The following is a 57,671-nucleotide window of genomic DNA, read 5'->3' on the forward strand; positions in this document are numbered from 1 at the left end:
CTCCAGCGGCTTGCCGGTGACGACCTGCGGGACGGAGTGGCCCTCGTACATCGAGTAGGTGTCCATCATCCACGCCATCGTCTGCGGGTTCGTGTTCATGTCCGGCGCGGGCACGTCGGTCTCGGGGCCGATCATCCGCCGGATGCCCTCCGTGTACCGACGGGTGAGGCTCTCCAAGTCGTTCTGGGTGAGGTCCTTCGGCTCGCAGATCACGCCGCCCTTGGCGCCGCCGTACGGGAGGTCGACGAGCGCGGTCTTCCAGGTCATCCACCCCGCGAGCGCCTCGACCTCGCGCTGGCTGACGGTCGGATGGAACCGGACGCCGCCCTTGAACGGCCCGCGCGCGCTGTCGAACTGGCAGCGGTACCCCTCGAACACCTCGACCTCCCCCGAGTCGAGTTCGACCGGGAGGGTGACTTTGAGCGTCCGCTCGGGGTGTTTGAGCCGCTCGAAGACGCCGTGATCCACGTCGGCGTACTCCTCCGCGCGGTCCATCTGTGCCAGCATGTTCTCGAACGGATCGTCCGCCATATTCGGCCCGACTCGGGCCCGGGTGATATCGGTTTCGGCAATACTTGACCCCGGTAGAGAGTACCTCTCAAATGCGTCGAGTGCGCCCTCAGTGCGAGGACTATCACGGGCGTCTCCGGGGCCTGATGGCGACCCGTTTCGCCCGGACTTATACGTCGGCGCCGACAACGACGGCGTATGATACGCGGACACGCGGCGGGGGAGCCTCGATGATGGCACAGTCGCTGCATCCCCGGATTCGGATCGTGTGGATCCTCCGCGCGGTGATCGTCGCGGCGGTCTTCTCTCTCCCCTTCGCCGGCGGGTTCTACATCGGCCGCCTCCCGATGTGGGCGCCCTTCGCCGCCGGCGGCGTCGTCCTCGCGCTCGGCGTGGTCCACGCCGTGCTCAAGTACCGACGGTGGAGCTACGAGATCCGCGAGGACGCGCTGTACCTCGACCGCGGCGTGGTTACGCAGGTCCGGACGACGGTGCCGCTGGTGCGGATCCAACACGTAGACTCCCGGCGCGGCCCGGTCGAGCGCGGCGTCGGGCTCGCTTCCTGCGTCGTGTACACGGCCGGCTCCCGCGGCGCGGACGTCCGGATTCCGGGACTGACGCCGGACGGCGCGAGCGACCTCCGCGAGGAGCTGAAGCGACTGGCGATCCGCGCGGACGGGGAGGACGCGGTGTGAAGCTCGCGCCCCAGTCGGTCCCGTACCGCGCGCTCCAGAAGGTGTCGGGATTCGTCGTGGTCGCCTTCTTCGTCGCGAACAGCAACGACTGGGGGCTCCCGGCGGCGGCGGCGGCCGGCGGCGCGATCCTCATCGCGGCGCTCGCGTACGAGACCGCCTACTACCGGCGCTTCGACTACGAGCTCACGGCGGACACCCTCGACATTTCCTCCGGGGTCATCTCGCGGCGCGAGCGGGAGATCCCCTACCGCCGGATCCAGAACGTCGACGTGAGCCAGAGCGTGATCCAGCGGGCGATCGGGATCGCCGCGGTCGACTTGGAGACCGCCGGCGGCTCCTCCACCGAGGGGTCGATCCGCTTCGTCAAGCCGGCGGAGGCGACCCGGCTCCGCCGCGAGGTCCAGCGCCGCAAGTCCGGCTCCTCGGCCGGCGAAGCGAGCGCGACTGAGGGCGCCGCCGACGGCGCCGACCGCGACGCCGTCGGGCCGGCGGAGGAGGAGCTGTTCGCCATCTCGCCGGGCGAGCTCGCCCTGGTCGGCGCGCTGTCGTTCGACGGCCGGCTCATCGGTCTGCTGGTCTTTCTGAGCTCGGGATCGGTCCCGGTGCTCTCGGGATTCATCCCCGAGGCGTCCGCCACCGCGCTCACCGCGACCGCCATCGTCGCAGTCGGCGGGCTGTTCCTCGTGTCGTGGATCCTCGGCGCGGGGGTCGCGTTCTCGAACTACTACGGTTTCCGTCTCTCGCGCGCCGGCGACGAGCTCAGGTACGAGCGCGGCCTGTTCCGGCGATACAGCGGCTCGATCCCGACCGAGAAGGTCCAGACGCTGACGGTCTCCGACAACCCGGCGAAGCGGGTGCTCGGGTACGCGAGCCTCTCGATCGAGACCGCCGGCTACGCCCCCGGCCAGTCCGCCGACGGGGGGAGTCAGGCGGCGGTCCCCATCGCGACGACGGACCGCGTCTACCGGCTCGCCCACGAGGTGGAGTCGTTCGGGACGCCGACGTTCTCCCGGCCGCCGAAGCGGATCCGGTGGCGCTACGTCTTCCGGTACGTCATCGCCGTCGCGGTCCTCGTCGGGGTCGCCTTCGCCGTCGACTGGTTCGTGACTCCGGACCTCCCGTGGTACGGCCCCGCCGTCCTCCTGCTTGCGGTGCCGCCGGCGGCGCACCTGAAGTGGAAGCACCGCGGCTACTGGCTCGGCGACGACCACCTGCTCACGCGCAACGGGTTCTGGAGCCGAACGGTGACCGTCGTCCCCTACTACCGGATCCAGACCGTCATCGACAGCCGGACGATATTCCAGCGCCGGTGGAACGTGGCGACGATCGTCGCCGACACCGCCGGGAGCAGCTCGTTCAGCGGCACGTCGGCGGCCGCCGTCGACTTCGAGCTCGACGAGGCGATCGAGCTCAGAGAGGAGTTACAGGAGCGGCTCCAGTCGGCGCTCACCACCCAGCGGGACCGCCGCGACCGCTTCGAGTGGTTCGAGGGCGACGTCGACGAGGCGGTCGAGGCGGGTCCCGACGACGACGCCGACGGGGTGGACGTCGCAGACGCCGAAGAGGCCGCCGGTGCCGGACGGGCCGGGGCTGGCAACGACGCCGACACCGGAGACGACGACGCCGCGACCGCGGGAGACGCCGGGATCCCCGACGCCGACCGAGATGCCGAACGCGGCGACACCCAGAGCGGGGATTCCTCCGACTCCGGCTCCGATGCCGACTCCGACCCCGTCGACGCCGAGGACGAACCCGAGATCCCCGACGACGGGGTGGTCCGGCCGGACTTCTCCACGACCGACCGCGACTACTCCGAGCCCGCGGAGCGGATCGACACCGGCGAGTACGCCGTCGACCGGTTCCCCTCGGACGCCGACGTGGCCCATCAGCGGGGCGGACGGAACGGAGAGGCCGACGAGGGGACGCCGGACGAGGAGACCGGCGAGGAGAGGACGTCGGATGGAGGGACGTCGAACCAGGAGACCGCGGAGGATCCGGCCGAGAGCGACGGCGGATCCGCGGGCGACGAAAAGTAGCGAGGCGTCCGCGGCCGCCTACTCGTCGAGCAACTGCTGAGCGATGGTGTTCCGCAGGACCTCGCTCGTCCCTTCGTATATCTCCGAGAGCTTCGCGTCTCGGTAGAAGCGCTCGGCGGGGAAGTCCTTCGTGTAGCCGTAGCCGCCGTGGATCTGGATTCCCTCGTTCGCGACCTCGCGGGAGATCTCCGAGGCGTACAGCTTCGCCTGCGCGGCCTCTTTGATGTAGTCCTCGTCGCGCATCTTCAGGTCCGCGGCCTCGTGCATCAACAGCTCCGCGGCGCGGGCCTTCGTGTCCATGTCGGCGAGCTTGTGCTGGATCGCCTGGAAGTCGGCGATGGCGTGGTCGAACTGCTCCCGCTCCTGCGCGTACGACTTCGCCTCGTCGAGCGCGGCCCGCGCGATGCCGACGGACCGCGCCGCGATCGTGATCCGGCCGCCGTTCAGCGTCTTCAGCGCCTGCACGAACCCCTCCCCCTCCTCGCCGAGCCGCCGGTCCTCGGGGATCCACATGTCGTCGAAGCGGAGCTCGGCGGTCGGACACCCCTTATCGCCGAGCTTGTCCTCCGTCCCCTCCACGATGAACCCGTCGTCCTCCTCGGGGCGCACGACGAACGAGGAAATCCCCTTCCGGCCGGCGTCGGGGTCGGTCTTCGCGAACAGGGTGATCGTGTCGGCGACGGAGCCGTTCGAGATCCAGAGCTTCCCCCCGTCGACGACGTAGCCGTCGCCGTCGGGCTCGGCCGTGGTCGTCATGGCTGGCACGTCCGAGCCGGCCTCGGCCTCAGAGAGCGCGAACGCCCCGACGTCCTCGCCCGTGTTCAAGGCGGTGAGGTACTCCTCCCTCTGTCGCTCGTCGCCGAACTCGTACAGCATGTTCCCCGCGAGCGACGTGTGGGCGGCGACGACGGTCCCGAGCCCGCCCGAGCCGCGCGAGATCTCGGCGAGGCCGATCGCGTAGCTGTGGTAGTCGAGCCCGGCGCCCTCGTACTCGACGGGGAACGGCATTCCCATGAGCCCGAGTTCGGCCATCTCGTCGATCAGGTCGGCCGGGAACTCGTCGGTCTCGTCGATCTCGGCGGCCCGTGGGACGACCTCCTCGTCGACGAATTCCGCGACCGTGTCGCGGATCTGACGCTGTTCCTCGGAGAGCGCGAAGTCCATGCCGTACACTCCCGCGCACGGCGACTTATCGGTTTCTACACGATCCTACACGGGGGCGAGGTTTCTCGCCGCCCTTCGGAGCGCAGTCGGTCGATCCCGTCCCTCGAACCCCGTCGGAATCGACGCCCGTCGGGGGTGCAGAGCCCGGCTCGTTCCACGAGGCTTTTTATGCGTTGTGCCGTAAGTGTCGGTAACCGAATGAGCGGACGAGCACACGGTCCCGCCGAGCCCGACCTTCCGTGGTGTCACGAGGCGGTTCAGGGCGTTTCTCGGACCTTCGCGCTGACGGTCGACGTGTTAGAGGAGCCGATGGCCTCGCAGATCTGCGTCGGGTACCTCCTCTGTCGAGTCGCCGACACCGTCGAGGACGCGGGTCACATCCCTCCCGAGGCGCAAAGCGACGTACTGCGCACCTACCGCGACGCCGTCGACCCGGGTTCGGACGTCGACATCGCCGAGTTCCGCGACGCCGTCGACGAGTGGCTCCCGGCGCCCGCCGAGCGCGACGAGGACTGGGAGGTCGTCGCCGAGGCCCCGACGATCGTGGCGACGTTCGAGGACCTCGATCCCGAGGCCCGCGAGGCCATCGTCCCGCCCGTGCTGGAGATGGTCGACGGGATGGCGATGTTCGTCGACCGCCACGCCACCGAGGGCGGGCTTCGCATCGACGACCGCGACGAGTTAGAGCAGTACTGCTACTACGCCGCCGGCACCGTCGGCAACCTCATCACGAACCTCCTCACCCGCGGCGACGTCGGCGAGGAGCGGGCGCGGCGCCTCCGCGACACCGCCGAGGAGTTCGGGCTCCTCCTCCAGCTCGTCAACGTCTCGAAGGACGTGTACGACGACTACACGGAGGAGAACAACGTCTACCTCCCCGCCGAGTGGCTGGCCGACGAGGGGGTCGAGCAGGAGCGCGTCGTCCACCCCGAGAACCGGGAGTCGTCGGCCCGCGTCGTCGGGCGCACCGCCGAGTACGCCCGGTCGTTCCTCGACGACGCGCAGGCGTACCTGGAGACGATGCCCCTCTCGAACGGGAACACGATGGAGGCGTGGACCGTCCCGTACCTGCTCGCGGTCGGCACCCTCCGCGAGCTCAACTCCCGGCCCGAGGACGCGCTCACCGAGACCGGCGTGAAAGTCTCCAGACAGGAGGTGTTCGCGGTGATGTCCGTCGCCGGCGAGGTCGGCCGCGACTCGCTGGCCGACCTCCGGCGGACGATCTCCCGGACCCCGTTTCACCGGGCCGTCGAGCCCGCGGACTGACGGACGACTCTTCTGACGGATTTCAGAGCCGCGCTCTCGCCCGCGAGACCGCCGGCACGCTGAGGCCGGTCGTCTCCGCCAGCGCCTCCGCCGCGCTCAGCAGCCACTCGGCGCGCTCGATCCGCGAGTCGAGGTCGCCCGGGCCGATCCGGTACGCCTCCACGAGCTCCTCGACGGTGGCGCCGCCGATCCACTCGTCGAGGATCCGCGCGGTCTTCACCGACTCCAGCCACTCCTCGAAGTCGTCGGTCTCGCCCATCGCCGTGGTCAGCTGACCCGCGTTCGCCCGGGCGAAGCGGTATATCTCGGCGCGCTCCTCGTTGCCGAGGTAGGTGTCCTGCATGTCGGGCGTGTCGCAGATCACCTCGAAGACGGTGAGCGTCGTCGCGCTCGCCATCTCGGCGGCCGTCCGGAGGCCGGCGACGATCCGCTCGCCGGTCTCCGGTCTGACGTACTGCTTCGAGGTGGTCTCGCCGACGGGCGTCGCGACCAGCCGGTAGGCGTCGACGCCGCCGGTCTCCCGGCGGACCATCCCGGCCGCGACGAGGTCGTCGACGGCGACCGCGACGGCGTCCGCGAGGCCGCCGGCGCCCGCCTCCCGCGCGTAGAAGGTGCCCTCGAAGACGCCGAGTATCTCCTCTTCCGTCTCGGCGAAGCCGGTCGCGATCGCGGAGAGGACGTGCGTCCGGAGCGACGCGGGGTCGGCGAGCTTCGACTCGACGGCCTCGGGCTCGCCCTCCACGTAGCGCTCGACGAGCTCGGCCTCGGTGTCCTCGTCGCCGACGAGCACCGCCTCGCCGTGCGGGTCGAGCCCGGGGCGGCCCGCGCGGCCGCACATCTGGTGGACCTCCAGCGTCGGGAGCCACTCCATCGCCGAGCCGGCGTAGCGCTTCTGGTCGCGGACCACGACGCGCCGCGCGGGGACGTTGACTCCGGCCGCGAGCGTCGGCGTCGCGCAGATGCAGGCGGCGTCGCGGTCGCGGAACGCCGCCTCCACGACGGACCGGTGCCCGGAGCGGAGCCCGGCGTGGTGGAAGGCCACGCCCGACCGGAGGCAGTCGGCGAGCTGTCGGCCGGTGACCGTGCCGTCGACGGCCTCGACCTCGTCGGCGGCGGCCTCGGCGGCCGACCCGATCCCCATCTCGCCCGCGAGGCCGTCCTCGGCGAGCCGCTCCGCCAGCGCGACCGCCTCGGTCCGCGACCGGACGAAGGCGAGGCACTGCCCGCCGTCGGCGACGGTGTCGGCGACGAGGGCGGCCGTGACCTCGGTGTCGTCGAGGCCGTCGTCGTCGTCACCGTCGGTCTCGGGGTTCGACTCGTCCGCGACAGCGACGTCGATCGCCGTCCCGTCGTCGAAGTCGACGTGCCCGCCGACGGCGACGCCGGTCCGGAGGTCGACCGGGCGCCAGTCGGACTCGACGAGCGTCGCGTCCAGCCACCCGGCGATCGCCTCCGGGTTGTCGACGGTGGCCGAGAGCGCGACGACCTGCACGTCGGGGTTCCGGCGGCGGAGCGTCGCGAGCGTCACTTCGAGGGTCGGGCCGCGTCGCTCGGCGCCGAGGAGGTGGACCTCGTCGACGACGACGCAGGCGAGCTCGTCGACCCAGTCGGCGCCGTTCCGGATCGCCGAGTCGACCTTCTCGCTGGTCGCGACGACGACGTCGTTGCCGGCGAGCGCCTCGCCCGTGGCGTCGAAGTCGCCCGTGGAGATGCCGACGTCGACGCCGGGGAGCGACGCGAACGCCTCGTACTTCTCGCGGGCGAGCGCGCGGAGCGGACAGACGTACAGCCCCGGGCCGTCCGCGGTCAACAGCCCGAGCTCGGCGACGAACGTCTTCCCGGAGGCCGTGGGGATCGCGGCGACGACGTTCGCGCCGTCGCAGACGCCGGCGTCGACGGCGGCCGCCTGCGGCGGGTACAGCTCGCGGATCCCCCGCTCGGCGAAGTGGTCGACGTACGGCTCGGCGAGCGGGAGGTCGCTGACGCGCATTCGGTCGTCGGTTCGGCCGGACCGTATTTAAACAGTCGGCGGGGCGGAAGCGGAGCCGCGTTTCGGTTCCGGACGCCGGTCGTGTCGCGTTCCGAGCCGCCTCGGGCCGTCAGTTCCCGTCGTCGAAGTCCTGAAACAGCTTCTCGAAGTCGTCTTCGTCCTCGGTGACCGCCTCCAGCGACTCGTCGGCCCGCGACCGGAGCTCGTTGATGCGGTCGGTGAGTCGCTGATACTCGTCGTTGTCGGCGAGTTCCGTGGCGCTCTTCTCGGTCTCCAACATCGCCTTCTTGGAGGTCAGCGAGAACAGCTCCTGCATCTCCGTGTCGTACTCTCCCCGTCGCAACAGCCCCGCGACCGTCTCCCTGAGGGTGTCGCTGGTGACGGGTTTCACGAGGTAGTCGTCGAACCCCATCTTCAGGATGTCGAAGTCGGGCTCGACGGCGGTGACCATCGCGACCCGGCAGTCGATGCCGCGCTCGCGGACGGCAGACAGCACCTCGTCGCCCGAGAGCCCCGGCATCCGCCTGTCCAACAGGATCGTATCGACATCGTCGTCGACTTCGTCGAGGTTCTCCAGCGCTTCCTGGCCGCCGTACGCGGTTCGAACGCGATACTCGTCGCCGAGCCACGCGGCGTACAGGTCGGCCAGATCTGGTTCGTCCTCGACCACGAGGACCAGCGGCGGTTGCTCACTCATGGATTCTCGGAGCGACGACGTGTTCGCTCACACGTTTCGTCTCTTCGCGGACTATATTAAAATACCTCTTCGGGACCACGCCGCCGCTATCGAACGCCGTCGGACCGTGGGCCGACCGTCGGCCGATCCGGCGAGCGATCACTCGTTCGGGCTGTAGTTCGGCGCCTCGTCGGTGATCATCACGTCGTGCGGGTGGCCCTCGGTCTGCCCGGCGCTGGAGACGCGGACGAACTCGGCTCGCTCGTGCAGCTCGGGGACGGTCGCGGCGCCGACGTACCCCATGCCGGAGCAGATCCCCCCGGTGAGCTGGTGGAGCTCCGAGGCGAGGCTCCCCTTGTACGGCGTCGCGGCCTCGACGCCCTCGGGCACGAACTCCTCGTCTTCGTCCTCCTCCTTGAGATAGCGGTCGCCGCCGCCGGACTTCATCGCGCCGACGGAGCCCATCCCGCGGTACTGCTTGTACTTCTTCCCCTGCATCGTGATGACGCGCCCGGGCGCCTCGTCGGTGCCGGCGAAGTACGAGCCGAGCATCACGGCGTTCGCGCCCGCGGCCAGCGCCTTGATCGCGTCGCCGGAGTAGCGGATCCCGCCGTCAGCGATCACCGGGACGCCTTGCTGGGACGCCACGTCCGCGACCTCCGAGACCGCGGTCATCTGCGGCATCCCGGCGCCGCTCACGACGCGCGTGGTGCAGATCGACCCCGGCCCGATCCCCACCTTCAGCCCGTCGGCGAAGTCGACGGCGGCCTCGGCGGCCTCGCGAGTCCCGACGTTGCCGACGACGACGTCGGCGTCGACGGTCTCTTTGATCGCGCGGGCGGAGTCGAGCACGTTGAGGTTGTGGGCGTGCGCGCAGTCGATGAAGATCACGTCGACGTCGGCCTCGTCGGCCGCGATCGCGCGTTCCTCCTCGAAGGGGCCGACGGCGACGCCGGCCAACAGGCGGCCCCTGTCGTCGCGGGCGGCCTCCTCGTGCTCGCGGCGCTGGAGGATGCCCTGCATGGTGATGAGCCCGACGAGGCGGTCTTCGCCGTCGACGATCGGGACGCGCTCGATCTTGTGGTCGTACATCAGTTCGAGCGCCTCGCGCGCGTCGACGTCCTCCGACGCGGTGATGACCTCGTCCGTCATCGCCTCGCTGACGGCGTCGTCCTCGCCGACCTCCAGGTAGGGGCGGATGTCCGTCCCGGAGATGATGCCGAGGACGGCGTCCTCCGCGTCGACGACCGGGGCGCCGGAGACGCCCTGTCGCTCCATCACGGCGTCGGCCTCGCGGACGGTGTCGTCGGGCGAGACCGTCACGACGTTCTCGCGGCGGATGACGAGCTCGTGGGCGCGCTTGACGCGCTCGACCTCGGCGGCCGTCTCCTCGACGGTCATGTTGCGGTGCAGGACGCCGAGGCCGCCCTCCCGGGCCATCGCGATCGCTAGGTCGCTCTCGGTGACGGTGTCCATCGCCGCCGAGAGGACCGGCACGGTGAGTTCGACGTTCTTCGAGACGCGCGCGGAGAGGTCGGCGTCGTCGGGCTCCACCCGGCTCTCCTTGGGGCGGAGGAGCACGTCGTCGAACGTCAGCGCTTCCGGCACGTCGAGCTTCGCAGAGAATCGACCGGAGTTGGTCTCCATATAAACCGTCGTGAGTGCCGCATCAAAAACGTTGCGAGTCCGCACGGACGTGCACCTCATTCTCATTCGAGTTCGATATATATGCACGGGTGTGGATCATATCGCGCGCGGCGGAGCCGATATCGAACCTGACCGGCACGGGTGCTCGTCAGGCGTTCGGCGCGAGTGCCAGCCTCGCGCTCTCCACGGACGAGGCGCCTGCGACCTCCCTTCGATCACCCGCACTCGGCTCTCGCCTTCGATCACCCGCCCTCGGCTCTCGCGTGTCACAGTTCGACAGGCACGTCCGCGAGCCGTCTCCCACGGATCGGCGCTCTAACGCCGGCGCCGTCGACGGATCGCCGGCGAAATCCGGGATTCGTCACCGGTTCGTACCCGCCTTTTTAAATGAGATACAGCGATCGTCCGTGTCGTGCGGACAGGTCTCACACAACCTTTAACGCAACCGAAACGCGTATATAGAGTATGGACTCCGACAGTCCCGTGAACGCGCGCACCGCCGGCCAGCCGATCCGCACCCTCGGCGCCTCCTTTACAGCCGGCAATCCGCGCAAACTCTTTACATGGGCTGGTCGGGCCGCTCGCGGCTTCGACTCCGCACGCCGGGCCCTCGGCTATCGCGGGTCGTCTGCTTCCCACCGTGTACCCGTCGGTCAGGGACATCGCCCCTGAATGAGCGTTTCACGCCACCCGATAGCGCTCCGCTTAGAGCGGCAGGTGGGCAGCGCGACGAAGCTGCTCGCGACCGTCATGGTGCTGCCGCTGATCGACGGCATCTTCCCGGCGTTAGTCATCGCCGGCGTGTTGGGCACCGCCACCGGCGTCGTCGAGACCGGGATCCTCATCTTCGGCGGGTCGGCCACCGCGGCCGTGATCCTCGCCGAAATGGACGGGAGCCGCCGGGAGATGGCGACCTCCGTGTTGTTGATCGGCGCGGTGGTCGTTCCCATCGCGGCGATCGAGGCGGCGTTCGCGCCGACGTTCAAGGCGTTCCTCGACCTCCACGTCTTCGAGCGGTTCGCGGGGCTGGTGATCCTCACGATCGCCGCCAAGACCGCGAGCTCGGAGATCGGCGAGTACCTCCCGAGCCCGGGCGTCATCATCGCGCTCGGGTTCGTCGCGAGCTTCGACCCTGCCGGCTTCGCCGTGCGCCCGGGCGAGATGACCTCGCCGGAGTACGTCGTTAACGGCGCCGCCGCGGCGGGCGTCGGCGTCTCGTTCGCCCTCGCGGTCGCGCTGCTGTCGCCGCACCTCCGGGGCCGCGTCGACATCGACCGCTTCCGGTTCGGTTCGGCGGTCGCGCTCGGCGTGCTCGCGCTCCCGATCCTGCTCGGTCCGTTCGACCTGATGCAGACCGAGGCGCCCATCGCGCTGGCCGTCCTCGCCGTCACCACGCTCTTCGCGTACGACCCGAACGCCGGTCCCGTCGCGGACTCCGGCGGCGACTCGCCGGGCGACGAGGACGGGCCGGGCGACGGTCCCCGCGACGGCGACGACGAAGACGCCGACGAGGAGGGAGGCTCCGACGAGGCGCCCGCGGACGGAGATCCCGCGCCGACCGACCCGCCGCTCGACGCCCCGCCGGACGCGCCCGGGCCGATCGTGGACGACGACGTGGCGGTGCTGGCCAACGGCGGCGACCGCGACGCGGGCGACGACGAGTCGGACCCGTTCACCGACGACGACTCCCGGGCGCCCTGGCTGTAGGCGTCGCGTCGCGATCGGCGGCTCCCCACACCGGCGTGTCGCCGGGGTTTAGGTGCTCCGCCGTCTACGCGACGTATGTCCAATCGCGTCGTGCAGGGCCGAATGGTGACGCCCGAGAAGCTCGCGGAGCTGGTCGAAGGCGAGTCGGTGCTCGAAGCCGAGTCCATCGCGGACGCCGAGCGGGACTGCCCCGAGTGCGGCGGCGACGTCATCACCGTCGGCTACATGCCGAGCGTCACCGAGTTCGTCACCGGGTTCAAATGCCAGGAGTGCGACTGGAGCGACGACGACCGCTGAGGCTATCGCCGGGAACAGCGGTCGGACCTCGCTCGGTAACGGCGCCGCTCGCGTCGCCCTGTCGTCACTCGATCGCTCGCGTCGCCCTGTCGTCACCCGATCGCTCGCGATCGAAACCCCTTTATCCGCGTTTCGGCAACCACCTAATGCGATACCGCGTGGGGCTGTGGCCAAGCCAGGCATGGCGACTGACTCCAGAGGTTCGTGCCCGGGACGACACTCCAGACTGATATACCGAGCGGGCGACTGATCATCGCTCGCGTTGACGACCCTCTGGAGTTCCGAGGCGCACCGGAGATATCAGTCGATCGGGGGTTCAAATCCCTCCGGCCCCATAACGGTCTTCACGCTACCGTATCACCTCTAGTAGCAACTATTGCACCTCCTCCAAGATCGGTACTCCGGCCCGGTCGCTCACGGGCGCCCGTACCCACTCTGATCGACCTCGAAGTCGATGACCCGATAGAGACGGGGGGAATCCACCGCACCAACGCCTACCGCGTCACCGTCGCGGCCGCGAGCTACGTTCACGAAGTAGAGACAGTCCCCATGATGCACACGAAAGAAAGGGGTTCATTCGGTGGCATCGACTTGGCTCACAGGCCGGTCTGAATCCCGGAATCGAAGGGCTCGCACGCCTCGACGTGTCCCTCCTCGCGGACCTCCCGGCGTACCACGTCTCGACGACGGTTGCGAGCGAACAGCGGGACCGGAGATCGGTCGGCTGTTCGCCGTGATCCTCGCCCCGTCGGGGGAACGTTTAACCACGGGCTCTGTCGAAGTGGGTGGTATGGTTCGAACCCCCGTCAGCGGAGGCCGTTGACCGTGGCGGGAACCGTCTTCTGGGCGCTCGTTGTGCTGGCGACGCTCACCAGCCTCGCCACGGCGTGGGCGCTCGGCGCCAACAGCAACTCGCCGCCGTTCGCCCCGGCGATCGGCGCCAACGCCATCTCAACGATGCGGGCGGCCTTCCTCATCGGCATCCTCGCCGCGCTCGGCGCGCTCACGCAGGGCGGAGCGATCTCCGAGACGGTCGGGGCGGGGCTCATCAACGGCGTCCAGATAACGTCGCTGGCGGCGACGGCGGGACTGCTGACCGCGACCGGCTTCATGGCCTTCGGCGTCTACACCGGCTACCCGGTGCCGGCGGCGTTCGCGACGACGGGAGCGATGGTCGGCGTCGGCCTCTCGCTCGGCGGCGACCCCGCCATAGACACCTACCGCCGCATCGGGCTCTTCTGGTTGCTCGTCCCCCCCGTTTCGGGCGGGCTCGCCTATCTCACCGCCACCATTCTCCGGCGCGACGACATCCCGGAGACGGTCGGCGTCCCGCTACTCGCGGCGGTCGTCGGCGGCATCGTCGCCAACGTGCAGTTGGGCGTCATCCCGTCGCCGCCCGACGCGAGCCAGAGCTCCGTCGCGGGATTCATCGCGCGGCAGGTCGAGACGCCGATGGTCGCCGATGTCGACCCCGTGGTGGTGCTCGTCACGCTGACGGCCGCCGCGGCGTGGTTCCTGCTCATTCGGCGCCGGACCCAGGCGTCGGTCGAGGGCGGCATTCGGACGTTCCTCATCGTCCTCGGGAGCGTCGTCGCCTTCTCCAGCGGCGGCAGTCAGGTCGGGCTGGCGACCGGCCCGCTCGAGAACCTCTACGGGGTCGAACTCGGACTTCCCGGCGTCGTCCTGCTCGCGCTCGGCGCGACCGGCATCCTCGCCGGCGCCTGGATGGGGGCGCCGAAGCTCCTCCAAGCGACCTCCCGCGAGTACGCGCAGCTGGGGGTCAGGCGCTCGATCGCCGCGCTGGTTCCCGGGTTCATCATCGCGCAGCTGGCCATCGCTTTGGGGATCCCGATATCGTTCAACAACATCATCATCTCCGGGGTCATCGGCGGGGGGCTCGCCGGCGGCTCGGCGGGCGTCTCCCGTCGGAAGATCGGCGTGACCCTCGCGTTTTGGCTCATCACGCTCGTCGCCTCCATCGCGATCGGGTTCGGGCTCTACAAGGCCTTCGCCGCGGTGCTCGGCGGGTGAGGGCCCGGATCAGCGAACGACGGTCACGGTGACGGGGGCCTCGGCGACGACGCTGGTGGCCACGGTGCCGAGCACCCGGCGGGCGATACTTCCCCGCTCGTCAGCGTGCCCGCCCATCACCACGTGATCGACGTCGTGAGCGTCGACGTAGTCGAGAATGACCTCGGCCGGGTCGCCGCTCTCCACCGCCGTGTCGATCTCTCGATCGACCTCCGCGGCCCGCGCTCTCGCCCGCTCGACGATGCGGTCGGCCCCTTCACGCGCGGTCTCCTGACGCTCCTCGCCGGGTTCGAGAATGCCGCCCTCGCTCATCCCCGCGTCGATCGGGGTCACCACGTTCAGGACGGTCACCCGGCAGTCGAAGAGGTCGAGCGCCCGCGTGAGCGCCTCGTCGGCCAGCGGCGACCCGTCGAGCGGGACGAGGACGTGAGATGGCGCCATACGACGTTTCGGACCCGCCTGCACATAGTAACGATGGTCGTTCTACGCGCGTCCCCGGCCGACCGCCGCGAGTCGGCGACACGATCCGACGAGCGGTCGGCGATCTCGTTCGGATCGGGGCCGTGATTCTGGCCGCCGCGGCGGTAACGGTGCCCGGCGCGACCGGCGTCGTTTCCGGGTCGCGCACCGATACTGTCCGCATACCTATCAGTTAGAAATATAAGACAGTCTGAATATACTTCTCCGTCTCCCGAGCCCGAAGCGCGATTCGCGATCGGAGTCGAACGGCTGATCTGCGACCGACAATCTCTGCAGGCGGAGAGCGAGTTGGAGCGCGTGAAACTCCGTTTTAGACTGTTTCGGACGGGAACCGATCCTTGGCAGACTCTGACGACTCCGCTACAGTCGATCGCCTCGGGATGAGACGCTTCAGCCCTTTTCAGCTGGTTTGACCCTCTCGATTCGATGTTTCTCTCTGCGGCTTCGCTCCGATCTCAGATCGCTCTCCGTAGGGTCCTGAACGCTCTTATATACCTATACAATTTGAGAATACGCGTTATATAACGGTATTTAAATATTATTGATGGCTCGGAGCAGACGACCCGAAACCGTCACGCGCCGCCGTCGTCTCCCGGGACCGACGCGTGAGTCACCGCGACCGCCGGGACGGCTCTTCGATCGCGGGCGATCAGACGGATCGACCGGCGATTGCGCCCGGAACGGACCGGTATCCGGCGGCGCTCGGCGGTGCGTAACCGTCCGCGTTCACTCGCCGTGGTCCGCGAGGACGTCGCGGACCGATTCGGTGATGATGTCCATGCCGACCTCCGCCTGGCGCTGCGTCAACACGAGCGGCGGGAGCAGGCGAAGGACGCTCTTGTGGCGTCCGGCGTACCACACGAGCACGCCCCTGTGGTAGCACTCGCGCTGGATCGATTCGACGAGCGACTTCGAGGGTCCGCCGTCCACCTCGAACTCGACGCCCGTGAACTGCCCCTTTCCGCGGATATCGACGATCTCGGGGACGTCCTCGGCGAGCTCGCGGAACCGCGACCGGATGTACCCCCCGACCTCCGTCGCGTGGTCGAGGAGGTCGTGCTCTTCGACGTACTCGATCGCGCGCGTCCCGCCGACGAACGCGGGGACGTTCCCGCGGAACGTGCCGACGTGACCGCCCGGCCCCCACGTGTCGTACTCCTCGTGATACATCATCGCGCCGATGGGGAGCCCCGAGCCGCCGATCCCCTTCGCCATCGTCATCGCGTCCGGCGTCACGTCCCAGTGCTCGGCCGCGAACCACTCGCCGGTACGCCCGAACCCGGTCTGGATCTCGTCGAAGATCAGCATCGCGTCGTTGTCGTCCGCGATGTCGCGGAGCCCCTCGAGGAACCCCTCCGGCGGGACGACGACGCCGCCCTCGCCCTGGATCGGCTCGACCCAGATCCCCGCGGGCGACTCGTGGCCCCCGTACGGGCCCTCGAACTTCCGTTGAACCGCGTCCAGCGCACGGGCACAGGTACCCGCCTGACAGCAGTTCTCGGCGGGACAGAACGACTCGACGTCACCGCTCGGCCCCGGCTCGCTGGGGTTGGGGAACGGGACGTGGACGGCGTCGGCCAACAGCGGGCCGTATCCCTCCTTGTACGCCTTGCCGGCGGTGAGGCTGAGCGCCCCGGCGGTCGTCCCGTGGTACGACCCCTCGAAGGCGAGGGTTCCGTGGCGGCCGGTGTTGTGTTTGGCGAGCTTGATCGACCCCTCGATCGCGTCGCTGCCGCTCGGTCCGCCGAAGATGACCTTGCTGTTTCCGGAGAGACCGTCGGGCGCGATGTCGTTGAGCCGTTCGATGAACTCGATCCGCGCCTCGGTGGGGAAGTCCACCGTATGGGTGAGCTTATCGAGCTGCTCGTGGACCCCCTCCAGCACGTACGGGTTGGAATGGCCGACGTTCAACACGCCGATGCCGGCGAAGAAGTCGAGGAACGTGTTTCCGTCGACGTCCCTGATGGTCGCGCCCTTGGCCTCCTCGAGCGCCACCGGTATGCGGCGCGGGTACGCGACCGCGTTGCTGTCGACCTCCCGTTGCCGTTCCAGCAGCCGCTCCGTTTGCGGCCCGGGTACCGGCTCCACGTCAGGCTCCATCGAGAAGTGGAGCTCGTCGATCGGTGGGCTTGCTACCATGTGACAGGAATTTGCGCGAGGATGTATATAATTAGTGATTGTGCAATAATATCTATTTCAGGGAGTCTGTGTACTAGCTAAAAAGTCTTATTTGAACATTGTTCAATAAATGTAATTCTCTCAGGACCTACCACTTATCATTTGAATCAGAATCTAGCCGAAGTGGTTCTAACACTCAAACACAATGATCGGCGGATACTCATGAAGAGCGTCGGCGACACGGCGACCGCGTCGACCGCGGTCACCGGTCGTCGACGCCCGGGTCCGCGGCCATCTCGGCGGTCCGCACCGCCGCGACGTTCTCCGCCACGTCGTGGACCCGGACGATGTCGGCGCCGCGGTCGGCCGCCAGCGACGTCGCCGCGAGGGTCGCGGGAAGGCGGTCTCCGGACGCCTCGCGTCCGACGAGCCCGAACATCGACTTCCGCGAGTGGCCGACGAGCACCGGGCAGCCGAGCGCCCGGAACTCGTCGAGGCGGCCCAAGAGCTCGAAGCTCTCGACGGCCGACTTGCCGAATCCGAGTCCCGGATCGACGATGATCTGCGACCGGTCAAGCCCGGCCTTCTCCGCCAAGAGCACCCGCTCGGAGAGCGCAGCCAGCGTGTCGTCGACCACGTCGTCGTACTCGACGTCGACGTCGGGATCGACCGGCGTCTCTATCGAGTGCATCACGACCACCGGCACTTGGTGTTCGGCGGCGACCAGCCGCATCTCCGGGTCTTCGAGCCCCGAGACGTCGTTGAGCACGTCCGCGCCGGCCGCGAGCGCCGCCCTCGCCACCGCGGCCTTCCGGGTGTCGATCGAGACGAACACGTCGAGATCGGCCAGCGCCTCGACGACCGGGCGCACGCGGTCGATCTCCTCGTCGACCGGCACGGGATCGGCGCCCGGTCGGGTCGACTCCCCGCCGACGTCGACGATATCGGCGCCGGCTTCGACCATCGCCTCGGCGCGGGCGACGGCGTCGTCCCGGGCCTCGAAGCGCCCGCCGTCGTGGAACGAGTCCGGCGTGACGTTCAACACGCCCATGACCGCGGTCCCGGAGTCCCACGGATAGACCGCAGCGTCCGTGTCCGTTTCGGACGCGGCTTCGAGGTCCAGCGTCTCCCGGAGGTCGTCGCCCACGACCTCGAGGCCGTGGGGCTCGCCGTCGAGCGCGTCGAGGAGCCGTCGGAACTGCGCGACCGTCCCCATCAATGCGATGTCGACGGGTTCGCGGCCGCGCGTCGAGAGCCCGGAGACGACGCACCGGCCGCCGATCGACAGCAACTCCCGCCTCACGTGATCGGCCTGGCGGGGGGAGAGTCGGGTGGTAACGACTCGGTGCACGCCGTCCGCACGCGCCCGCTGGACGTCGCCGGCGCTCACGTCGGCGGCCTCCATGACCGCGGCGGCGGTTTCGAGGTCGTCGACCCGCCGAGGCACGTGCAGCCGCGTCCAGCGCCGGCGGGCCTCCGCGACGACCCGTAACGATCCGCAGATCAGCACGGCGTCGCCCGCGTCGGCGGCCGACAGCGCGGCGTCGACGGCGTCGGCCACGGACCCTCGCGTGCCCGCGTCGACGGCGTCGTCGAACGCCGACGCGAGTATCGCTGGCGTCTCCGCTCGTTCGAGGTCCGGCCGGCAGGCGTAGACGCGGTCGGCGTCCGGCAGCGCCGCCGCCATCTCCGCAATGTCCTTATCGCACATCGCGCCGAAGACGATGTGGAGCGAGTCGCACTCGAACGTCGAGAGCGTCTCGGCCACCCCCTCGCAGCTGGCCGGGTTGTGCGCGCCGTCCAGCACGACGAGCGGATTCCGTTCCATCACCTCGAAGCGGCCAGCCCAGTGCGCGTTCCGGAGCCCGCGCTCGACGGCGGCCGGGGAGACGCCGTCGAACTGCCGGGCCAGCGCCGCGGCGACGCCGGCGTTGCGGACCTGGTACGCGCCCAGCAACGGGAGGGACGTCCTCGCCGACCAGTCGTCGGTTTCGATCCCGACGGCCTGTTCTAAGCCCTCGCGGCCGCCGTCGGTCACCCGGAGGTCGGCGTCGGCGGCGGTTCCGACACGGTAGACGTCGGCGACCGACTCGACGGCCGACAGCGCCGCGCCGGTCGCGGCGGTCACGAGGGGCGCGTCGGCGGGGGCGACGGCGGCCAAGTCCCGGGCGATCTCCTCGACGGTGTCACCGAGCATGTCCGTGTGCTCGAGCGAGACGCTCGTGACTGCCGCCGCATCGGTATCCAGCGCGCTCGTCGCGTCGTACCGGCCGCCGATGCCGACCTCTAATACGGCGACGTCCACGTTTGCGCGGGCGAACGACCAGACGGCGAGCGCCGTGAGCGCCTCGAAGAACGTCGGCGGGTCGCCCTCGGCCGTCCGATCGTTCACGTAGGGTTCCACCCGCTCGACGAATTCGGTGACGGCCTGCTTCGAGACCGTTCGCCCGTCGAGGCGTATCCGCTCTCTGACGTCGTTCAAGTGGGGCGAGGTGTAGATGCCGACGTCGTATCCGGCCTGCCGCAGCACGCTCTCGACCATGCGAGCGGTGCTCCCCTTCCCGTTCGACCCCGCCACCTGAACGACCTGCAATTCCTCGCCGGGGCCGTCGAGGTGGTCGAGCAGGCGTCGCGTCGACTCGACGCCCTCGGCCGGTGGGTACCGGCGGAGGTCGAAGAGGAAGTTCGCCGCCTCGTGGTATTCCATATCAAAGGGAGTAGGGCGAACGGTTTATCGGTTTTTCCCCGCCGGCACGGAGCCGCCTCGGCGAGGAGGTTCGCGGACGCGTATTACGGGCGTTCAGGGCCGTTCCGTCCGGGAGACGGGAAAGCGATCGTCGGCCGGTAGCCGGTGGAAGGCAGATCTCACGGCGAGCGACGGCGCCGGGGACCGAGTCGTGGCAGTTTCCGGGGTCTTGACCGGTTGCGTTCGTCGGGAGCGACGGACCCCCGGATACGCCTCCGCCCCGAGTCCTGTCGTCCGACTGGTCGGTCGTGGATCCGAATCTCTACGTCCCAGTTCACTGGGAAGTTCGGGTTTACCGCGTCCGGAAGGCGGTCGGTTCCCGGGTCCGGGCTCGGATCGGGATCGGGAGACGACGACGAACCGACCGGTCGCCGAAACGAGAACCCGACCGACTGAGGCACCTCCGCAACGCTCCGAACGTCGAATGCGACGATTAATGATAACATCTAACACGAATACGGCCGATCGTTCGAACGGCGCCCACAGCGACCGGGCGGCCCTGATCCGAGCGGAATCGACCGAGGTGTACCTATGTCAGAGACGCAATCCCCAAACCGAGAACTGGTACGCGACTACCTGAAGGCGTTCAACGAACAGGACCGGGACCGGATGACCGAGCTGCTCGCCGAGGATGTCGTCGAGCACGGGATCGTCGAGGAGCTGCACGGGATCGAGGAGATACTCGGCTTCCTCGACGCGCACTTCGAGACGTTCCCCGACTACGGCGGAACCACGGAGGCGATGACGGCGGAGGACGACCTCGTCACCGTTCGATACACCGTCGCCGGGACCCACACCGGCCAGTACCGCGACATCGAACCGACCGGCCACACCGTCGAGTGGACCGGCATCGCGATGTACCGCATCGAAGGCGACGAGATCGTCGAGATCTGGATCGAAGAGGACCGGCTCGGCCTGCTCGAACAGCTCGAGGTCGTCGACCCGCCGGCCCACCTGCGCATCTGAGACGGCCGCTCCGCCCCGTGACGCCATCCCGCTCGAACCGCCACGCTCTCCCTCCAAGTATTTCGTCTTATCTCGGAAGGTGACGAACGGCCCGGATCGGCCGCCGCCGATCGGGCTACGGTAACTCGACGTCGACGCCCGACTGGAGGCCGGCGGCCTTCGTCGTGTTGTACATGAGCATCGCGATCGTGAGCGGGCCGACGCCGCCGGGGACCGGCGTGATGGCCGACGCCTTCTGTTTCGCGCTCTCGAAGTCGACGTCGCCGACGAGTTCGTACCCCTTCTCCGTGTCGGCGTCGACCCGATTCACGCCGACGTCGACGACGACGACGCCCTCCGAGAGCATCGATCCGTCGATCATCTCCGGGACGCCCGCGGCCGCGATGACGATGTCGGCGGCGCGGGTCTTCGCCGCCAGATCGGTGGTCCGGGAGTGACACACCGTCGTGGTGGCGTTGCCGCCCGGCGCCTTCTGTACCAGGAGGTTCGCCATCGGCTTCCCGACGATGTCCGACCGCCCGACGACGACGGCGTCTTTCCCCTCTGTGTCGACGTCGGCGGCCGCGAGGAGCTTCTGGATGCCGTGCGGCGTACACGGCTTGTATCGCGCGTCTCCGGCGACCATGCGGCCGACGTTCTCGGGGTGGAAGCCGTCGACGTCCTTCATCGGGTCGATGCTCCGGAGGATCCGCCGGGCGTCGACGTGGTCGGGAACCGGCATCTGCACTAAGATCCCGTGCACCGAGGGGTCCTCGTTTAGCTCCTCGACTCGGTCGAAGAGCCGATCGGCGGGCGCGTCGGCGTCGATCTCGTGGTGGTAACTCTCGATGCCGATCTCCTCGCAGGCCCGTCGTTTCATCGAGACGTACGTCTCGCTCGCCCCGTCGTCGCTCATCAGTACCGTCGCTAGCCCCGGAGTGACGCCCGCGTCCGCGAGCGTCCCCACGCAGTCGCCGACGTCGGCTCGGATCCGATCGCCGATCTCGTTACCGTCGATTATCGTCGTCATGGTGGTGATGTCGTTGTCATGGTGGTGATGTCGTTGTCATGGTGATGATGTCGTTGTCATGGTGATGATGTCGTTGTCATGGTGATGGTGGTTTCCTCGCCGTCGCCGACGGCCGGAACGCGCCGACGGAACGCGACGGCCGATGCAGCGTTATCAGTTCGCATGCTACTGTTCGGTCGGGACGTAAAGTCGCGGGCGGGGAATAGTACGGGTATTAAAATACCCACCGATTTTCGTTCCGCTCGTGTGACAATTCGAGTTTGCGTCGGATGGATCGTCACTCCGCAGAACGTTTTTGACCGAACGTCCGTTATCCGTGGTATCAGTTCCGAACGATCTGTGACGGTCGTTCGGAGATGACTGTATCAAATGACAGATCCACTCGTCGTCACGGAGAGGGAATCGTTCATCGAGATTGCCGCCGCCGCCCCGGACGGTTCGCGGGTCCCGGTCGAGGTCCGCGTCACCGTCTCGGACCCGTTCGAGTCGTATCGGCGGGCGCGGAACGCGAACGGCGACGGCGTCTACCTGGAAACCACGGGGGGACAGCCGGGTTGGGGGTACTTCGCGACCGATCCGGTCGAACGGGTGCAGGTGGACGCGGAGGCGCCATCGGCCGACGGAGCCAGCCCGAGCGTCGAGGCCATCGACGCGCTGCTCGACCGCCAGCACCTCGTCCGCGGCGACTGCGACGTGCCGTATCCGTGCGGCGCGTTCGGCTGGCTCTCGTACGACGTCGCCCGGGAGCTCGAGGACCTGCCGACGACGACGGCGTCGGACGGACTGCCCCGGCTCCAGCTCGGCGTGTTCGACCGGGTCGCCGCCTGGGAGGAGCCCCGCGACGACGACGCGACCCGGCTTCGCGTGACCGCGTGCCCGGTCGTCGACGGGTCGCCGGCTGACGCATATAAGGCCGGCCGAGAGCGGGCGCTCGCGCTCGTCGAGGCGGCGCTCCACGGCGACGGCCGGACCGCCTCGCCTCCGACGCCTGAGAGGCGGGCGACCTTCGAGAGCGAGTGCGGTCAGGAGGCGTTCGCCGACCGGGTGCGGGCGATCAAAGAGCACGTCCGGGACGGCGACACCTTCCAGGCGAACGTCTCCCACCGGCTGGTCGCCCCGGTGACGGTCGATCCGGTCGACGCGTACGCGGCGCTGCGGCGGGTCAACCCGGCTCCCTACTCCGCGCTCGTCGAGTTCCCCGGGGTCGACCTGGTGAGCGCGAGCCCCGAACTCCTGATCGACGTGGAGGGTGACCGTCTGCTGACCGAGCCGATCGCCGGCACACGGCCGCGCGGCGAGACCGCGACGACCGACGCCGACCTCGAAGCGGACCTGCTGTCCGACGAGAAGGAGCGTGCCGAACACGCGATGCTGGTCGACCTCGAACGCAACGACCTCGGCAAGGTCAGCGAGTACGGCACCGTCGACGTGCGGGAGTACCGCCGGGTGGACCGGTACTCGGAGGTGATGCACCTCGTCAGCCTCGTCGAGGGCCGGCGCCGCGACGACTGCTCGATCGCCGACACGGTCGCCGCGGTGTTCCCCGGCGGCACCATCACCGGCGCGCCGAAACCCCGGACGATGGAGATCATCGACGAGATGGAGACGACCCGACGAGGCCCCTACACCGGCTCGATCGGCGTGTTCGGCTTCGATGACCGCGCGACGCTCAACATCGTCATCCGCACTCTCGTCCGGTACGACGACGAGTACCGGTTGCGGGTCGGCGCCGGGATCGTCCACGACTCCGTTCCCGAACTCGAGTACCGGGAGACGCTCGACAAGGCCCGCGCGCTGGTGACGGCCGTCGACGAGGCGCTCGGAGAGCAGGGGGCCCTCGCCGTGGACGCCGCGAGCGACCCGCTGGAGGGCGGCCGATGATACTCGTTATCGACAACTACGACTCATTCGCGTACAACCTGGTCCAGTACGTCGGCGAGTTCGACGACGTCGTCGTGAGGCGGAACGACGCAGTCGACGTCGCGGACGTCCGTGCCCTCGATCCCGACGGGATCGTCGTCTCGCCCGGGCCCGGCACGCCCGAGGCGGCCGGCGTCTCGATCCCGATCTTCGAGGAACTCTCCTACCCGACGCTCGGCGTCTGTCTGGGTCACCAGGCGCTGTGTGCGGCCAACGGGGCCACGGTCGGCCACGCCCCCGAGGTCGTGCACGGGAAGCCCTCGCTGGTCCGCCACGACGGGGCGGGGCTCTACGACGGCGTCGATGACCCCTTCGAGGTGGGTCGGTACCACTCGCTGGCCGTCGAGCGCGACGACATCCCCGGCGAGCTCGAGGAGACCGCTCACACCATCGCGGAGGGGCGGGCGGACGGGGCAGACGGCGTCGACGGGTCGAACGAGGCGGACGGGACGGACGGCGACGACGGCATCGTGATGGGCGTTCGCCATCGAGAACGGCCGCACATCGGCATGCAGTTCCACCCGGAGAGCATCCTCACGAGCCCGGGGAAGCGCATCATCGAGAACTTCTGTACGAGCATCGCGGGCGGGTGAGACGCCCGCCGCGGGGTCAGTCGTTGTCCGGTGGATCGAGATCCGGGTGGGTCTGGATCTCGGGGAGCCGGTTCCGGACGTGGCCGATGACTGAGGTGTGGCCTCTTTCGTGCCGATAGAACGTGCCCGTGAGCCCGATCAACGCCACGAGCGACAGGACGGCGAACGGCCCGCCGGTCAGGACGGCCAGCGCCTGCAGCGTCCCGGCGCCGCCGACGAGCAGCACGGCGACGGCGACGCTTCCCTGTAGGACTCCCCAGAAGACGATGCTCGCGCTCGAGGGCGCCAACCCCCGCTTGGCCGCGAGCGTCGCGACGACGAGCGTCGACGTGTCCGCCGACGTGGCCATGAAGGTGATGATGAGCGCCAGAAAGAGGAACATCAGCAGTTGGCTGAGCGGGAGCGCCTCGAACAGCGGGAAGCCGGCGACGGCCTCGGCACTCCCGTACGACGACATGGCCGCGAGCACGTCCGCCCGTCCGGTATGCTGGACGAACAGCGACGTACCGCCCAAGATCAGGAACCAGGCCATCGTCGCGGCCGAGGTGGCGATCACGCTGACGAACACCACCGTCCTGATGCGGCGCCCGCGGGAGAGGGCGGCGATGAACAGGCCGGCGAACGGCGCCCACGAGAACCACCACGACCAGTTCCAGACGGTCCAGTCGGCGACCCACTGGCCGTCGAGGTAGACGCTCAGCGGGACGAAGTTGACTGCGTAGCTCCCCAGCGCCTGCGTCCCCCGCTCGAAGACGAACGTTCGGGGGCCGACGGCGACGATGAGCGCGGCAAAGAGACCGAAGAGCAGCATCGTCACGCCCGAGATGCGCCGGATGCCGCGGTGGACGCCGCTCACCGCCGACAGGCAGAATATCAGCGTGAGCCCGCCCACGAACAGCACCGGGCCGAGCCGCCCCGCCGTGACGCCCCACTGGAAGCTCGTGCCCGTGAGGAACTGCTCGCTCACCAGCGCGACGGACGTCGCGATGCCGCCGATGATCGCGAACACTGCGAGCGTGTCCACGAGCGTGCTCCACCGGGAATCCAACCCGTCGACGCCGAGGAACGGCGCCAGGATCGTCGAGACGCGGAGCGGGGCGCCCCTGTTGAAGACGAAGTACGCGATTGGGACCCCGATGACGGCGTAGGCGCTCCACGCCGACAGTCCCCAGTGGAACAGGGCGTACGTTAACGCACCGCCGATGGCGGCGCTCGACTCCGGCGCGGCGTCGACGTACGGCGGCGGGGTCTGGTAGTGGAACAGCGCTTCCGCCGGTCCCCAGAACACCACTCCCGCCGCGATGCCGGCGGTGAACACGAGCGTAAAGAGCGTCGGCAGGGTGTACGACGGCTCGACGTCGGGACCACCGAGCTTGATCCCACCCCAGGGACCGAGGAGCAGGAACAGACAGTAACACACGGACACGAAGACGGCGGCGAGGAACACCGGACCGCCGACGCTGAGTATCGCGTCGGTCACGCCGCCGACGACGCCGGAGACGGCGTCGGGAAGGGCGACCTGCAGGAGGAAGAACAGCGCGAACAGGACGACGGCCGGCGCCAGCGTCGCCAGCTCCTGTCGGGCGAGGAACCCGCGCAGCATCTCTCGGACGCCCCGACGACGGACCCGCAACAGATACGACTCCGGCAACGCCCCCTCCTCGTCCGACGAGTGAGGGAGAACGGCGAGGTAGCCGAGGCCGGAGCTGAAGAACACCAAGGCGATCGTCAGCCACGCTTCGCCGGAGACGGTTTCACCGATAAAACCGGGAAAAAAGAACCCGGCGAGCACGATGGCCCCTGAGACGGCACACAGCGGCACGAGGACGCTTCCGGCGACTCCACCGCGCTGGCTCCCGGTACTCATACAGACCCATGTTAGCGAATCACACTGATAAATGTGTACCGTGCAGGGAGCGATCGCGCGTCGGTTGGAGCCTACTCGTCGTCGGCGTTGCCGCTGATCTCGCTCAACAGCGATCGGGAGTCGCCACCGAGCACCGATCGGCCGAGGAGCCGCCCGCCGATCTCGAGGGGGTTAATGACGTCGTCGGCCCCGACCGACTCGAGCTTCTCGACGTTCCGCGCCTCGTTGGCGGCCGCGACGATCCGCACGTCCGGGTCGACGTTCCGCGTCGCGAGCACCGCGAGCACGTCCCGTGCGTCGTCGTCGCTGCCGACGACGACCCCGCGGGCGGCGTCGGTCCTGGCGTCGCGCAACACCGACTCGTCGGTCGGGTCGTCGGTGAGGACGTTCACTCCCTCCGTGTTGAGCTGGGAGGCGGTCTCCTGGTCGGGCGTCACCACCACCAGTTCCGTCTCCGCACCGAGTTCTTCCAGGAGCGATTCCGTCACGTCGCCGTACCCGAGGACCACGACGTGGTCCTCTAAGAGTGTGAGTTCAGATGCGGTCATGTTTCCGAACGCCGCGGCCATTCGCGATTCGATCGCCGGACCGATGAGCGCACCCACCGCGACGGTGAAGGCGCCGGTACCGAACAGGATGATGGACAGCGAGAACCACTTCGAGATCCCCGTCGTCGGGGTGATGTCGCCGTAGCCGACGGTCGCGATCGTGACGATGACGTAGTAGAAGGCGTCCCCCCACGTGGAGATGCCGCCGAACTGGTCCCGTAACCCGTAGGAGCCGACCGTCCCGTAGAGAACCACGCCGAGGATGGCGGACAACGACGCGATCTGCAGCGACGAGAGGTCGAGCGACTGGCGGAACTGGTCGCGGTTCCGGACGTGGAGCGGGAAGGTGATCGCGATGAGCACCAACACCGGGATGTCGGTCGGCCGGAGCGTCGTCAAGGGTAACACGGCCAGCGCCGGGACGACGACGGCGGCGGCGAGCCAGGCGATGCGTTTCCGGCGCTGGAGGCCGACCGCGAGGATGCCGAGGACGAACGCGAACAGGACGCCCCCGAACCGCGCCAGCGGCACCGCGAGCGACGTCGGCAACAGGCCGGCCAGCGGTCCCGCCAGCGTCACCGACGGCTGACTGAGGTTCGACAGTCCCGTCACAAACGACAACAGCGTGAGGGCGGCGGTCAGTGACACGGTCGATCGCGCGCCCGAGAACTCCCGCCACTCGACGAGCGGTATCCTATCGGCGGGATAGAAGATCTCCTCGATGGCCCGCTGAACCGGACCGCCTGATGAGTCGGACACCGGGGGTCAATTCTCAGACTCCATATAAAAAACGCTCGCCGTCAGAGGGGCGGACCGCGGAACTGAGCGGGCGGAGATCGACCGCAGTCGGTACCGCCGCCTCGCCGCGTCGAGCGAACCGTTCCACGACCGATCCGGAATCCGATAGGTCGTGTCGTCGGTGGCGGCCACGGCCGGATTTATACGGGGTCCGCGGGTAACTCCGCCCATGAAGCGCACTATCAGCACGGACGATGCGCCGGCGGCGGTCGGGGCGTACAGCCAGGCGACGACGAATGGCAGTCTCCTCATCACCGCGGGCCAGCTCCCGCTCACCGTCGACGGCGAGCTGCTCGACGACGAATCGGTCGCGGAGCAGACCCGGCAGTGTCTCGAGAACGTCGCGGCGATACTCGAGTCGGAGGGGCTCTCGCTCAACGACGTGCTCAAGACGACGGTCTTCCTCGACGACATCGACGATTTCGACGCTTTCAACGAGGCCTACGGCGAGTTCTTCGACGAGGACCCGCCGGCCAGGAGCGCCGTCGGCGCCGGCGCCGTGCCGAAAGGCGCGGCGGTCGAGATAGAGGCGATAGCGACCACCGAGTGACGACGGGGACGGTGGCCGCCGGGCGGGCCATCGATCCTAGGGGGTTCGACGGCCGCTACACCGCTACTACGCCGTCAAGGGCCGGAGCCCCAGGGGCCTCCGACCCGGGCGCTCGCAGAGCGGCTCGACCAGGGCGGCGTCGTCGACGACGACACGCCGATCGCTCGGCTGCCGGCCCGACCCGTCGACGCTGGAGACGACCGACGGAGCGCTACCGGAGCTGCATCTCCTCGGCCCGCTCGACGGCCAGTTCGGCGACAGCCTCGAGGTCGTCCTCGGAGCGGTCCGCGAGCACCCGGAGCAGCATGCCGAGCTGTATCGCCGCGGTCTCGCGGAGTTCGGTCGCGTCGCCGGTGTCGTTGCCGAAGTAGTACTCGTGGCGGCCGTCGTCGTGGACGAGGCCGCCGTACACCGAGCGCAGTTCGCCGTCGGTGATGGCGTCGGCCGCCTCCGTCCGGACCTCCTCGAAGCGTGGATTCGTCACGATGGAAGGGGCGGGCGCTGGCACCTAACCCCTTCGCCGCGCCGGCGCCGCACCCCGGACGTGTCGGCCGACTGGTCGGTTGTGGTATCGGGCGTCGGGGCCGCGGCGGTTGCGGGTTTTTTCCGTTCACGACCACGAGCGAAGACATGTCACGACAGACAGGCGCAGTCGGTCGGTCGCCGGTCGTCCGCATGGCGACGAGCGACGGCGAGGACGCGGTGGCCGCGGCTCGTGCGGCGTCGGAGTCGGTCGCGGTCGTCCGGACGGGACCGACTGGAATCGGCGAGAGCGACCCGCTGGTCATGGCGACCGTCGACGGCAGGACGGCGTTCTTCGCCGGTCCCACGGACGCGGGCGTCGAGGACGTCGTCTCGACGGTGGCCGGCGGCGAACTGCCGACCGACGGAGCGGACACCGTCATCGAACACGAGCCCGGAACGGAGACGCTCCCGGTTCCGGATGCCGGGTCGCTCTCCGTCGGCCGGCGGGCGGTGCTCGGGCCGTGCGGCTGGGTCGACCCGCTGGACCCGACCGAGCGGCCGTTTCTCTCGGCCGAACGGTCCGCCGAGGCGCCCGCCGACGCCGGACTGCTCGGCCGCGGACGCGGTGACGCGGCGGCCGACGACCCGGTCGCAACGGAGTGGACGACGGCCCGGGAGGCGGACGGCGACCCGGTCGTGGTCGCAAACGCGAACGAGGCTTATGCCGAGCAGCGCGCCGACCGGACGCTCCTGTGGGGGGTGCCGATGTGCGTCCTCGACGGGATGGCCGCGGTCGCCGACCGCGTCGGCGCCGACGACGCCGTCCTCTACCTGAACGAGTCCGACGTCGCCCTCGTGCGACACCTCCGCGAGGCCGTCGACGCCGCTAGCGAGCACCTCGACCTCGACGTGCAACTGGTCGCGGGACCGGACGAGCACCGCGCGGGGGCGCCGACGGCGGCGCTGGAGGCGATGGAGGGCGCCGACCGCATCGAGCCACGGCTCCAGCCGCCCTCACCCGCCGAGCACGGCCTCTACGGCCGGCCGACGGTCGTCCACACGCCACGGACATACGCGCAGGTTCGGCACGCGATGGCCGAGCCGGACGCCTTCGACCCCGGGGCCGCGGACCCCGGGACCCGGCTGTTCACCGTGACGGGCGACGTCGCGGCCCCGGCGACGGTCGAACTGCCCTCCGCGAGTTCGCTCGCGGCGGTCCGCGAGGCCGTCGACCTCGAGGGGGCGTTCAAGATGGCCTGCGTCGGCGACGTGCTCGGCGGCTACACCCGTGACCTCGATGTGAGGGCGACGGCGGGGTCGCTCCGGGCGGCGGACCTCGGGACCGGGGGGGTCGTCGAGTTGCTGGACGAGAGCCGGTGTGCCCTGGCCGACGCCGGCGACCGCGCGACGTTCGCCGCCAGCGAGAACAGCGGGCGCTGCGTCCCCGGTCGCGAGGGAACCAAGCAGCTGGCCGAACTGCTGCGGGACGTCTACGACGGCGACCTCGAGGACGAGAAGATACGCGAGCTGGGGCGGGTGATGCGCCGGTCGAGTAACTGCCGGACCGGCGCGCACGCGCCACGCCCCGTGACGACCGTCATCGAGAGCTTCGGGCCGGAGGTGCGCGCCCACGCTGACGGCCGCTGTCCGGCCGGGAGTTGCACGGGGGAACTGTGAGCACCGACGACGCGCTCCCCGGCGTGCCTGACTTCGAGGACCCCCAACCCTCGACGCCGGTCACCGCCGAGTTCGACACCGGCACCGCCAACGATCCGGAGGTCGGGACCGACGAGGGACCGACGACCGTGACCGTCGACGGCGAGCCGGTGACGCTGCCCGGCGGATCGACGCTCATCGATGCGATGGAGGCGCTGGACGACGACGTCGTCAGCGTCGACCCCGGTGCCGACGGCGTCTCCGAGGACGCCGACGTGCCCGCACTCTGCTACTACGACCGCGACGGGGACTGCAGCGGGGAGATCGGTCCGCGTAGCGAGTGCCGGACCTGTATGGTCGAGACCGACGAGCACGGCCTCGTGCCGTCGTGTTCGTTCCCGGCCGAGGACGGCCTCGAGGTCCGGACCGACACGCCCGACGCCGCGGAGGCCCGCAGCGTCAACCTCGACCTGGTGCTGTCGAACCACAATCTCCGGTGTACGACCTGCAACGGCAACGGACGCTGCGAACTGCAGGACGCCGCCATCAGCGAGGGCGTCGACCACCCCCGGTACGGCGTCTTCGACGAGCGGGACGCGTACGAGCCCATCGACGACACCTCGTCGTTCATCCAGATCGACCGCAACAAGTGCATCCTCTGTAACCGGTGCGTCGAGGGGTGTAGCGACGTCCAGGTCGAGGGCGTCCTCCGTATCGAGGGCCACGGTGAGGACACCCGCATCGGCTTCCAGTCGGACGCCGAGACGATGCACGACTCCGACTGCGTCTCCTGTGGCCACTGTGCGACGGTGTGCCCGACGGGCGCGCTGACCGAGAAGGGCATCGGCGGCGTCGCGACCCTGCCGCTGCCGGGGTTCACCCAGCGCAACTCCATCGGCAAGGTCATCGAACACGAAGACGTCGAGACAATCGACGAGACGGACGCGCCGAACCGGACGTTCGGCGGGACCGCCGAGGTCGAGGCCGATGGGCTGGAGGGGTTCGTGTCCGCGGCCAAGCGCCGCGCCGGCGACGTGGCCACGGAGTACGGTCACAAGGCGTTCCTGGCCGGCGAGCACACTGCCGAGAGCATCGCCGCAAACACCCTCCCGGAGGGCCGGTTGTTCGACATCGCCGGCGTGGTCAGCGACTACCGGATCGGCAAAATCGACAAGCAAGAGACGACCTGCGGCTTCTGTGCGGTCGGCTGCCGGTTCGAGATGTGGGGCAAGGACGGCGACTCGCTGGGCGTCGTCCCGGTGGACGACCCCGACGACGCGCCGGCGAACAACTTCTCGACCTGTGTGAAGGGGAAGTTCGGCCACGAGTTCGCCAACAGCGAAAAGCGGCTGACGGAGCCGCTCGTCCGCGACGACGACGGCGAGTTCGAGGCCGTCTCTTGGGCGGAGGCTCTCGATCACGTCGCCGACCGGCTGTCGAGCATCCAGGCGGAGGCTGGCGTCGACTCGGTCGGCTGTCTAGCCTCCTCGAAGGGGTCCAACGAGGAGGCCTACCTCGTCCAGAAGTTCGCCCGCCAGGTGCTCGGGACGAAGAACATCGACAACTGCGCGCGGCTCTGTCACTCCTCGACGGTGGCGGCGCTCCAGCAGACCGTCGGCTACGGCGCGATGACGAACCGGATCAACGAGGACGTCGGCGAGGCCGACGCCTACCTCATCAGCGGCTCGAACACGACCGAGTCCCACCCGGTGCTGGCGACCCGAATCAAGCAGAACGTCCGGGACGGCGCCGACTTGGTCGTCTTCGACCCGCGGAGGATCGGCATCGCCGAGCACGCCGACCAGTACACCCGCACCAACCCCGGCTACGACGTCGCTTGGCTCAACGGGATGATGCGGTACATCGTCGAGAACGGCCTCCACGACGAGGCGTTCGTCGAGCGCAACACGAAGAATTTCGATGCGCTGAAAGAGAAGGTCCAGGCGTTCACCCCCGAGAAGGTCGAGGAGCTGGCGGGCGTCCCGCCGGAGGAGTTGGCCTCGGCCGCCGAGACGCTCGCGGCGGCCGACACCGTCGTTTTCGGCTGGGCGATGGGGATGACACAGCAGTCCCACGGCACCGAGAACCTGCTGGCGATGGCGGACCTGGCGCTCCTGCTCGGTCAGCTCGGCAAGCCCGGTGCCGGTCTCTCTCCCTTCCGCGGCCAGAACAACGTTCAGGGCGGCGGCGGCGACATGGGGACGCTACCGGGCAGCCTGCCGGGCTATCAGGACCCCGTCGACGACGAGGTCGGCGAGAAGTTCGCAGACGCGTGGGGCGAGCGCCCGCCCGAGGAGCCCGGCCTCAAGGTGCCCGAGATGCTCGCTGAGGCCCACGAGGGCAACCTGAAAGCGATGTATGTGGTCGGCGAGAACCCGGCCCTCTCGGAGCCGGACATCCAGCACGCCGAAGCGGCGCTGGACGACCTCGGGTTCCTCGTCGTCCAGGACATCTTCATGACCGAGACGGCCGACCACGCCGACGTGGTGCTGCCGGCGGCGACCTCGCCGGAGAAGCACGGCACCTTCACCAACACCGAGCGGCGCATCCAGCGGGTCCGGCCGACGGCCGACCCGCCGGGGGAGGCGCGGCAGGACTGGGAGATAACCCAGGCGCTGGCCCGCCGGCTCGGCTACGACTGGGACTACGACCACCCGCGGGAGGTGATGGACGAGATAAGCGACCTGACGCCCATCTACGGCGGCGTCTCCTACGAGCGGCTCGAGGGCGGCGACGTGCACGGCCTGCAGTGGCCCTGCACCGACGCCGACGACCCCGGCACGCCGTACCTCTACGACCACGAGGAGGGGAACTTCAACTTCGAGGACGGGAAAGCCCGGTTCGTGCCCGCCGACGGCGGCCATCCGGGCGAGATACCCGACGAGGAGTACCCGCTCACGCTCACCTCGGGCCGCGTGCTTTACCACTGGCACACCGGCCAGATCACCCGCCGCGTCGAGGGGCTGATGAGCCACGTCGGCGAGAGCTTCGTCGAGGTCAACCCCGAGACGGCCGACCAACTCGGCATCGGCGACGCGGAGTACGTCCGCGTCGAGTCCCGTCGCGGCTCCATCGTCGTCGAGACGCAGGTCACCACCCGCGTCGGCCCCGGGACGCTGTTCATCCCGATGCACTTCGCCGCCGGCGCCGTCAACAAGCTGACCGGCGAGACGTTCGACCCGACGGCCGGTATCCCGGAGTACAAGATCTCCAGCGTCCGCGTCGATCCGCTCGGCCCGGAGACCGACGAGACCGTGCTGCGCGCGCCCGGCGCCGGCCGGGGTCGCGCCGGCGACGACTGACGCGGACCGTCTTCGGACCGCCGTCGACGCCGCCAATCGCGGCGTGATCGGACGCTCCGACACTCAGCCGTCCGGCGGGACGTTCCGGTTCGACCGGAAGCGGTTCTGTGGGTCCCAGCGCCGCTTCACGTCGACGAGCCGCCCGTAGTTCTCGCCGTAGGCCGCACGGACGCGGTCGCGTCCCTCGTCGGCGGTGAGGACGTTCATCGCCGCCGCGCCGGTCGTGTACGGCCGGACGGCGTCGTGGAACTCGCGGACCCAGGCGACGTGGTCGTCGTCGCGGGCCGGCTCCTCCCAGCGGGCCTCCGCGAGCAGGTGGTGGGTCGCGTCCCGGTGGGGGTAGGCGGTGGCGTCGGTCGGCGGTGCGGTCTCGGCGCCGCTCCGCGGGGAGACGAACACCGTCGCGCCCGACGACGGCGCCCGGGCCGCGTGCTCCCCGATCGTCTCGATGGCCGAATCGGAGAGCGACGCGAGGTACTGGCTCCGCAGGGACGTCCGTATCGAGCCCCGGCTCTCGCCGGCGGCCTGGAACGACGCGTACGACCGCGGGCGGACGCTGTCGGCGATGGGGTCGCCGGCCGTCCGGAGCGGCGCCAGCGCGTCCTCGCCCTCTGTGGGCGGCCCGGCGTAGCACGCGATGCACATCGTCACGCGCGTGCCGTACACCTCCTCCGGGAGGATGTCGGCGGGGTAGACGAGCGGCCCGCCGAGTATCTCCGGGGCGAGCTCATGCAGCGGAACTGGACGGACGTGACGACGCCGACGTTGCCGCCGCCCCGGAGCGCCCAGAAGAGGTCCTCGTTTTCCTCCTCGCTGGCGCGGACGAGGTCGCTGCCGGCGGTTACCACGTCCGCGGCGAGGAGGTTGTCGCAGGTGAGGCCGTGCTTGCGGCTGAGCCAGCCGACGCCGCCGAGCGTCAGCCCGGCGACGCCGATGTTCGGGTCCTGGCCGCCGAGGACCGCCGGCCCGAACGCCTCCGTCTCGTGGTCGACGTCGCCCCAGGTCGCGCCGGGGCCGACTCGCGCGGTCCGCTCGCCCGGGTCGACCCGGACGGCGTCCATCGGCCGGCAGTCCAGCAGTACCCCTCGTCGGGCAATGCATAGCCGGAGACGTGGTGGCCGCCGCTCCGGACGCCCAACTGCAGGTCGTACTCGCGGGCGTCCTCGTAGCCGGCGTCACCCGGCTCGAGGACGTCGCCGCGCGCTCGCTCGCGGAGGGTCGCCGCTGGGTCGTGTGCCGGGTCGGTCACGCGGGAAGCGGGAGGGCGGCCGAGAGTGTTAGAACAGCCCGGATATGTTGCCGTCGTCGTCGATGTCCATGTCGGCGGCGGCCGGCCGCTCCGGCAGGCCGGGCATCGTGAGCGCGTCGGCGGTGAGCGCGACGATGAAGCCGGCACCCGCGGACGGGTAGACTTCGCTGATCTCGAGTTCCCAGCCGCTCGGGGCGCCCTTCCTGCTCGCGTCGTCGCTGAGCGAGTGGAAGGTCTTCGACATACAGACCGGCACGTCGCCGAAGCCGAGGTCTTCCATGCGCTCGATGTCCTCGAGCGCGTCGCCGGTGAACTTGACGCCGTCGGCGCCGTAGATCTCCGTGGCGACGGTGTCGATTTTCTCCTTGATCGGCGCTTCCTCGTCGTAGAGGAACTCGAACTCGTCCTCGTCGCTCTCGTCGACGGCCTCGATGACGTGCTCGCCGAGGTCCTCGCCGCCCTCGCTGCCCTTCTCGAACACCTCGGACTCGGCGACCCGGACGCCGAGGTCCTCCTCGCAGTGGTCCACCACAGTCTGGACCTCCTCGTCGGTGTCGTCCGGGAACCGGTTGACCGCGACGACGACGGGAACGCCGAACTGCTGGAGGTTCGAGACGTGCTTGTCCAGGTTTTCGAACCCGCGCTCGATGGCCTCGGTGCCGGCGTCGTCGATGGCGTCGAAGTCGGCCGGCCACATGTTCTCGCCGTGGTACTTCAGCGCCCGGACCGACGACACGATGACGACCGCGTTGGGCGTCATGTCGCCGAGCCGGCAGACGATGTTCATGAACTTCTCGGCGCCCAGGTCGGAGCCGAAGCCGGCCTCAGTGACGAGGTAGTCGCCCATCCCGTACGCGGCTTTGTCCGCGATGAGCGAGTTCGTTCCGTGCGCGATGTTGGCGAACGGGCCGCCGTGGATGAACGCGGGCGTCCCCTCGATGGTCTGGACGACGTTCGGTTTGATCGCGTCCCGGAGCAGCATCGCGGCCGGACCGGTCGCCTCGATGTCCTCGACCGTGACCGGGTCGCCGTCCTCGTCGTAGGCGAGGATGATGCGACCGACCCGCTCCTTGAGGTCGCCCATACCGTCCGCCATACAGAGGGCGGCCATGAGCTCCGAGGCGGCGGTCAGGAGGAAGCTGTCCTCGCGAGGCGTTCCGCCGGTCTTGCCGCCGAGGCCGATCACCATGCTCCGGAGCGCCCGATCGTTCATGTCGATGGCCCGGGGCCACCGGACGTCGGTGACGTCGACGTCGAAGTCCTCGTCCCCCGTCAGTTTGGCGTCCAACATCGCCGAGATGAGGTTGTGCGCCGAGGTGAGCGCGTGCAGGTCGCCGGTGAAGTGCAGGTTGATGTCCTCCATCGGAAGCACCTGCGAGCGGCCCCCGCCGGCGGCGCCGCCCTTGACACCGAACACTGGCCCGAGCGACGGTTCGCGGATCGCGATCATCGCCTCCTCGCCGAGGTGGTTCAGCGTCTGTCCCAGTCCGACGGTCGTGACCGTCTTCCCCTCTCCCTTGGGGGTCGGCGTCATCCCGGTCACGAGTACGAGGTTGTTCTCCCGGTCCGCGGCCTCGTCCCGAAGCCGATCGAGGGCGTGGTGTTTGACTTTCGCCGTGTACTCGCCGAAGTACTGGAGGTCGTCGAGGCCGAGGCCCCACGGTTCGACCAGCTCCCAGATCGGCTCCATCTCGGTCGACTGTGCGATGTCGTAATCCGTCGGTATCGGTTCGTTAGTATCTGTCACGTTTTCGTACATCCCAGCATCGCCGTATGAAGGTTAGCATATCTGCTAACACTCGGATAGGATGTGTTTGCGACGCCCCGCGGTGTGTCCCGCAATGAGTGACGCCTCGTTGACGGGATGAGATTTGCCCGGAAAATCGGCGCTCACCAGAGTTCGGCGGCGTCACGGATCGCGTCCCGCGCCCGCTTCGCACAGTCCCGCTTGCCGCGCCCGAAGTGCACGGTGTTCTCGTCGACCGGCGTCGAGAGGAACCCACCCTCGTCGTTCTCGACGCCGGCCTGTTCGATCTGGAGGTAGCTGATGACGAGTCGCCCCTCGTAGGTGATGTCGCGAACGTCACCGATCCGGATCTGCTTGTCGGCGAACTTCGAGCGGCCCGGACGCTCGATGTGGATCCGCTCGTCGTAGACGTGTAGCGTCCCGTCTTGGAACCCACAGGAGACGAGTGGGTTCGAGTCGGGTGCGTCGTCGTGCATCGCGTCCGATCCGTCGGACGATCCCGGAACGTCGATCATTACGTCGTGGTCAGACCCAGAGCGGCGAAAAGGTTGTCCATGCAACGAGTGGGACGTGCCGTTCGGACGACCCATGGTAAACGTGTGACATACCCGTGTCTGATATTAACAAACAGAACAATACTACCGTGTTTTGAAAAGATATTTTCAAAATCCTCAAGACCCCTCGGTTCATATATAGTAGTATGACGGAGCCAACAAGCAAACGTCAAAAGAACGGTGCCGAAGACGAGTTCGTGAACTACATGCCGGGCATGCCGAGGCTGTCGAGCGAGCCGGGTCGGATCGAACGGTTCGTGACCCGTCTGTTCCGCCGTCGTGGCCCGCTTCGCGCCGTGTTCCGCGACCGGGACGAGTAGAACCGCCGTCGCCTCGCCCGCAGAACAGAATCGCCGGTCCCGTCCGCACAAAGGTTTATGCGCGGTTGCCTCCACATTTTCATATCCGGCGGGAACCGGAGCGGAAGATCATGTCATCACTCATCGGCGGAGCGCAGAACTGCAAACGATGCGGACACGAGGTAGAGAGCGGGCACGATACCTGTCCGAGCTGCTATTTCAACCCGAAGTCCAAGGGGCTTCGGGTCGCCCTCGCGCTGTTGATGGCCGTTATCATCCTGATGACGGCCGTGCTACTGCTCCCGTTCCTGTCACTGTTGTTCGTCAGGCTCGCTGGAGTCGCATTCCTCCTTGCCCTACTCGTGTTCGTCATCTCGTTCGTGTCGACCCCCTACCGGTTCGGATCCCTGTTCCTCTGGTTTTGAGCGCCGACGAGCGGTCACGTCCTCGCGTTCCCCGGCCCGTCGACCGCTCTCCGGGAACTCCTCGTTCGAAACGCTACTCGTCACGCGTCCGTCCGGTGAGGTCACTCGACGCGGACAGCAATTACGCTAGCGGGAGTCAAACGAACGACGTAGCGGGGATCAAACGAACGACGGCCACGGACGAGAACCGCTATCGGCCGAGCCGTTCAGTGCGCCACGATTCGGTGTCCGGCGTTTGGTTGAACGTGTAGATGTGGATCCCCCTGATCTTGTAGTGATCGTCGTCCGCGTACGGCGCGAGCCCGTCGATGAGGTCGTCGGGCTTGTACACCCCCCGCGATCCGACGAGCTGCCTTACGAAGCCGAGTATGCCGGTCGTCTTCCGAAGGAACTTGATCGAGTCGCCGACGCCGACCTTCTGTGAGATCTGCATCAGGCGCTGGTAGTTCATCACGCCCGGGATGCCGACCTCGACGGGGAGGTCGACGCCGTCGTCGCGGATGTCGTCGATCCACTCGAGCACGGCGTCGGGGTCGTAACAGAGCTGTGTGACGAGGTAGGTCGCGTACGGGCTTTTCTTCGCCATCGCGTCGGACAGGGCCTCCGCGTCGAGGAAGTCGTGTCCCTCGGGATATCCGGTGATGCCGACCTCGTCGAAGGAGTGGCCCAACTCGTCGAGAGCGACCAACAGGTCGTGTGCGGACTCGAACTCGCCGGCGGGCTCCTCGCGGTCGCCGCCCGGCACGAAGATGTCCGTCACGCCGGCGTCGGTGAGGCGCTCGGCGATCTCATCGAGGTGGTCGCGATCCTCGACGTAGCGCGCGGCGATGTGCGGCGAGACGTCGTATCCGAGTGCGGCCGCCTGCTCGGTGCGCTCGACCGTGGTGTCGATCCCGAGCTGTGGAGACGTGGTGACGGCGATCGTCGCGTCGTCCGGCAGGTGCCGGATCTCGTCCTCGAAGCTCTCGAACGGCATCAGTTCGAATCGTGCGTCAGTGAGAAGCGCTCCGACGCCGTCACTCCGCTTGATCGCTTGCGTTCCAGCCGACATTACTGGTCATACGTAAGTGGTAGACCTATTTCCATCTGTGGGTTCCCCAGTCAACCAGTTTAAATGGTAGTCGTTACCATTACTCGTTCGACGCCCGGATCGCCGCGTAGCGCCGTCCGATCGCGGCTCGAATCGGGTCGCAGCGTCATCCGCTCGCGGTCGTACACTGCCGAACGCGTGCGGCGGCCTCTTCGTAGGTAACCTCCCTGTCGGGGGCTTTAGAGAGGCGGCACATCACGAGGTCTAGGAGGTCGAGTTGGTCCAGCAGTTCCCGGGCGTAGCCGTCGTCAAGGTCGAGGTCCCGTCTGACCTCGTAGACGGTCGACGACCGCACGACCGACTCGATGACATCTCCGATCTCGACGTCGTCCGGCAGGCCGATACCGTCGGCGACGAGTTTGGCGTCGGGGAACGACCGCCGCGAGTCCTCCTCCGTGGACGGTTCCACGGAGGAAGACTCCACGGGGGACCCGTCCCGTTCGGACGCCTCATCCCGTTCCGACGGTCCGTCCGCCGTCCCCTGATCGGTCCGCCCGTCTGTGGTCGCCGTCTCGTAGGCGGTCGGCTCGTGGACCCCGGCGTCGATCATGTACCGCCGGACCGTCTCGGCGGAGACGTCCATCGCGATCGCGTCCCGCATCTCGGAGAACGTATCGCACTCCGCGTAGAGCGCCCGGAGGTACTCGACGTCCTCGTACGGCGGCATCGACTCGTCGCGGACCGCCTCCACGCCGTCACTCGGGCCACTCTCGGACAGGTCACTCTCGGACGGGTCACTCTCGGACAGGTCACTCTCGGACGGGTCACTCTCGGACGGGTCACCACCGGCCGGATCACTCCCGACCGGATCAGTCTCGGACGGGTTACTCTCTGCCGGTTCGACATCGCCGACGGCGTCGGTGACGGCCTCACGGCGAGCGTGTTCGACCATCGATCCGCCGTTGCCGTCTGTGACGGCGTCGCCCGTCACACGACCCTCCGATTCCGCAGGCCCGGCGGCTGGAGGATCGATGGTCAGGTCGAGGTCCACTTCGAGCGCCCCGTGCGTGACCTCGACCGTTCGTCCGCTCACCTCGACGGTCGCCGCCGTCGATGTCGGGAGCGGAACCAGCTCCGGCACCGTCAACTCGACCGCGAGCCCGCCGTCGTCGGTGAGCGACGTGGCCTCCACGGTCGGCTCCCGGTCCGTCTCGTCAGTCGGCGTCGAGCGGAGAGGCACCAGCACCTCCATATCGACGCGGAGCGTGGAGCCGTCCGTCGTCGCCTCGACGTTCCGGACCGACCTGCCGCGCGACTGCTGGTTCCCGACGAGCGTCGAGAGGACGTCGAAGGTGGTCTGGAGCCCCATGACAATGCTATTCTATGACATAACGTATAATAAGCGTGCGTGGGGAATACTGAACCCGTTTAATATAATAATCGAATACGTGAAGCTCTTTAAACCGGCGGCACGGGGTGTCGACGCCTGTTCGCCGAGTCTCACCCGCGGGTCGCGACCGCCGCGAGACGCTCCCCCTCGACGACGACCCCGCGAGCCAGCGAGTAGACGACGCCGGCCTCGGAGACGGTGACGGTCCCGAGGCGTTCGAACGAGGTCGGACGGTACACCGCACCCAGCGTGTCGCCCGCCTCGAGACGGTCGCCGACCGCGACCGACCGTCGGGGCTCAAACAACCCCGACTCCTCGGCGATGGTGTGTTCGAGACTGTTCCGGAGCACGGTCTGAACCGCCGGTGCGGACGGTTCTCCCTCGAGGACCCGCATCTCCCGGAGTACGTTCATGACGCCGCTAACGCCGGTTTCGACGGCCGACCGATCGACCGTTCGACTGTTCGATAGCTCCGCGGTGATCGCCGGGATCCCGACGCGCTCCGCGGCGTCCCGGAGCATCCCGGTGGGCCCCTCGTCCGGGTCGGCGAGCAGGTACTCCGTCCCGAAGGCCCTCGCGAGCCCGCGCGCATCGGAGCCCTCTCCGAACCTGACGTGTGCCAGCATGTCCGGCGTCCCGGTGTGGAGGTCGACGACCGCGTCGGCGTCGGTCACCAGCTCCCAGAGCCGGGCGGCCACCCGTTCCTGGAAGCTGCCGGTTTCGTCGCCCGGCCAGACCCGGTTCAGGTTCGCGTTCCGCGCGTCGTACGCCGTCGGCGTGACGTACGACCGGTGATCGAAGGCCAGCGGGTTCGCCACCGGCACGGCGACGACGGTGCCCGCGAGGTCAGCCTCGATGAGCCGCTCGTGGAGGTGCCGCAACGTGACCGGCCCGTTGAGTTCGATACCATGTTGTGCCGCCTGCAGGTAGACGGTCGGCCCGCTGCCCCCCGCGTACCGGTGGACCGTTGCGTCGACGGTCGCGCCGGAGGGATGTCGGCTGAGGCGGCGGTCGGTCGTCGTATGAGTTACCGGCTCGTACTCCATGGTCTGACCCGGCGGTACAGGGGCAAAAGCCCCGGGCTCACCCTCGTTCGTCGAGGGGTCGTGATCCCCTCGCGGACCGTCGCGACCGATCGCCACGGGAAACGGGAGGGACGCGACGGACATCGAACGCCGACGCGACGGACGCCGAGATGGGACACCAGACGACTCGAGCGAGGCGGGCGACGGCCGCGAAACCACATTCTGACAGGAGCCGGACGGGTTGAGGGGAAACGGGCCCCAAAGACGGCCTATGCGACAATTATATTCCGCCGCCATAGCGAGATACAGTCGTATTTATGCAGCCCACAGAAAGCCTGCCGACGCAGGCCGACACCGTCGTCATCGGTGCCGGAATCGTCGGCTGCAACGTCGCGTACCAGCTCACGAAACTCGGTCGGGAGGACATCGTGGTCGTCGATCAGGGCCCGATGCCGACCACCGGCGGGTCTTCGACGCACGCGCCGGGGATCATGTTCCAGACCGCGGAGCCGAAGACGCTCAGCCAGTTCGCCGACTACAGCCGAGAGCTCTACTCGGAGCTCGAGGGCGCCGACGGCAAGCAGGCGTACAACGAGACGGGCGGCATCGAGGTCGCCCGCAGCGAGGAGCGAATGGCGTTCCTCCAGCGGCGGGTGGAGGCGGCGAAGGCGTGGGGGATCCCGGATCCGCAGCTGCTCTCCCCCGAAGAAGTGACCGAGCACCTCCCGCTGGTCGACGAGGAGCGCATCCTCGGCGGCTACTACTCGCCGACCGACGGGCAGGTCTCCGGCGTCATCGCCTGCGACGCGCTGGCGCGGGCCGCGATAGACCGGGGGGCGACGTTCGTTCCGCACACGCGCACGGAGGACGTCGAAACGGCCGACGGCGGGGTTCAATCGGTCGTCACCGAGAACGGCACCATCGAGTGCGACGACGTCGTCGTCGCGACGAACATCTGGGCGCGGCAGCTCGGCGAGAAGCTCGGCGTCCACCTGCCCGTGACGCCGGTCGAACACCAGTACACGATGACGGAGTCGCTCGACGAACTGGGCGACGCCGCCGTCGACGTCGCGAACCACCCGCTGTTCGAGAACTACCGCAACGTCTCCGGCGAGAAGGCGAAACGGTTGCTCGTCGGGCCGGACCGTCCGATCCTGCGCGATCAGGACAACGCGATGTACTTCCGGACCCACGGCGATTCCTACGGCATCGGCTCGTACAACCACGAACCGATCGTGCCGGATCCGATGGAGCTCGGCGGCAACGATCCGGACGGCGAGCAGGGATCGGTCCACGAGTTCACCGACCAGCACATGAACAACGCGACCCACCCGGACCGACCGCACAAGTCCCCCCGGCAGGCCAGCGACGAGCTGCTGCCGGCGACAGAGGGGAAGGAGCTCGAGTTCAAGTACAACGGGATGTTCGCCGAATCGCCGAACGGCCTGCCGGTCATGGGTCCGGTCCAAGAGTGCGACGGGCTCTGGACCGCGGCAGCGATCTGGGTGACCCACGCCGGGGGCGCCGGAAAGGCGCTGGCGGAGTGGATGGTGAACGGGGTCCCGCGGCTCGACGACGGCCCGATCGACCTCGCGGACAGCGACGTGAACCGGTTCGACGCCCACGAGGGGTCGTGGGACTTCGCCCGCGACATCGGCGCCGAGGAGTACCGCATCGTCTACAACGTCATGCACCCCAAGTGGGTCTGGACGGACAAACAGCGGGACATCCGGCGGACGCCCATGTACCACACCCACAAGGAGATGGGCGCGGAGCTGTGGGCCGAGGCGGGCTGGGAGGAACCGCAGTGGTTCGAGTCCAACGCCGACCTCGTCGACCGGTACGCCGACCGGATCCCCGACCGCGACGGCTGGGAGGGGAAGTACTGGTCGCCGATCGAGGGCGCGGAGGCCCTGCACGTCCGCGACGCCGTCGGGCTCCACGACATGACCTCGTTCAACAAGATCGAGGTCATCGGCAGCGACGCCGAGGCGTTCCTCGGGCGCCTCTGTACGAACGCGATCGACCTCGACGTCGGCGACATCACGTACACGCTGCTGTGTAACGAGGGCGGGGGCGTCCGGGCCGACATCACCGTCACCCGGACCGACGACGACCGCTATCTCCTGTTGACGACCGGCAGGGAGGTCGGGAACAACCACGTCGCATGGGTCCGCAACCACTCCCCCGACGACGTGGTCGTCAACGAGGTCACGTCCGACCTCGCGGCGATGGTCTGTACCGGTCCCGACGCTCGAAAGGTCCTCTCGAAGGTGATTGACACCGACCTCTCCGACGAGGCCTTCCCGTTCTACACGAGCCAGGAGACGTTCGTGAACAACGTTCCGGTGCGGGCGATGCGGCTCTCGTACGCGGGCGAGCTCGGCTGGGAGCTCTACACCCCCTCCGAGTACGGCGAGCAGCTCTGGGAGCACGTCCTCGAGGCCGGCAAAGAGTACGACATTCGCCCGTACGGCAACGGCGCGCTGAACGCGCTCCGCATCGAGAAAGGGTTCCGGCTCTGGGGCGAGGACCTCCACACCGAGCACAATCCCTACGAGGCGGGCCTCGGGTGGGCCGTCGACCTCGACACCGACTTCATCGGCAAGGCGGCCGTCGCCGCCGCCGCGGACGGGGATAACATCAGCCACGAGGTCGCCTGCCTGACGCTCGACGACGAGACCGCGACGATCCTCGACGACCGACCGGTGCTTGATGGCGACGAGGCGATCGGCTACGTCCACAGCGCCGAGTACGGCTACACGGCCGGCGCCTGCGTCGCGTACACGTACCTGCCGCCGGAGTACGCCGAGCCGGGCACCGAGGTCGACGTGCTCTTCGAGGGCGACCGCTACGCCGCGACCGTCCGCGAGGAGCCGCTGGTCGACTGAGGGATCGGAGCACCGCTGGATCCCGGGTCGTGCCCCGTCGGGTCACAGATCGTTTCCCATCGCTGTCACGTTGTGGTTTGCCACCGGGGACGTGAGACGGTCCGGTCGTCGCCGGACACCCCGATACCGCCGCACGCTACCGGTTTCCCCGTTCTTCGCCCGTATTTACCGATGTATTTATGAGACGGACACGGCCATTCTTTGAGAGAACTAATGTCTAGCACGAAGCCTCCCACGAAGGCCAAGACCGTCGTCATCGGCGCGGGTGCCGTCGGCTGCAGCGTCGCCTACCACCTGAGCGAACTCGGGGCCGAGGACGTGGTCGTCGTCGACCAGGGGCCGCTCCCCGTCACGGGCGGGTCGTCGGTCCACGCGCCCGGGATCATGTTCCAGACGTCGCCGTCGAAGATACAGACGAAGACGGCCCACTACACGAGCCGGCTGCTGTCCGACGCGGGCGTGTACGACGAGGTCGGGGGCATCGAGTTGGCCCGGAGCGAGGAGCGGATGGACTTCCTGCGCCGGCGCGTCGAGTGGGCGACCGCCTACGGCCTGCCGGAGCCCGAGCTACTGTCGCCCGAGGAGGTGACCGAACACCTCCCGCTGGTGAACGAAGAGGAGATCTTGGGCGGCTACTACTCGCCGACCGACGGCCGCGTCGACGGCATCAGCGCGCTCCAGTGGTACGTTGAACACAGTTCCGCGGACTTCTACGGGAACGTCGAGGTGACGGACATGGAGGTCACCGGCGGCGAGATCGGCGCGGTCGTCACCGACGACGGCCGCATCGAGTGCGATCGGTGCGTCATCGCGACGAACAACTGGGGGTACCAGACGGGTCAGCTCGCGGGGCTGGACCTCCCGATCGCGCCCGTCGAGCACCAGTACGTGGTCACGGAACCGATGGAGGAGCTGGCCGACGCGGACAGCAACGTCGGCGAGAACACGTCTGGGCTCGACGTGCCCGGCAACCGCGACATCCAGGAGCAGATGAGCGAGGGGCCGCACCGACCGGTCGGCCGCGATCAAGACCACTCGCTGTACTTCCGGACCCACGGCGACGCCATCGGCCTCGGGTCGTACAACCACGAGACCCTGTCCGTCGACCCGGAGGCGATGGGAACGAACACCGAGGACAGTCAGGCGTCGGTCCGCGGCTTCACCGAGGAACACTGGACGAAGCCGACTCATCGGTACCGCGACAAGTCGGCGAAGCAGGCGTTCGACGAGCTCCTGCCGGCGACCGCCGACGCCGAGTACGCCGCCACGGAGAACGGCATCTTCGTGTTCACGCCGGACGGGATGCCCGCGGTCGGCCCGACCGAGGTCGACGGCCTCTGGTCCGGGCTGGCCATCTGGTGGACCCACTCGGGCGGCTACGGCCGCATCATCGCCGAGTGGATGGAGAACGGCGTCCCGCGGCTCCCGTCGGGTCCCGTCGACACCGGCGGCATCCACGTGCGACGGTTCGAACCCCACGCCGGCGAGACGGACTACTTCGTCGACCGGGGAGACACCCGCTACGAGCAGGTGTACATGAACGTCGAACCGCGGTGGCAACCCGACGACCACCGCGGGCTGCGGACGAGCCCCTTCTACGCCCAACAGCAGGCTCTCGGGGCGGAGTTCTACCAGTCCGGGGGCTGGGAGACGCCGCAGTGGTACGAGTCCAACGCCGACCTCGTCGACCGCTACGCCGACCGGATCCCCGAGCAGGACGGCTGGCAGGGGATCAACCGGTCGGCGATAGAGGGCGCGGAACACCTTCACACCCGCGAGAAGGTATCGATGTTCGATATGACGACGTTCAGCTCCATCACGGTGGAGGGCGACGGCGCCGGCGAGTTCCTCCAGCGGATGTGCAGCAACGACGTCGACATCGAGGACGGACAGGTCCGGTACTCGCTGCTGCTGAACGAGGGCGGCAACATCCTCGCGGACGTGACGGTCGTCCGACTCGACAGCGAGGAGTACATGGTCACGACCGGCGGCGGCAACTCGCCGGGCATCCACGGCGGCTGGCTGGAGGACCACGCCCCGGAGACGGTGTCGGTTACTATCGAGGAGAGCGCCCGGTCGACAATCGGTCTGTGGGGCCCGAAGTCCCGGCTCCTGCTCCAGCGGTGTACGAACGCCGACGTCAGCGACGAGGACTTCGGCTACTTCACGGCCAAGCAGATCTACGTCGGCGAGGTGCCGGTCGTCGCGCTGCGGGTCTCCTACGTCGGCGAGCTCGGCTGGGAGCTGTGGGCCCCGAGCGAGTACGGGCAGCGGCTCTGGGAGACGCTGTACGAGGCCGGCCGGGACCTCGACGTGCGGGCGATGGGCGGGGGCGCCCTGGAGTCGATGCGGCTCGAGAAGGGCTTCCGACTGTGGGGAACCGACATCGACACCGACTCGAACCCCTACGAGGCCGGGCTCCCGTTCGCGGTGGACATGGACACCGACTTCGTCGGTAAGGAGGCGCTGCAGGCGGCCCGCGAGGAGGGCATCGACGACCGGATCGTCCCCCTCACGCTCGACGACTCGACGGACGTCATGCTGAGCGGACGGCCCGTCATGATCGACGGTGAGGCCCAGGGGTACGTCCAGGCGGGCGATTACGGCTACTCGATCGGGGAGTCCGTCGCCTACACGTACCTCCCCGACGAGTACGCCGAGGCCGGCACGTCCGTGCAGATACGCTGTGAGGGCGAGACGTACGACGCGACGGTGCGCGGCGAACCGCTCTTCGACGCCGAACGAGACAAGATCCTCCGATGAGCGCCAGTATCACGGACCCGACCGTCCAGTTCGCCCGATGACCAGCACGAACTCAGACGACCTCCCCGTCACGTACGCGGACATCGAGCGGGCCCGCGACCGGCTCGACGACGACACCGTCGTCAAGCAGACGCCGATCGAGCGGAGTTCGTCGCTCGACGAGTTCGTCGGTGGGGAGGTGTACCTCAAGATGGAACACCTCCAGTGGACCGGCTCGTTCAAGACGAGGGGGGCGTACAACAAGATCCGCAACGAGGTCGAGGCGGGCGTCGACTCGTTCGTCGCCGCGAGCGCCGGCAACCACGCGCAGGGCGTCGCGCTCGCGGCCACGAAGTGCGGCGCGGAGTCGACGGTCTTCATGCCGGAGAACGCCCCGCAGGCGAAGGTCGAAGCGACCCGGGGCTACGGCGCGACCGTCGAACTCGTCGGCCGGGACTTCCAGGAGACGATGGCACACGCCCAGTCGGCCGTCGAGGGCACCGACGCGGGGTTCGTGCACGCGTACGACGACGTCGACATCATCGCGGGGCAGGGCACCCTCGGGATCGAGATGTACCACGACCTTCCGAACGTCGACACCGTCGTCGTCCCCATCGGCGGCGGGGGATTGATAAGCGGCGTCTCGACGGCGATCAAACACCTGTCGCCGGAGACGAGGGTCGTCGGCGTGCAGGCCACCGGCGCCGAGACGGTCCACGAGAGCCTGGACAAGGGGTTCCCGGTGACCCTCGAGGAGGTCAACACGATCGCCGACGGGATCGCGACCGGCGGCATCTCCGAGACGACGCTCCGGATGATCCAGCAGAACGTCGACGAGGTCGTCACCGTCACCGACACCGAGATCGCCCGGGCGATACTGCTGTTGATGGAGCGGGCCAAACAGGTCGTCGAGGGGTCCGGCGCCGCCTCCGTCGCGGCCGTCCTGAGCGACGACCTCGACGTCAGCGGCGAGACGGTGATGCCGCTGCTCTGTGGCGGGAACCTGGACATGACGCAGCTCCGGACGGTGCTCATCTACGCGCTGGCGGCCCGGAAGCAGATCCTCCGTATCCGCGTCCGGATCGACGACCGGCCCGGACGACTGGAGGAGATATCCGGCGTCATCGCCGACTGGGACGCCAATATCCACGACGTCAGACACGACCGATCGGTCGACGACCTCGACGTCGGGGAGGCGTACCTCGTCTTCGACGTCGAGACGAGCGGCGCGGAACACGCGGCCGACATCATCGACGGCATCGCCGCGGAGGGGTACGAGGTCGACGTGGTCAACCACCGGTCGGACGTCTAACGCCGCGTCGCCGAGGAGGGTTTTGATTAGTCTCCGTCCCCTCGATCGGGTATGGACCACGAGACACAGTCGGTCGCCGCTCTCCTCTCCGACGTCGCGTCGGCGTCGGTGTCACCGGCCAGCGGCACCGTCGGCGGCGTCGTCGGGGCGATGGGGACGTCGCTCTGTGAGATGGTCTGTATTCACCTGCAGGAGGCGGACCTGAACACCGACGCCGACCTCGCCGAGCTCCGGCGGACGCTCGAGTCGGATCGAGAGCGCCTGTTGACGCTCGCGGAGGCGGACGCGGCGGTCGTCGAGGCGGTGTTCGGCACGAACGGGGTCGACGAGGATCCGACGATGGACGAACGAGCGACGGGGGTGCCGCTCGCGCTCGCCGAGACCTGTCTGGCCGTGCTCGAGACGGCGACGGTCGTGACCGGGGCGGCGGACCGTCCCGTCGTCGTCGACGCCGGGATCGGCGCGTCCTTCGTCGACGCCGCGCTCCGGAGCGCGCTCTTCACCGCGCGGATCAACGCCGCGTCGGCCGACGACGAGTCGTTCCGCGCGGAGACGGAGCGCCGCGCGACCGACATCGAGGCGGCGGCGGACGACGCGGTCCGACTGGCGACGCAGAACGCGGGGACCGACCGAATCGACCGCTCGGCGGAGTAGGTCGACACGGCCGAAGCGCTTAGGAGCGTGGTCGTGGTACGCCAAGGCGGCCAGAGGGAATGTCAGTAGAGTTCCGAACGCTGATCCGCGGGTTCATGTGCGTCGGTGGGGTCGTCTTCGCGGTCTCGGGCGCGGTCACGGGATCGCTGTTCGAGGTGGTATTCGGTGTGTTCGCCGCGGTCCTCGGCGGATTCGGGCTGTGGTGGGACCACCGCGAATCGTCGGACGAGACGTAGCTCGTCCCCCGATCCGTCTCCCGGGAGCGGGCCGCTGGGCTCGACGGCGGCGCGACCGTCGCGAGATCCGTCGACGGGGTCCGAACCGGGGTCGCCCTGCGGCCACCGCGTTTCCCCGCCTCTTCACCGGGAGCCGGAGGCCGTTCCGGGCTGCGGAACGTATAAACGACCCGCACGACGTACTGCAGACGATGGACGACCTCGTCCCGAAGGGAGCCACCGTTCTCGCGGTCCTGTTCGCAGTGGGTGCCTTCGTCACGCTGTTCGCGCAGCGCCCGGTCGTCGCCGGCACCCTCTTCGTGTTCACCGCGTTCTCGATCTATATCAGGGAGACCAATAAGTGAAAGAACACTTCGGGGCCGCAGGACGGGTCCGAACGGGCTGATCGGGGGATGCCCCGTATCGACCCGCCCTGCGGCCCCGACCGGACGCCGAGCGGCCCCAGTCGAGTCGCGTATTGCACAACATGTCTGAGATGTGTTATACCCGAACCTATTTCATTTGTACTGAGTGATATCAGTTCGCACCTATGTTCGAGAACATTCTCATCGCTACCGACGGAAGCGAACAGTCGGAGGCATCCGTTAGCAAGGGGCTCGACTTGGCGGAGTCGCTCGGCTCACACGTGCACTCGGTGTACGTGGTCGAAACGGAGGCGACCTACATTCTGACCGTCGGGCTGGGCGACGACGAGATGGAGGAGTACAAGCAGTACGGCGAGGAGACGGTCACTGGCGTCGTCGATCGGGCGGCGGATCGCGGCCTCGACGGGACCGGCGTGGTCCGAACCGGTAACGTCGCCGCCGAGATCGTGGAGTACGCCGAGAACAACGACATCGATCTCATCGTAACGGGCAAGCAGGGACGGGGCGCGATAAGCAAGTACATCGGGAGTACCGCCGAGAAGGTCGCACGGATGTCGGACGTCCCGGTGACGATCGTCGGGAAGGGTGCCAAGTGAGTCATCGACGCGACGGGATCCGAACGGGACGACCGCGCCATCGCACGGGCCGGCCCTGACGCTCCCGAGAGCGACGCTTCCGTTTTATTCGGACATGGATCCCGCTCCGATCGTTTGTAATACTCTTCAGGCTGCAACCCCTAGGGCGTCGTATGGACATGATCGTCGTACAGATATCGTCCGACCTCCTCAGCGGGGCGTTCACGCTCGCGGTTATCGCGGGGGGACTCCTGCTTCTCGGCGGGCTCGTCTCCTTCGGCGTCTTCATCTACCGATCTGTCAAGGGCGACGGCATGCGTGATCCCCAGGAAGTCGCTCCGGAGAAAGCGACCGATTCCGACGAGGTCACCGAGGGCAACCCGGACGACGAGTGGGACTACTACTGACGCGATCGGGTTACCGTTCCGCCGGAGCGCGTTCGCGGCGAGACGGCGGGACCACTCCGCGGAGCGACGCATCACGGCCTGCTCGATACCTACCGATGACCGCGGTGAGCGCGTCGAAATCGAGTCCGAGAGGGCTCACGCGGCGGCGTCTCCTCGGGTGATCCCGATCCGTGCGGACTGAGTCCGAACCACGAAATGCACGTAAACCGACAGTATGTGTTGCTCGGAGCGGATACTGTTGTTCGAAACAACAAGTTCCTTTTTATTTATATTATCCGAAGCATACTTACGGGTACGGCCAAGCCACCTTACGTGTCAACACCACTCATGCGTATGGATAACGCGTATGATGCGTGTACAGCACAACCAGACCGAAGATAACGATCCAAATCATGACGAACAAACGGCGACGTACCACGATTACGAGGGAGGTATCGTATGAGTGATAGCGAAGACGACGGAGGATTCGGTGGTGAAGGCCTCCAGGTAGAGCTGTTCAACGCGGATACCGACCGTGAGCCGGGCGACACGAACAAGCAGTTCAGCATCGGGGACACGAAGGTCCTCGACGTCCACCCGCAGGTGTTCAGCATCTCGGCGTTGGTGATCGTCGCGTTCATTGGATTATCACTGGCGTTCCCGGACCAAGCGAGTACGCTCTACAACGACGTACGGACCGGTATCTCGGAGGTCTTCGGTTGGTTCTTCATCCTGGTCGCGAACGTGTTCATCGTGTTCATGGTGTACCTCGCCCTGAGCAAGTACGGAAAGATCAGGCTCGGGGGAGTCAACGCTGACAAGGAGTTCAGCGACATCTCATGGGTCGCGATGCTGTTCAGCGCCGGGATGGGGATCGGCCTCATGTTCTTCGGCGTCGCGGAGCCGGTCTGGCACTTCTTCGACCCGCACTTGGGTGCAGAGAGCGCGTCGCAGGCTTCGGCGCAGGTGGCTATGGCAGTCTCGTTATACCACTGGGGTTTCCACCCGTGGGCGATATACGCGCTCGTGGGACTGTCGCTGGCGTTCTTCTCGTTCAACCGCGGTCTGCCGTTGACCTTCCGGTCGATCTTCTGGCCGGTTCTGGGTGAACGCATCTACGGGTGGCCCGGCCACATCATCGACATCCTGACCGTGTTCGCGACGTTGTTCGGGCTGACGACCTCTCTCGGGTTGGGGGCCCAACAGATAAACGCCGGACTCAATTTCCTCGGCGGAAACGTCGGTGCGGCGCCCGCGGTCCCGTTCGGAACGCCCGTCCAGGTCGCGATCATCGCCGGCGTGACCGCGGTCGCCGTGTTATCGGTCGCGGCGGGACTCGACGGCGGCGTCCGGCGGCTCAGCAATCTGAACCTCTTCTTGATGTTCACGTTGCTGACGGCGGTCATCGTCCTCGGTCCCACCCTGTTCATCTTCGAGATGATCCCGCAGGGGCTCGGACAGTACTTCGGGAACTTCTTCGACCTCGCGTTCTACGCGGGTGCGGTCACCGAGCCGTACTTCCAGGGGTCGGCCTACTACGGCCCCGGCGGAGACGGCGAGGGACTGTTCCTCGTCGACTGGACCGTGTTCTACTGGGCGTGGTGGATCGCCTGGTCGCCGTTCGTGGGGATGTTCATCGCCCGGATCTCGAAGGGGCGCACCGTCCGTGAGTTCATCAGCGGGGTGCTCATCCTGCCGGTGCTGTTCTCGGTGCTCTGGTTCGCGGCCCTCGGCGGGAGCGCACTCAGCATCGAGCTGTCCAGCGGTGCCGTGAGCGCCGCGATGTTCGCGGAAGGAGTGCAGGTGCCGAGAGCAGTCGCCCTGTTCTCGATGCTCCAGCAACTGCCCGGGACGATAATCCTGTCCTCGCTCTCGGTGCTCCTCGTGGCGACGTTCTTCATCACGTCGTCGGACTCGGGGTCGCTGGTCATCGATCACCTGACCTCGGGCGGCAAGCACGACGCGCCCGTCGCGATGCGCGTCTTCTGGGCCGTCACCGAGGGCGTCGTCGCCTCGACGCTGCTCATCGCCGGCGGCTCGCAGGGGCTAGCCGCGCTCCAAGCCGCGGCCATCTCGACCGGCTTACCGTTCGCGTTCATCCTCGTGTTCATGATGTACGCGATCAAGAAGGGACTGGACACCGAGTACCAGATCCTCGAGTCGAAGGAGTTCCAGGAGCGCGTCCAGGAGATGGCCGAGGAGGGCGAAGTCGTCATCGAGAGAGAGGGCGGCGAGGTCGTTACCGACATCACGAGCGGGGAGGGTGAACCGGGCGACTGATCGTCCGCGGTTCACCTCGTAGCGCGTCGGAAGCAGCCTCGTTTCGCTTCTTTTTGACCGTCACGGCGCCGCAGCGGCGCGTCACGCACTCGAGCGTTCCGTTAGGACCTATCGGACTCGTCGGACTCGTCTTCGACCATCACCCGCGTGAGGTTGGTCTCGTCGGTATCGTAGCCCAACCATAAACCAAGAAACACCGCGACCGAGAGGACGTACACCGGAAAGAGCACGAGGGTCACCGTCGTGTGAAGCGGGTCCGTCACGGAGAGCACGTTGGCCCAGTAGAGGAGCGCGACGCAGGCGACTCCCCCGGCGGCGCCGACCCAGAGACCGACGTCGAAGGTCCGGTCCGCGATTGGGCCCGGTGGTTTGTTCGAGTAAGTCACGATTTCGTTAGGCTGAGCAGGGCAAAAAGCGACTCGGATACGTCCCGCTACAGCTCGTAGTCGTGTTGGTACTCCCAGTGGTACTGACACTCGGTGCAGGACGCGAACTCGGGCACGTCCATCATCTCGGGATGGCGGATGCCGTGGTCCAACCGCCGCTGGCAGTGTGGACAGACGAGCGCGATCAGTTCGAACTCGTCGAACTCCTCGGGGGAGCGCTCCATGGTACAGTTCGGACAGTCGAGGAAGTCGTTGGCAAACTCGTGAGTGAACGAGTGTCGACAGGAGGAACATCGAACGACCGCGGGCGGGCGCTTCGCCCAGCCGACGCTGCCCCGCTTGAACGTCGTGTGCGCCTCGGGAACCGCCATGGTGAACGTCTCGGGACCGTCACGAGTCCACGGCGGGTCGAGGATGAACATCGCTGCCGCCTTCAGCCGATCCAACATCATGCATTTTATGACATCAAGTCGGATAAGCACCGCGGCCGTTCTGACACCGCTCACCGGCGGGAGACGAGCGATCGGCTGAAACCGACCTGAGACCGAAGGACTCCCACGGCGCGCCGTGACGACACAGGTCGTCAACTGACAGTCACGTTCTGCCGAAGACAGATTCATTCGTGCTCAGCGCCCCCTATGTGATACATGACGTACGATACGGTCGCGGCAGTCGATCCGGCGGCGGCGGACGCGCTCGACGGCGAGCGAGAGCGACAGGAGGGCACCTTGGCGATGATCGCCTCGGAGAACCACGCGTCTGAGGCCGTCATGCAGGCCCAGAGCTCCGAGCTGACAAACAAGTACGCCGAGGGGTACCCCGGTGAGCGCTACTACGCCGGCTGCGAGCGCGCCGACGAGATCGAGGAGCTCGCGATCGAACGCGCCAAGCAGCTCTGGGGCGCCGAGCACGTCAACGTGCAGCCGCACGCCGGGACGCAGGCGAACATGGGCGTCTACCTCGCGATGCTAGACCCCGGAGACAGGATCCTCTCGCTTGAGCTCGAACACGGCGGCCACCTCTCGCACGGGCATCCCGCCAACTTCGCCGGGAAGCTCTACGAGGTCGAACAGTACGAGGTCGACCCCGAGACCGGGTACATCGACTACGAGGGGCTCCGGGAGACCGCGGCGGAGTTCGATCCGGACATCGTGGTCTCCGGCTACTCCGCGTACCCCCGCGAGGTCGATTTCGAGCGCATCCAAACGGCGGCCGACGCGGTCGACGCCTACCACCTCGCGGACATCGCGCACATCACCGGGCTCGTCGCCGCCGGCGTCCACCCCTCGCCGGTCGGCGTCGCGGACTTCGTCACCGGCTCGACCCACAAGACGATCCGGGCCGGCCGCGGCGGGATCGTGATGTGCGACGCGGAGCACGCCGACGACATCGACGCGTCGGTGTTTCCCGGCGCGCAGGGCGGCCCGCTGATGCACAACGTCGCCGGCAAGGCGGTGGGGTTCAAGGAGGCGCTCGAACCCGAGTTCGAGGCGTACGCACGCCAGGTCGTCGACAACGCCGCCGCGCTCGGCGAGCAGCTCCAGGAACGCGGTCTCGAACTCGTGTCGGGCGGCACCGACACCCACCTCGTGTTGGCCGACCTCCGCCCATCCCATCCGGATACCGCCGGCAAGGCGGTCGAGGGCGCCCTCGAATCCGCAGGGATCGTTCTCAACGCCAACACGGTTCCGGGGGAGACGCGCTCGGCGTTCAACCCCTCGGGGATCCGGGCCGGCACGGCCGCGCTGACGACCCGTGGCTTCGACGAGGCCGCCTGCCGGGAGGTCGCCGACCTGATCGCCGACATCGTCGACGACCCGGAGGACGGGGCGACGGTGGAGCGGGTGTCGGACCGCGTCGACGCCCTCACCGACGAGTTCCCGCTCTACCGGTAGCTCACGACCCCACCGGCCCGCGCTGTCCGAGGGACCCGCGAGTCCCCGCCCTTCGAAGGACCCGCGAGTCCCCGCGAGTCTCCGCGAGTCCCCGCGTACGGGTATCCGACGGTACTTTCCGTCCAGGGTCGCCGCGGAGGGTGCCCTCGCGGCGTCGCCGGCGCGTCCCGTCGAGCGCGACTCGTCACGCCGCGACTGCGCTCGGAAGCCGACAGAAAAGAAAACGTGAGACTGAGGTCTCTCGAACGTCGACGCGATCGGCGAGGAAGGGACCCCCGCCTCGGGACCCTCCCCGAACGCGGGTCAGGGGCCAAGGCGAGCCGCGACTACTCGGGTCTGAACCGAACGGTGTCGCTCAGTCGTTCGAGCTGGCCTCCTGCTTCGCGCTGAGCTTGGCCTGTTCGCGGGCGCTCGGGTTGACGGACTCCTTGAACGGAATCTTCGCCGCGGTGGCGAACACCGGCTCGCCGGGCTCCTCGGCGTACTCGTCGGGCAGATGTACCTCGAACTCGAGGTCGAGGTCCTCGTCGTACACCGAGTCGTTCAGCGGGACGTCGGTCTCGGCCTCGATCATCTCGGCTGGCACGAAGCCCATCCCGATGTTGGTCTCGAGATCGGGGTTGTACCACGGGGACGTCAGGTAGCCGACCTCGTCGCCGCTGTCGGGATCGGAGACGAGCCAGAAGTCCGGCGCGTAGTCGTGGATCGGCTCGCCGGCCATCTTCATCCCGATCATCTTGTGGTTGAACGGGTAGTTGCCGTTCTCGATCTGTTCTTTCTGCTCCTCGAGCGCCTCCTTACCGATGTAGTCGACGTCCTTGTCGTCGGGGACGTGGTAGCCGAGGTTGACCTGGAACGGCGACGTCTCGTGGTCGAGGTCCTGGCCCCACGACATGATGCCCGCGGCGATCCGTCGGTGGTGACCGGGAGCGATCTGCATCCCGCCGTGGTCGAGGACGCTCTCGTGGACCTGATCCCAGACCCGCTCGCCGTACTTCGAGGCCTCCTTGACGTAGATCTCGAAGCCCTTCTCGCCGGAGAACCCGGTCTGACTGATAAGCACGTCGACGCCGTCGACCTGCGACTCCATCAGCCCGTAGTAGGGGATCTCGCTGACCTCGTCGCCGACGACGTCAACCATCACGTCCTCAGAGAGCGGCCCCTGGATCTGCATCGGGGCGACGTCGATCTCGTCGATCTCGACGTCGAAGTCCATGCCGACGTTTACGCCTTGCAGCCACTGCATCAGCGTGTTGTCCGAGATGGAGAACCAGAACTCGTCCTCGGCCGGCCGGAGCAGCACCGGGTCGTTCAGGACGCCGCCGTCCTCGTTACAGAGGATGACGTACTTGCCGTCCATCGCGTCCATGGAGCTCACGTCGCGGGTGACAACGTGGTTGGTGAGCGCCTCGGCGTCCGGACCCTTCACGCGGATCTGACGCTCGACGGCGACGTCCCAGATGGTTACGCTGTTGGTCAGCGCTTCGTACTCGGCCATAGCGCCCCCGTCTTCGGGCTCGACCAGCCCGCGCGGGTGGTAGAGACGGTTGTAGACGGTACACCGCCAAGCGCCGTTCTCGTTGAACGATTTATCGAAGAACGGTGACTTTCGAACGCGCGTCGAGACGAGCATCTCGATCCCCGGATCTCCGGTCTGCCGGAGGTTGCGAGGTAGCGTTCGGTCTGACTGGTCAACACTCGGATAGTTTGGATGGTCCTGCTCGTGGGACATTCTTATAGATAGAAAATGTAATGAACAATAAAGCCGAGCATGAAAAACTCCCCCCTTTTATTACAGCACCCGTCTCGGCGGCCCTCGGAGGCCTCGAGTACGTGGTAGTATCGCGTCGACCGGTCCGCTCGAGGATCTCGGGGGCTCAGCACCCGAGGGCCGAGTTGCCGGTCACTGTTCGGGGCCCTCGGTGGCGATCGTCGCCGCGACGAGGTTCCGCATACCGCGCCGCAGCCGACCGCTCACGGCTGTCGACGACAGCCCTAGTTCGTCGGCGAGTTCGTCGAGCGACATCTCGCGCGGTTCGACGAAGTACCCGTTCTCGTAGGCGATCAACAGCGTCTGCCGCTGTTCGTCGGTCAGCCCGTAGGAGGGCCCGGAATCCGTTGTTTCGTTGTCGTGAATCTCGACGATGTCCAGTTGCATGCCGTTCTCCGTGGCGTGGTCCCAGACGTCGCTCAGCGCGGCTCTGTCGGGGAGGAGCAATCGCACCAGCCACCCGTTCCGCTCGGACTCGGTGTGGATGAGGAACCCGTTGGCGTCCGAGACGGCCGTGCTGATCAGCTCCGTCTCCGACGTGTGTTCGATGTAGTACACCCCGGTCCCGTCGGACCACTCGATGAGCTCGTACTCCCCGACGGTCGGGTCCGACTCCAGTGCTCGTTCGAGCCCGTCGCGGTCCCCGTACTCGACGAGAAACGGGAACTCAGAGGACCCGGGGTCCGTGGTGCCCTGCGTTACGACCTCGATGTCGGCCCCGTCGAGCCGCCGTAACGTGGGCACCAGCGCGAGACGTTCGTGCTCCACGTGGAGCGTGACTATGATCGACATGCTGGTACGTCAGTGTCCGTGCGCCCGGGAAACGTCGCGTTCCGGAGTCGAAGCGTTTCGGGGCGTCGGTCGTGTTCGCAATTACGCCCGTTTGATATAAATCGTGTTGCTTCCGGGGCGGACGGTGTTCAGAGACGGATTGAAAGGTGAGACGGGGCGTTTTCAAAGTGATCTATGCCCGAAAACGACCGTCTCAGCGGCTGTTTAGACGAGATCAACTTAGAGTTTGTGGAGCGAGAGGCAACACCGAAGTTGTTGATGAAGCTTAGTATTCAGCTCCACCTTGCTTGATTATCGCTTTCGAATACTGTTTCGTTTCTTGAGGTATTCGGTGTTGATCGGGTTCGATCCACCGTTCATAACTGGGTTCACAAGGCCGATCTACAGCCGGAGGCTGGTCGAAGCCCGAATCACGTTGCGGTCGATGAAACCGTGATTCAGCTTGATCATAAACAGTATTGGCTGTACGCCGCCGTCGATCCCGACTCAAACGATTTACTCCACACAAGGCTTGAGCCGACAAGAACAAACGTGATCGCAGATCAGTTTTTCGCGGAGCTTCGCGAAAAACACGACGTGGATGACGCGATATTTCTCGTTGATGGTGCGGTTCCACTTCACCGAGCATGT

General features: G+C 67.8%; 47 protein-coding genes, 1 tRNA gene and 1 pseudogene (2 of these 49 running past the window's edge). 26 read left to right on the top strand and 23 right to left on the bottom strand.

Annotation, left to right across the window (positions count from 1 at the left end; all coding sequences use genetic code 11):
* On the bottom strand, nt 1–531 hold the beginning of the coding sequence (locus DJ75_RS04845) for a Glu/Leu/Phe/Val dehydrogenase (RefSeq protein WP_094523073.1). The gene continues 780 nt to the left of window position 1, outside the view; 531 of the gene's 1,311 nt are visible here — the first part of the coding sequence; its start codon is at nt 529–531; its stop codon lies off the left edge, out of view.
* A 209-nt stretch (nt 532–740) separates the two neighbouring features.
* Here DJ75_RS04845 and DJ75_RS04850 point away from each other — a divergent pair, with 209 nt between their 5' ends.
* Both DJ75_RS04850 and DJ75_RS04855 read left to right on the top strand, forming a co-directional pair.
* Entirely contained in the window at nt 741–1,205 is a 465-nt protein-coding gene (locus tag DJ75_RS04850) for a PH domain-containing protein (protein ID WP_094523075.1), read from the top strand.
* Nucleotides 1,202–3,241 carry a PH domain-containing protein gene (locus tag DJ75_RS04855; protein ID WP_094523077.1) on the top strand — a complete coding sequence of 680 codons (2,040 nt, stop codon included), beginning with the start codon at nt 1,202–1,204 and terminating at the stop codon, nt 3,239–3,241. The genes DJ75_RS04850 and DJ75_RS04855 overlap by 4 nt, the downstream gene beginning before the upstream one ends.
* Before the next feature lie 18 nt (nt 3,242–3,259).
* Here DJ75_RS04855 and DJ75_RS04860 read toward each other — a convergent pair whose 3' ends face one another.
* Nucleotides 3,260–4,405, bottom strand: a complete 1,146-nt coding sequence (locus DJ75_RS04860) for an acyl-CoA dehydrogenase family protein (protein WP_094523079.1) — start codon at nt 4,403–4,405, stop codon at nt 3,260–3,262.
* A gap of 198 nt (nt 4,406–4,603) precedes the next feature.
* Between DJ75_RS04860 and DJ75_RS04865 the strand changes: the two genes are divergently transcribed.
* Nucleotides 4,604–5,671, top strand: coding sequence for a phytoene/squalene synthase family protein (locus DJ75_RS04865; RefSeq protein ID WP_094523081.1), 1,068 nt, complete (start codon nt 4,604–4,606; stop codon nt 5,669–5,671).
* Nucleotides 5,672–5,693: 22 nt separating this feature from the next.
* Here the strand turns inward: DJ75_RS04865 and DJ75_RS04870 are convergent, their stop codons facing one another.
* The 3 genes from DJ75_RS04870 to guaB all read right to left on the bottom strand — a co-directional run bounded on the left by DJ75_RS04870 (nt 5,694) and on the right by guaB (nt 9,984).
* Nucleotides 5,694–7,661, bottom strand: coding sequence for a DEAD/DEAH box helicase (locus DJ75_RS04870; RefSeq protein WP_094523083.1), 1,968 nt, complete (start codon nt 7,659–7,661; stop codon nt 5,694–5,696).
* 109 nt (nt 7,662–7,770) lie between these two features.
* Nucleotides 7,771–8,358 carry a HalX domain-containing protein gene (locus DJ75_RS04875; RefSeq protein ID WP_094523085.1) on the bottom strand — a complete coding sequence of 196 codons (588 nt, stop codon included), beginning with the start codon at nt 8,356–8,358 and terminating at the stop codon, nt 7,771–7,773.
* Between the two features lie 138 nt (nt 8,359–8,496).
* Nucleotides 8,497–9,984, bottom strand: coding sequence for an IMP dehydrogenase (guaB, locus tag DJ75_RS04880; RefSeq protein WP_094523087.1), 1,488 nt, complete (start codon nt 9,982–9,984; stop codon nt 8,497–8,499).
* Between the two features lie 672 nt (nt 9,985–10,656).
* On the opposite strand from guaB, the gene DJ75_RS04890 reads away from it, so the two are divergent.
* The 4 genes from DJ75_RS04890 to DJ75_RS04900 all read left to right on the top strand — a co-directional run bounded on the left by DJ75_RS04890 (nt 10,657) and on the right by DJ75_RS04900 (nt 14,019).
* A complete protein-coding gene (locus DJ75_RS04890) occupies nt 10,657–11,691 on the top strand; it encodes a DUF5794 domain-containing protein (RefSeq protein WP_094523091.1) in 1,035 nt (344 codons plus the stop codon).
* A 75-nt stretch (nt 11,692–11,766) separates the two neighbouring features.
* Entirely contained in the window at nt 11,767–11,988 is a 222-nt protein-coding gene (locus DJ75_RS04895) for a DUF5795 family protein (protein WP_094523093.1), read from the top strand.
* A 160-nt stretch (nt 11,989–12,148) separates the two neighbouring features.
* Nucleotides 12,149–12,323: transfer RNA gene (locus DJ75_RS18500), tRNA-Trp, on the top strand.
* A gap of 490 nt (nt 12,324–12,813) precedes the next feature.
* Entirely contained in the window at nt 12,814–14,019 is a 1,206-nt protein-coding gene (locus DJ75_RS04900) for an inorganic phosphate transporter (RefSeq protein ID WP_094523095.1), read from the top strand.
* Nucleotides 14,020–14,028: 9 nt separating this feature from the next.
* Here the strand turns inward: DJ75_RS04900 and DJ75_RS04905 are convergent, their stop codons facing one another.
* The 3 genes from DJ75_RS04905 to folP all read right to left on the bottom strand — a co-directional run bounded on the left by DJ75_RS04905 (nt 14,029) and on the right by folP (nt 19,324).
* A complete protein-coding gene (locus DJ75_RS04905; RefSeq protein ID WP_094523097.1) occupies nt 14,029–14,460 on the bottom strand; it encodes a universal stress protein in 432 nt (143 codons plus the stop codon).
* A 765-nt stretch (nt 14,461–15,225) separates the two neighbouring features.
* The gene (locus DJ75_RS04910; protein ID WP_094523099.1) at nt 15,226–16,638 is read right to left on the bottom strand and encodes an aspartate aminotransferase family protein; all 1,413 of its coding nucleotides are present in this window, start codon (nt 16,636–16,638) and stop codon (nt 15,226–15,228) included.
* A gap of 241 nt (nt 16,639–16,879) precedes the next feature.
* Nucleotides 16,880–19,324, bottom strand: a complete 2,445-nt coding sequence (gene folP, locus DJ75_RS04915; protein WP_094523101.1) for a dihydropteroate synthase — start codon at nt 19,322–19,324, stop codon at nt 16,880–16,882.
* 570 nt (nt 19,325–19,894) lie between these two features.
* Between folP and DJ75_RS04920 the strand changes: the two genes are divergently transcribed.
* Nucleotides 19,895–20,329: an ester cyclase gene (locus DJ75_RS04920; protein ID WP_094523103.1), complete on the top strand. Its 435-nt coding sequence runs from the start codon at nt 19,895–19,897 to the stop codon at nt 20,327–20,329.
* Nucleotides 20,330–20,444: 115 nt separating this feature from the next.
* On the opposite strand, the gene DJ75_RS04925 is transcribed toward DJ75_RS04920, so the two are convergent.
* Entirely contained in the window at nt 20,445–21,338 is an 894-nt protein-coding gene (locus DJ75_RS04925; protein ID WP_094523105.1) for a bifunctional methylenetetrahydrofolate dehydrogenase/methenyltetrahydrofolate cyclohydrolase, read from the bottom strand.
* A 369-nt stretch (nt 21,339–21,707) separates the two neighbouring features.
* Between DJ75_RS04925 and DJ75_RS04930 the strand changes: the two genes are divergently transcribed.
* Both DJ75_RS04930 and DJ75_RS04935 read left to right on the top strand, forming a co-directional pair.
* On the top strand, nt 21,708–23,219 hold the full coding sequence (locus tag DJ75_RS04930; RefSeq protein ID WP_094523107.1) for an anthranilate synthase component I family protein: 1,512 nt from the start codon (nt 21,708–21,710) through the stop codon (nt 23,217–23,219).
* Nucleotides 23,216–23,851, top strand: coding sequence for an aminodeoxychorismate/anthranilate synthase component II (locus DJ75_RS04935; protein ID WP_094523109.1), 636 nt, complete (start codon nt 23,216–23,218; stop codon nt 23,849–23,851). The genes DJ75_RS04930 and DJ75_RS04935 overlap by 4 nt, the downstream gene beginning before the upstream one ends.
* A 16-nt stretch (nt 23,852–23,867) precedes the next feature.
* Here DJ75_RS04935 and DJ75_RS04940 read toward each other — a convergent pair whose 3' ends face one another.
* Both DJ75_RS04940 and DJ75_RS04945 read right to left on the bottom strand, forming a co-directional pair.
* Entirely contained in the window at nt 23,868–25,718 is a 1,851-nt protein-coding gene (locus DJ75_RS04940) for a BCCT family transporter (protein ID WP_094523111.1), read from the bottom strand.
* A 71-nt stretch (nt 25,719–25,789) separates the two neighbouring features.
* Nucleotides 25,790–27,025: an NAD-binding protein gene (locus tag DJ75_RS04945; RefSeq protein WP_094523113.1), complete on the bottom strand. Its 1,236-nt coding sequence runs from the start codon at nt 27,023–27,025 to the stop codon at nt 25,790–25,792.
* A 208-nt stretch (nt 27,026–27,233) separates the two neighbouring features.
* Here DJ75_RS04945 and DJ75_RS04950 point away from each other — a divergent pair, with 208 nt between their 5' ends.
* Entirely contained in the window at nt 27,234–27,614 is a 381-nt protein-coding gene (locus tag DJ75_RS04950) for a Rid family detoxifying hydrolase (protein WP_094523115.1), read from the top strand.
* Nucleotides 27,615–27,825: 211 nt separating this feature from the next.
* Here the strand turns inward: DJ75_RS04950 and DJ75_RS04955 are convergent, their stop codons facing one another.
* Nucleotides 27,826–28,101, bottom strand: a complete 276-nt coding sequence (locus DJ75_RS04955) for a hypothetical protein (protein WP_170938286.1) — start codon at nt 28,099–28,101, stop codon at nt 27,826–27,828.
* A gap of 143 nt (nt 28,102–28,244) precedes the next feature.
* Here DJ75_RS04955 and DJ75_RS04960 point away from each other — a divergent pair, with 143 nt between their 5' ends.
* Nucleotides 28,245–29,756 (top strand): NADH-ubiquinone oxidoreductase-F iron-sulfur binding region domain-containing protein, encoded by a 1,512-nt coding sequence (locus tag DJ75_RS04960; RefSeq protein ID WP_094523119.1) that lies wholly within the window; start codon nt 28,245–28,247, stop codon nt 29,754–29,756.
* Nucleotides 29,753–33,037 (top strand): formate dehydrogenase subunit alpha, encoded by a 3,285-nt coding sequence (gene fdhF / locus DJ75_RS04965; protein ID WP_094523121.1) that lies wholly within the window; start codon nt 29,753–29,755, stop codon nt 33,035–33,037. Before DJ75_RS04960 ends, fdhF begins: the two co-directional genes overlap by 4 nt.
* 63 nt (nt 33,038–33,100) lie before the next feature.
* Here fdhF and DJ75_RS04970 read toward each other — a convergent pair whose 3' ends face one another.
* The 4 genes from DJ75_RS04970 to DJ75_RS04985 all read right to left on the bottom strand — a co-directional run bounded on the left by DJ75_RS04970 (nt 33,101) and on the right by DJ75_RS04985 (nt 36,548).
* Entirely contained in the window at nt 33,101–33,703 is a 603-nt protein-coding gene (locus DJ75_RS04970; protein ID WP_094523123.1) for a BBE domain-containing protein, read from the bottom strand.
* Nucleotides 33,685–34,098, bottom strand: coding sequence for an FAD-binding oxidoreductase (locus DJ75_RS04975; protein ID WP_094523125.1), 414 nt, complete (start codon nt 34,096–34,098; stop codon nt 33,685–33,687). Before DJ75_RS04975 ends, DJ75_RS04970 begins: the two co-directional genes overlap by 19 nt.
* Before the next feature lie 216 nt (nt 34,099–34,314).
* Nucleotides 34,315–35,976, bottom strand: a complete 1,662-nt coding sequence (locus tag DJ75_RS04980; protein ID WP_394338269.1) for a formate--tetrahydrofolate ligase — start codon at nt 35,974–35,976, stop codon at nt 34,315–34,317.
* A 200-nt stretch (nt 35,977–36,176) separates the two neighbouring features.
* A complete protein-coding gene (locus DJ75_RS04985; protein ID WP_094523129.1) occupies nt 36,177–36,548 on the bottom strand; it encodes a hypothetical protein in 372 nt (123 codons plus the stop codon).
* A 185-nt stretch (nt 36,549–36,733) separates the two neighbouring features.
* Between DJ75_RS04985 and DJ75_RS18505 the strand changes: the two genes are divergently transcribed.
* Both DJ75_RS18505 and DJ75_RS04990 read left to right on the top strand, forming a co-directional pair.
* Nucleotides 36,734–36,907 carry a hypothetical protein gene (locus DJ75_RS18505; RefSeq protein ID WP_158217268.1) on the top strand — a complete coding sequence of 58 codons (174 nt, stop codon included), beginning with the start codon at nt 36,734–36,736 and terminating at the stop codon, nt 36,905–36,907.
* Nucleotides 36,908–37,017: 110 nt separating this feature from the next.
* Nucleotides 37,018–37,311: a hypothetical protein gene (locus DJ75_RS04990; RefSeq protein WP_094523131.1), complete on the top strand. Its 294-nt coding sequence runs from the start codon at nt 37,018–37,020 to the stop codon at nt 37,309–37,311.
* A 190-nt stretch (nt 37,312–37,501) separates the two neighbouring features.
* Here the strand turns inward: DJ75_RS04990 and DJ75_RS04995 are convergent, their stop codons facing one another.
* From DJ75_RS04995 to DJ75_RS05005, 3 genes are all read right to left on the bottom strand, one after another.
* A complete protein-coding gene (locus tag DJ75_RS04995) occupies nt 37,502–38,362 on the bottom strand; it encodes a methylenetetrahydrofolate reductase (protein WP_094523133.1) in 861 nt (286 codons plus the stop codon).
* 145 nt (nt 38,363–38,507) lie between these two features.
* Nucleotides 38,508–39,710: a hypothetical protein gene (locus tag DJ75_RS05000; protein ID WP_094523135.1), complete on the bottom strand. Its 1,203-nt coding sequence runs from the start codon at nt 39,708–39,710 to the stop codon at nt 38,508–38,510.
* A 131-nt stretch (nt 39,711–39,841) separates the two neighbouring features.
* Nucleotides 39,842–40,777 (bottom strand): succinylglutamate desuccinylase/aspartoacylase family protein, encoded by a 936-nt coding sequence (locus DJ75_RS05005; RefSeq protein WP_094523137.1) that lies wholly within the window; start codon nt 40,775–40,777, stop codon nt 39,842–39,844.
* Nucleotides 40,778–41,073: 296 nt separating this feature from the next.
* Here DJ75_RS05005 and DJ75_RS05010 point away from each other — a divergent pair, with 296 nt between their 5' ends.
* The 9 genes from DJ75_RS05010 to DJ75_RS05040 all read left to right on the top strand — a co-directional run bounded on the left by DJ75_RS05010 (nt 41,074) and on the right by DJ75_RS05040 (nt 52,197).
* Nucleotides 41,074–43,647, top strand: coding sequence for an FAD-dependent oxidoreductase (locus tag DJ75_RS05010; RefSeq protein WP_094523139.1), 2,574 nt, complete (start codon nt 41,074–41,076; stop codon nt 43,645–43,647).
* A 213-nt stretch (nt 43,648–43,860) separates the two neighbouring features.
* On the top strand, nt 43,861–46,410 hold the full coding sequence (locus DJ75_RS05015; protein WP_094523141.1) for an FAD-dependent oxidoreductase: 2,550 nt from the start codon (nt 43,861–43,863) through the stop codon (nt 46,408–46,410).
* Between the two features lie 37 nt (nt 46,411–46,447).
* Nucleotides 46,448–47,701 (top strand): threonine ammonia-lyase, encoded by a 1,254-nt coding sequence (ilvA, locus tag DJ75_RS05020; protein WP_094523143.1) that lies wholly within the window; start codon nt 46,448–46,450, stop codon nt 47,699–47,701.
* A 51-nt stretch (nt 47,702–47,752) separates the two neighbouring features.
* A complete protein-coding gene (locus tag DJ75_RS05025; RefSeq protein ID WP_094523145.1) occupies nt 47,753–48,355 on the top strand; it encodes a cyclodeaminase/cyclohydrolase family protein in 603 nt (200 codons plus the stop codon).
* A gap of 59 nt (nt 48,356–48,414) precedes the next feature.
* On the top strand, nt 48,415–48,591 hold the full coding sequence (locus DJ75_RS18510) for a hypothetical protein (RefSeq protein ID WP_158217267.1): 177 nt from the start codon (nt 48,415–48,417) through the stop codon (nt 48,589–48,591).
* A gap of 191 nt (nt 48,592–48,782) precedes the next feature.
* Nucleotides 48,783–48,935 carry a hypothetical protein gene (locus DJ75_RS18515; RefSeq protein ID WP_176451068.1) on the top strand — a complete coding sequence of 51 codons (153 nt, stop codon included), beginning with the start codon at nt 48,783–48,785 and terminating at the stop codon, nt 48,933–48,935.
* A gap of 185 nt (nt 48,936–49,120) precedes the next feature.
* On the top strand, nt 49,121–49,552 hold the full coding sequence (locus DJ75_RS05030; protein WP_094523147.1) for a universal stress protein: 432 nt from the start codon (nt 49,121–49,123) through the stop codon (nt 49,550–49,552).
* A gap of 152 nt (nt 49,553–49,704) precedes the next feature.
* A complete protein-coding gene (locus DJ75_RS05035) occupies nt 49,705–49,938 on the top strand; it encodes a hypothetical protein (protein ID WP_094523149.1) in 234 nt (77 codons plus the stop codon).
* A 438-nt stretch (nt 49,939–50,376) separates the two neighbouring features.
* The gene (locus tag DJ75_RS05040) at nt 50,377–52,197 is read left to right on the top strand and encodes a BCCT family transporter (protein ID WP_094523151.1); all 1,821 of its coding nucleotides are present in this window, start codon (nt 50,377–50,379) and stop codon (nt 52,195–52,197) included.
* A 101-nt stretch (nt 52,198–52,298) separates the two neighbouring features.
* Here DJ75_RS05040 and DJ75_RS05045 read toward each other — a convergent pair whose 3' ends face one another.
* Nucleotides 52,299–52,583 carry a hypothetical protein gene (locus tag DJ75_RS05045; protein ID WP_094523153.1) on the bottom strand — a complete coding sequence of 95 codons (285 nt, stop codon included), beginning with the start codon at nt 52,581–52,583 and terminating at the stop codon, nt 52,299–52,301.
* A gap of 47 nt (nt 52,584–52,630) precedes the next feature.
* Nucleotides 52,631–53,035, bottom strand: a complete 405-nt coding sequence (locus DJ75_RS05050; RefSeq protein ID WP_094589381.1) for a hypothetical protein — start codon at nt 53,033–53,035, stop codon at nt 52,631–52,633.
* Nucleotides 53,036–53,230: 195 nt separating this feature from the next.
* Between DJ75_RS05050 and glyA the strand changes: the two genes are divergently transcribed.
* Nucleotides 53,231–54,478: a serine hydroxymethyltransferase gene (gene glyA, locus DJ75_RS05055; protein WP_094523157.1), complete on the top strand. Its 1,248-nt coding sequence runs from the start codon at nt 53,231–53,233 to the stop codon at nt 54,476–54,478.
* Nucleotides 54,479–54,833: 355 nt separating this feature from the next.
* Here the strand turns inward: glyA and DJ75_RS05060 are convergent, their stop codons facing one another.
* Both DJ75_RS05060 and DJ75_RS05065 read right to left on the bottom strand, forming a co-directional pair.
* Nucleotides 54,834–56,210: a glycine cleavage system protein T gene (locus DJ75_RS05060; protein WP_094523159.1), complete on the bottom strand. Its 1,377-nt coding sequence runs from the start codon at nt 56,208–56,210 to the stop codon at nt 54,834–54,836.
* Between the two features lie 171 nt (nt 56,211–56,381).
* Nucleotides 56,382–57,041, bottom strand: coding sequence for a helix-turn-helix domain-containing protein (locus DJ75_RS05065; protein ID WP_094523161.1), 660 nt, complete (start codon nt 57,039–57,041; stop codon nt 56,382–56,384).
* A gap of 174 nt (nt 57,042–57,215) precedes the next feature.
* Between DJ75_RS05065 and DJ75_RS05070 the strand changes: the two are divergent.
* A pseudogene (locus DJ75_RS05070) lies at nt 57,216–57,671 on the top strand (IS6 family transposase) (it continues 180 nt past the right edge of the window).

The sequence above is a fragment of the Halorubrum sp. Eb13 genome (assembly GCF_002252895.1).
GTDB lineage: Archaea > Halobacteriota > Halobacteria > Halobacteriales > Haloferacaceae > Halorubrum.

What these genes read in the sequence shown, in the direction of transcription:
- DJ75_RS04850 (WP_094523075.1), top strand. Translation starts at nt 741, where the DNA reads ATGATGGCACAGTCGCTGCATCCCCGGATTCGGATCGTGTGGATCCTC.
- DJ75_RS04860 (WP_094523079.1), bottom strand. Translation starts at nt 4,405, where the DNA reads ATGGACTTCGCGCTCTCCGAGGAACAGCGTCAGATCCGCGACACGGTC.
- DJ75_RS04865 (WP_094523081.1), top strand. Translation starts at nt 4,604, where the DNA reads ATGAGCGGACGAGCACACGGTCCCGCCGAGCCCGACCTTCCGTGGTGT.
- DJ75_RS04870 (WP_094523083.1), bottom strand. Translation starts at nt 7,661, where the DNA reads ATGCGCGTCAGCGACCTCCCGCTCGCCGAGCCGTACGTCGACCACTTC.
- DJ75_RS04875 (WP_094523085.1), bottom strand. Translation starts at nt 8,358, where the DNA reads ATGAGTGAGCAACCGCCGCTGGTCCTCGTGGTCGAGGACGAACCAGAT.
- guaB (WP_094523087.1), bottom strand. Translation starts at nt 9,984, where the DNA reads ATGGAGACCAACTCCGGTCGATTCTCTGCGAAGCTCGACGTGCCGGAA.
- DJ75_RS04890 (WP_094523091.1), top strand. Translation starts at nt 10,657, where the DNA reads ATGAGCGTTTCACGCCACCCGATAGCGCTCCGCTTAGAGCGGCAGGTG.
- DJ75_RS04895 (WP_094523093.1), top strand. Translation starts at nt 11,767, where the DNA reads ATGTCCAATCGCGTCGTGCAGGGCCGAATGGTGACGCCCGAGAAGCTC.
- DJ75_RS04905 (WP_094523097.1), bottom strand. Translation starts at nt 14,460, where the DNA reads ATGGCGCCATCTCACGTCCTCGTCCCGCTCGACGGGTCGCCGCTGGCC.
- DJ75_RS04910 (WP_094523099.1), bottom strand. Translation starts at nt 16,638, where the DNA reads ATGGTAGCAAGCCCACCGATCGACGAGCTCCACTTCTCGATGGAGCCT.
- folP (WP_094523101.1), bottom strand. Translation starts at nt 19,324, where the DNA reads ATGGAATACCACGAGGCGGCGAACTTCCTCTTCGACCTCCGCCGGTAC.
- DJ75_RS04920 (WP_094523103.1), top strand. Translation starts at nt 19,895, where the DNA reads ATGTCAGAGACGCAATCCCCAAACCGAGAACTGGTACGCGACTACCTG.
- DJ75_RS04925 (WP_094523105.1), bottom strand. Translation starts at nt 21,338, where the DNA reads ATGACGACGATAATCGACGGTAACGAGATCGGCGATCGGATCCGAGCC.
- DJ75_RS04930 (WP_094523107.1), top strand. Translation starts at nt 21,708, where the DNA reads ATGACAGATCCACTCGTCGTCACGGAGAGGGAATCGTTCATCGAGATT.
- DJ75_RS04935 (WP_094523109.1), top strand. Translation starts at nt 23,216, where the DNA reads ATGATACTCGTTATCGACAACTACGACTCATTCGCGTACAACCTGGTC.
- DJ75_RS04940 (WP_094523111.1), bottom strand. Translation starts at nt 25,718, where the DNA reads ATGAGTACCGGGAGCCAGCGCGGTGGAGTCGCCGGAAGCGTCCTCGTG.
- DJ75_RS04950 (WP_094523115.1), top strand. Translation starts at nt 27,234, where the DNA reads ATGAAGCGCACTATCAGCACGGACGATGCGCCGGCGGCGGTCGGGGCG.
- DJ75_RS04960 (WP_094523119.1), top strand. Translation starts at nt 28,245, where the DNA reads ATGTCACGACAGACAGGCGCAGTCGGTCGGTCGCCGGTCGTCCGCATG.
- DJ75_RS04975 (WP_094523125.1), bottom strand. Translation starts at nt 34,098, where the DNA reads ATGGACGCCGTCCGGGTCGACCCGGGCGAGCGGACCGCGCGAGTCGGC.
- DJ75_RS04980 (WP_394338269.1), bottom strand. Translation starts at nt 35,976, where the DNA reads ATGGAGCCGATCTGGGAGCTGGTCGAACCGTGGGGCCTCGGCCTCGAC.
- DJ75_RS04985 (WP_094523129.1), bottom strand. Translation starts at nt 36,548, where the DNA reads ATGATCGACGTTCCGGGATCGTCCGACGGATCGGACGCGATGCACGAC.
- DJ75_RS18505 (WP_158217268.1), top strand. Translation starts at nt 36,734, where the DNA reads ATGACGGAGCCAACAAGCAAACGTCAAAAGAACGGTGCCGAAGACGAG.
- DJ75_RS04990 (WP_094523131.1), top strand. Translation starts at nt 37,018, where the DNA reads ATGTCATCACTCATCGGCGGAGCGCAGAACTGCAAACGATGCGGACAC.
- DJ75_RS04995 (WP_094523133.1), bottom strand. Translation starts at nt 38,362, where the DNA reads ATGTCGGCTGGAACGCAAGCGATCAAGCGGAGTGACGGCGTCGGAGCG.
- DJ75_RS05000 (WP_094523135.1), bottom strand. Translation starts at nt 39,710, where the DNA reads ATGGGGCTCCAGACCACCTTCGACGTCCTCTCGACGCTCGTCGGGAAC.
- DJ75_RS05005 (WP_094523137.1), bottom strand. Translation starts at nt 40,777, where the DNA reads ATGGAGTACGAGCCGGTAACTCATACGACGACCGACCGCCGCCTCAGC.
- DJ75_RS05010 (WP_094523139.1), top strand. Translation starts at nt 41,074, where the DNA reads ATGCAGCCCACAGAAAGCCTGCCGACGCAGGCCGACACCGTCGTCATC.
- DJ75_RS05015 (WP_094523141.1), top strand. Translation starts at nt 43,861, where the DNA reads ATGTCTAGCACGAAGCCTCCCACGAAGGCCAAGACCGTCGTCATCGGC.
- ilvA (WP_094523143.1), top strand. Translation starts at nt 46,448, where the DNA reads ATGACCAGCACGAACTCAGACGACCTCCCCGTCACGTACGCGGACATC.
- DJ75_RS05025 (WP_094523145.1), top strand. Translation starts at nt 47,753, where the DNA reads ATGGACCACGAGACACAGTCGGTCGCCGCTCTCCTCTCCGACGTCGCG.
- DJ75_RS18510 (WP_158217267.1), top strand. Translation starts at nt 48,415, where the DNA reads ATGTCAGTAGAGTTCCGAACGCTGATCCGCGGGTTCATGTGCGTCGGT.
- DJ75_RS18515 (WP_176451068.1), top strand. Translation starts at nt 48,783, where the DNA reads ATGGACGACCTCGTCCCGAAGGGAGCCACCGTTCTCGCGGTCCTGTTC.
- DJ75_RS05030 (WP_094523147.1), top strand. Translation starts at nt 49,121, where the DNA reads ATGTTCGAGAACATTCTCATCGCTACCGACGGAAGCGAACAGTCGGAG.
- DJ75_RS05035 (WP_094523149.1), top strand. Translation starts at nt 49,705, where the DNA reads ATGGACATGATCGTCGTACAGATATCGTCCGACCTCCTCAGCGGGGCG.
- DJ75_RS05040 (WP_094523151.1), top strand. Translation starts at nt 50,377, where the DNA reads ATGAGTGATAGCGAAGACGACGGAGGATTCGGTGGTGAAGGCCTCCAG.
- DJ75_RS05050 (WP_094589381.1), bottom strand. Translation starts at nt 53,035, where the DNA reads ATGATGTTGGATCGGCTGAAGGCGGCAGCGATGTTCATCCTCGACCCG.
- glyA (WP_094523157.1), top strand. Translation starts at nt 53,231, where the DNA reads ATGACGTACGATACGGTCGCGGCAGTCGATCCGGCGGCGGCGGACGCG.
- DJ75_RS05060 (WP_094523159.1), bottom strand. Translation starts at nt 56,210, where the DNA reads ATGTCCCACGAGCAGGACCATCCAAACTATCCGAGTGTTGACCAGTCA.
- DJ75_RS05065 (WP_094523161.1), bottom strand. Translation starts at nt 57,041, where the DNA reads ATGTCGATCATAGTCACGCTCCACGTGGAGCACGAACGTCTCGCGCTG.